The sequence below is a fragment of the Sphingomonas sp. PvP056 genome (assembly GCF_040549155.1).
Taxonomy (GTDB): domain Bacteria; phylum Pseudomonadota; class Alphaproteobacteria; order Sphingomonadales; family Sphingomonadaceae; genus Sphingomonas.
Map to the genome: position 1 here is coordinate 1 of NZ_JBEPST010000010.1, position 57,671 is coordinate 57,671.

The following is a 57,671-nucleotide window of genomic DNA, read 5'->3' on the forward strand; positions in this document are numbered from 1 at the left end:
ACCAGCGTTTTGGGGACGGACCTGCGGGGTAGCCCCCCCCCCCCCCCGTTCGTTTCGAGCGAAGTCGAGAAACCCGGCACAGCGCAGGTTTCTCGACTTCGCTCGAAACGAACGGGAGGAAGGCAAAAGTCTTACGACCCTCGCATTACCCCAGCGCGGCGATGAAGGCGCGCGCGTTCGCGCCGACTTGTTCCGCCGTCGCACCGACCGAATACAGCGCACCGCCAAGACCAAAGCCCGCAGCCCCCGCCGCGGTCCACGGTGCCATCCCCTCGGGGGTGATCCCGCCGACCGGCAGCACGCGGACGGTCTTGGGCAAGACCGCGCGCATCGCCTTGAGCACCACCGGGCTCGCCGCCTCGGCGGGGAACAGCTTGAGCGCGGTCGCCCCGGTTTCGAGCGCGAAAAACGCCTCGCTCGGCGTCGCGATGCCCGGCAGCGACACCAGCCCCGCCGCGGCGGTCGCCGCGATCACGCGCGGGTTCATGTTGGGGGAGATCACCATGGTTCCGCCCGCCGCCTGCACCGCGGCCACGCCGTCGACATCGAGCACGGTGCCCGCACCGATGATCGCGCGGCCTTCGAACCGCTTCGCCAGCCGCGCGACGCTGTCGAGCGGGTCGGGCGAATTCATCGGCACCTCGAGCAGCGTGAAGCCAGCCGCGACGAGTTCCTCGCCGATCGCCTCGACTTCATCGGGGCGGACCCCGCGCAGGATGGCGACGAGCGGGCAGCGCGCGAAGGCGGCGTCGAAATCGGAAACCATGGTCATGCGATCATTCTCCAAGCGCGCGTGCGAGCGCGATAATACCGGCGGCGAAGGCGGCGTGGCTGTCGACGATATGCGGCGTGCCGCCATTCGCCTCGACCGCAATGGCGTACAGGCCGCCAAGCGACGGGTCGGACAGGATATGGACATCCCCAGCGCCGTTTTCGAGCCGCACCGCGACGTCGCTGCCGATCAGCAGCCCGCTCGCATAGGATGCGGCATCGGCATCGTCGCGCTGTCCCAGCAGCTTGCTCGCGCGAATGCCGAACAGCGCGGCGGACAGATCGCGTCGTTTGCCCGCCTCGACGCCCTCGCGGAACGCCTCATTGGCGGTGACGTCACCGCTAAGCTGCGTCGACAGCAGTCCGTGGCCGCGCACCAGCGCGAACAGTTCGCCGGTCATCGCGGTGGTGAAATCGACCACCACGCCCGCTTCCATCCGCGCCCATTTGCAATGCGTTCCGGGCTGACACAGCAGGCCATCGCGCGGCACCAGCCCCGCCTCGACCGCGCCGAGCAATTGAATCTCTTCCCCGCGCATCACGTCCGCGCGCCCATCGACCAGCACCGACAGCCCCGGGACGATCGCGGTGCGATCATCGATCCAGCCGAGCCCGCGCGCGAGCACCTCGAACCCGGCGGGGGTCGCGACATAGGGCACGTCGCGCCAGCCGATCGTCGAGCCGACCATCCCCGCCAGCAGCATCGGCAAATCCCCAAAGCGCGCACGAATATCGGCGACTTCCGCCGGGAATCCCTCCTTGTCGATCGCGGTCACGCCGCGCGCATTGCGATCCGTAGCCACGACCTGCCCGGCTTCGATCCGGTAAACCCGCCGGTTGGTGGTGCCCCAATCGACTGCGAGGAAGGCATCATTGAACAGCGGCGATACGGGCATGGTCAACGCTTGGTCTCCTGCGCGCCAGGGTGCCACCGACCGCAGACGGTGGTTGCGCGCTAGGGCGGTATTTATCTGACTTATTCGCCGTGTCCACCCGCTCAAGCGGCTGCGGGTGGTGACAGCATCGTCGCAAACCGCCAGAAAGGCGGCTTATGGTTCAGCAAGCCCCCCCGCCGACGCGCAACCTGACCTACCGTCTGCTCGACACGATCGGACTTGCGATCGTCACCGGCCAATATGAGACGCAGCCCTTTCCGACCGAAGCGCAGCTCGCGCAGACGCACGGCGTCAGCCGGTCGGTGACGCGCGAAGCGGTCAAGATGCTCACCGCCAAGGGCCTGCTCAGCGCACGTCCGCGTCAGGGCACGATCGTCCGCCCGTCCGAGACGTGGAACCTGTTCGATACGGATGTCCTGCGGTGGATGCTCGAACGGACCTTCTCGGTCGATCTGCTCCGTCAGTTCAGCCAGCTGCGGATAGCGATCGAGCCCGAGGCGGCGGCGCTGGCAGCGCAGTTCGGCGGCGCGACGGACCTGGTCGACATTGATGCCGGGCTCGAGCGGATGATCGCCGCCGACCGGGATGCCGATGATCCACTCGATGCGGACATCGCATTCCATATCGCGATCCTGAAAGCGTCGCGCAATCCGTTCTACGGGCAGTTCCGCGACGTCGTCGCCACGGCCTTGCGTACCTCGATCCGCTTCACCAACCGGATCAAGGGACGCAACGCGAGCATCGCCGACCATTCCGCCGTCCGCAACGCGATCTTCGCCCGGGATCCGGAAGCCGCGCGCACGGCAATGCGGCACCTGATCGGCGACGTGATCGAGCTGATCGACCGGGTCGACGCTGTCGGGAACGGGTCCACGACTTGATGCCGCCGTCGCGTCGCCATAAGGGCGGCGCAATAATCATATAAAGACGAGAGCTGCAGTGACGAACGCGACCGACCGAGCTCTGCCGCGCGACGGCGCGATCCGTCTTGGCATCGTTGGCATCGGCAAGATCGCGCGGGACCAGCACGTTCCCGCCATCCTTGCCGATCCCCGCTTCGTGCTGGTCGCGACCGCCGACCCGCATGGCAGTCTCGACGGTGTCGCCGCTTATCCCGACCTTGCCGCGATGATGGCCGGAGTGCCCGATCTCGACGCGGTCGCGATCTGCACGCCGCCCGCCTACCGGCCCGCCATCGCGATGGCCGCAATCGATGCCGGGCTTGCGGTCCTGCTCGAAAAGCCGACTGCGGCGACGCTGGCCGAGGCCGAGGGAATCGTTGCGCATGCCGCCGGCGCGGACGTTTCGGTGATGGCGACATGGCATTCGCGCGAAGCCGCCGCGGTCGCCGAGGCGCGAACCTGGATCGCGGAACGCGACGTTTCGGCGGTGCAGATCACATGGAAGGAAGACATTCGTCGCTGGCATCCGGGGCAGGACTGGATTCTGGCGGAGAATGGGTTCGGCGTGTTCGATCCGGGGATCAACGCATTGTCGATCCTGACCTCCCTCCTGCCCCAACCGGTTCGCGTCGAAACCGCCCGGATCGCGATCCCCGAAGGTCGCGGCGCGCCGATTGCTGCGACGCTCGCGATGGCGGCGGGGGACACGCGGATCACGGCCGATTTCGACTTCCTGCAAACCGGGCCGCAAAGCTGGGACATACGGATCGATACCGATCGTGGCAGTGTGTTGCTCAGCGATGGCGGGGCGACGATTGCGATTGACGGCGAAACACCGCGCACGGCAGCGAACAGCGAATATCCCGCGATCTATGCGCGCCTTGCGAAGCTGGTGGCGGCGGGCGAGTCCGAGGTCGATCTGTCGCCCTTGCGGCTGGTCGCGGACGCACTGCGCATCGCAGAGCGCACGACGGTCGCGCCATTCGCGTTCTGAGTAAGGGCGCTACCCTGGACTCCCGTTTTCGCCTGGCCTCTGCGAAAGTTGGGTAACGGAGGCGTCATTTGCTGCCTTCCTGCGAAGGCGAGGGTGCCAAAAAACCGTCCGTCATCCTGAACTTGTTTCAGGATCCAGCCCTCCGCAAGTCCGCACTATGCCTGTTGCGCGGTGGATGCTGAAACAAGTTCAGCATGACGGCAGATTTTGGGGCGCGGGGTGATGATCAAACCGCCGAATGCCTTGATGCCGAGGTCTCGCACAGCCGGTAAAACGGATCTGGCACACCCTACCGTCGCACTGCCGACACGTCAGCTTCGGTCCAGCCGCCCCCCATCGCCTGATACAGCGCGACATAGGACGTCAACCGGTCCGCATTCGCCTGCACCAGCGCAAGCTCGGCGGTCAGCAGCCCGCGTTGCGTATCGAGCTGGTCGAGATACGAAGAATAGCCCGCACGATACCGGTTCGATGCATTGCGCAGCGCCGCCGCATAGGCGTCGCGTTGCCCACGGATCGCGACCGCCTGTTCGCCCGAGCGCTGGACCCCGGCGAGACTGTCATCGACTTCGCGGAACGCAGTAAGCGCGGAACGGCGATAGCTGAATGCTGCCTGGTCGCGCCGCGCGGCGTTCAGATCGACATTGGCACGAAGCCGCCCGCCGTCGAACAGCGGGGACAGCACGCTGCCGCCGATCGAGAAGATCCCGACCGGATTGGCGAGTGCGGTCGACAGGATCACCCCCGCAGATCCGGTCAGCGCGATGTTGGGCAGCAACGCCGCACGCGCACTGTCGAGGCTGCGGTCCGCCGCGACCAGCGTCTGCTCCGCCTGGAACAGGTCGGGTCGGCGTCGCAGCAAATCGGCGGGCAGCCCGTCCGGGATCGGCGGCGGCACCAGCGCGGTCAAAGCCGCCCCCCGCTGGATCGCGCGGGGCGTATCCCCCAGCAACAGGCTGAGCGCATCCTCCTGCCGCGTGATTGCAAGCTGCGCCTGCGGGATCAGCTGTTCGGTCGCGCGATACTCGCCTTCGGCCTGATGCAGTTCGAGGTTCGAGGTATAGCCCGTCTCCGCACGCCGCCGCGCAATGCGGAGCGCATCGCCCCGCGCGGCGAGCGTATCGCGCGCGACCGCCAGCCGCGCATCGAGCGCGCGCAGCGTAATGTACCCGCTCGCGACGCTGCTTGCGATGGCGAGCCGGACGACGTCGCGCGCGCCCTCGCTCGCGAGCAATTGCGCGCGCGCAGCGGCGCTCGCGTTGCGCAGACGCCCGAACAGGTCGGGATCGTAGCTGGCGGTCAGCGATGGCTGCGCCGTCAGGTTGGTGCTCGCGACGCCGAACGCGTTGAGCGCACGTGCATCGGTCGTTGGCAAACCCGCACTGACCGTCGGCGACAGTTGCGCGCGCGCCAGCCGCTGTGCCGCGCGCGCCTCGTCGACGCGGCCCGCCGCAATCCCGAGATCGGGACTGTTGGCGAGCGCCTGGCCGATCAGTTGCGCGAGCACCGGATCGCCGAACGCGTTCCACCATTGCGCGCGGACCGGCGACCCGGGGCCGAGCGCGGTGCGCCAGGCGGGGGGTGCAACGATCGCTGTGGCGGCAGGCGCTTCCGGGCGCGGCCCCACGCACGCAGCGACCATCATCCCCGCCGCGAGGACGCCCAGTCCGCGTCTCATCGGATTTGCGGCCCCGAAGACGTATCGATCCGCGTCTGCACCGACATCCCCGGCCGCAAGCGTGCCGCAAGCGGCTGGCCCGGATCGATCTTGATCCGCACCGCGATGCGTTGCGGCACCTTGGTAAAGTTACCCGTCGCATTGTCCGCCTTGAGAACCGCGAATTCGGACCCCGCCGCAGGGGACAGGCGCTCGACATGACCCGTCAGCCGCGCATTGGCGAGACCGTCGACGGTGAAGCTGGCAGGCTGCCCGACCGCCATCCGCGCGGTCTGCGCTTCCTTGTAATTGGCGATCACCCAAGTCTCGGGCGGCACGAGGAACATCAGCTGCGAACCCGCGGTGACATATTGCCCCACCCGCACGCCGACCTCGCTCAGCCGGCCGCTCTCGGGCGCGCGCACCACCGTATTGTTGAAGTCGATCTGCGCAAGCCGCTGCGCCGCTTCCGCGCCGCTGACGCCGGCCTGCTGACCGCCGCGCCCGACCTCGACCGTGCGAATGTCCTGCCGGGCGATTTCGCGCGCAGCCTTCGCCTGGAGCACGCCCGCCTGTGCCTGTCGCAGCGCCGCCAGCGTCTGGTCGCGTTCCCGCAGCGACACCGAACCGTCGGTGACGAGGTCGTTGACTCGGTTCATGTCCGCCCGCGCGCGCAGCAACTGCGCGTTGGCGTTGGCGACTGCCGCGTCCTGCGCCTGCAGGCTGGCGGCGCGGGCGCGTGCGGTCTGCTGGCTGTTCGCGAGCGTCGCCTCCTGACCCGCGACCTGCGCCTTCGCCTGGTCGACGCGCTGGCGGTAGATCCGGTCGTCGATCTGCACCAGCGGCTGCCCCTGCGTCACGCTCGCAAAGTCGCGCACCAGCACCGCGGTGACATACCCGCTGACCTGCGGGCTGATCACCGTGGTGCGCCCGCGGACATAAGCGTTGTCGGTCGCCTGGTTGGCGGTCGCAAACGGCGGCAGACGCCACGCGTACAGCACAGCGCCGATCCCGATCGCGGACAACAGGATCGCGACGATCAGCGCGCTGCGCGACGGACGCGGCGGGCGCCAGCCCGATCCGACCGGCGCGGTGGGGGCAGCGGGTGCAGCGGGTGCGGCAGCAGCGGCGGCGTTTTCGGCGGCGCGGGCTTCGGTCACGGGGGTGGCCGCGACGGGGCTTTGCGGCGGTTGGCGCGTATCGGTCATGCGGAAGCCTTGGCAAGCGCCGCGCGACGTTCGCGCCTCGTGCGGCGGATCAGAAGAAAAGCGAGATAGGCGGTGGTCAGACCGGCGAGGATCGCCACCAACCGGAACGTGTCGTCATAGGCAAGCACATTGGCCTCGCGTGTCGCGGTCTGCGAAAGCAAGGCACCGCCTTCGGCAGAGCGCAGCGTCGGATCGCTGACGACGCGGCCGACCGCGCCGCCCCCCGCCGCGATGCGCGCGGCGACGATCGGATCGGTCGGGTCGATCGCCTGGACGATCGCCGCGCTGTGCGCCTTTTCCGAGATCGTCTGATAGGTGCCCAGCAACGCCGCCCCCCCAAGCCCGCCGATCGCATTGACCATGCCGAACAGCGCCAGGAAGCTGATGATGTGCCCTGCGCCTTCCTTGAGCGCACGCGTCATCCCGAACAGCAGTGATGGCCCGAGGAAGAAGGTGCCGGCAAACGCGATCACCGCCTGCGTGACATACAGTTGCGCCGGACGCGTCAGGCTGGTCGACAGCGAGTCGACATAGGCCGCGACCGCGACCAGCCCGATCGCGAGCATCACCGGATGCGTCAGCCGGTTGACGTCGAGCGTCACCGCGCTCGCGATCACGCCAGCGATCGACGCGACGAAGATGATCGCGAACAGCGTCCCGAACTGGTCGTTGTTTTGCCCCAATACCGTCAACAGCCCGACCGCGGCATAGGTCTGTTCGGACAGCACGAGTCGCGCCATCAAAGTGACGATCGTGAAGCGCACAATATCCGCGCTGCCCAGCCAGCGCGTGTTGAGCAGCGGGTTCGCGCGACCATGCTCGATCACCAACGCCGCCGCAAACAACGGGATCGCCACGACCAGCGACCAGCCGATCCACGGCGCCTCGAACCACCACACCAGCCGCCCCTGCCCCAGCACCGCCGACAGCAGCGCAATCGCAACCGCGAACAGCGTGAAGGTCACGAAATCCAAAGGCTCGAACGCCTGCTTCCGCTCGGTCGGCGGCAAGCGCAGCAGGCTCACCGCGACCAGCGACAACAGTGCCAGCCCGAATTCGAACAGATACAGCGCCCGCCATTGCGACATCGCCAGCAGCTCGGGCGAAAACAGCCGCGCGAGCGGGGTCGCGCATTGCGGGATCCCGATCCCCACGACCAGCGCGCGCAGCCGCCATTTGGTCGGCAGCGCCTGCATCATGTAATAGAGGCTGAGCGAGCTGAGCGATGCCCCCGCCATCCCGCTCGCCGCGCGCACCGCGATCGCCGACCAGAAGCCGTGGACGAACAGATGCGCGAACGCGAGCAGCACGTACAGGCCGAGGAAAATGATCGTGAACGGCCGCAGCCCATATTGCTGACGGAACTTGATCAGCAGCAGGTTCACCGATGCGTTGGTCATCACGTACACCGTCGGCAACCACGCGATCTCGGTCGGATCGAACCCGAGCGACCCTTGCAAGGTCATCGTATTGACCGAAATCAGCGCGGTACCCAGCCCCCCGGTCAGCCCCACCAGGATCGCGATCGCGCCGTACGCCAGCCGCACGATCTGGGTGTGCTCGGGCGACGCCGGCGAACCCGGCAGTGCGGGGCGCTCGTGCGGCGCGAAGGTCCAGTTCTCCTCGGTCAAGAAACGACGGATTCGACTGGTGGCCATGCCACTCCCCTACGCGCCTCACCCGGACCGGATCAATCCATCCATGATGGTGATATGCGGTTCCTGCGTCTCGCAGAATCTGCCCGATCCCGCGCGAACAAAAAGAGTATCGAACCCCGTATCTCTTGATACATATCAGCCCATGATTTCGACGAGGTCGTTACGACCCCGATGAAAGGGGAGAGTGTGTGGCGGATTGTCCTACCGGCGTGGCCGGCCTTGACGATATTCTGGGCGGGGGCCTTCAGCGCGGGCGTCTGATCCTGCTCGAAGGCAGTCCCGGCACCGGCAAGACCACCATCTCGACCCAGTTCCTGCTCCAGGGTGCTGAGGCTGGCGAACGCGTCCTCTACATCACGCTGTCCGAAACCGACGAGGAGCTGCGCGAAGGCGCAGAATCGCATGGCTGGACCTTCCCGCCATCCTTCACGGTGTTCGAACTGGTCCCGCCCGAAAGCCTGCTCGACGAAGACCATCAGCAAAGCCTGCTCTATTCGTCCGACCTGGAACTGGGCGAGACGACCAAGCGGATCTTCGAGATTTTCGAGCAGATCAAGCCTTCGCGCGTCGTGCTCGACAGCCTGTCCGAAATCCGCCTGCTTGCGCAAAGTTCGCTGCGCTATCGGCGTCAGATCCTCGCGCTCAAACATTATTTCGCGCGGCATGACGCGACCGTGCTGATGCTCGACGACCTGACCGCGGACATGCTGGACCGGACGGTTCATTCGGTCGCGCATGCGGTGATCCGGCTCGAGGAACTGTCTCCCAATTACGGCGCCGAACGGCGGCGTCTGCGCGTCCTAAAATATCGCGGGCGGCGCTATCGTGGCGGGTACCATGATCTCGTCATCGACACCGGCGGGATCCGCGTCTTCCCGCGGCTCGTATCGGCGGAACATCGCGGCAGCTTCTCGCGTGAGAGCATTCCGGTGGGGGATGCAGCGTTCGACGGGCTGATCGGCGGCGGCTTCGAACGCGGCGCGAGCACGCTGATCCTCGGCCCCGCAGGCACCGGCAAATCGCTGCTGACGTTGAGCTTCGTCAAGGCCGCAATCGAACGCGGCGAGAATGCGGCGATGTTCGTGTTCGACGAAGAACTGGGGCTGCTGTTCAGCCGCGCGCTGGGGCTCGGGATCGATCTGCAGGCAATGGTCGAGTCCGAGCAGCTCGTCATCGAACAGATCGACGCGGCGGAACTGTCGCCCGGCGAGTTCTCGGAACGTGTGCGGATTTGCGTCGAACGCTACAAGGCGCGCACCGTCGTGATCGATAGCCTCAACGGCTATCAGGCGGCGATGCCGGAGGAGCAGGCGCTGATCCTGCACATGCACGAATTGCTGCAATATCTGAATCGGCAAGGCGTCATGACGTTCCTGACGGTCGCGCAACATGGCCTGGTCGGCGACATGAAATCCCCGGTCGACGTGACCTATCTTGCGGACACCGTGATCCTGCTGCGATATTTCGAAGCGACCGGGCGGGTCCGACGCGCGATCTCGGTCGTTAAGAAGCGGATGGGAAACCATGAGGATACGATCCGCGAATTCACGATCGGTCAGACAGGCATCACGCTCGGACACCCGTTGACGGCTTTCCAGGGTATCTTGCGCGGGGTTCCGGCGTTGATCGGCGAAGACGATGCACTCCTGCTGGACTAACATGGGCTTGAATTCTTCTTGAACCGCACGCTCGCCGAAGGCGCCATCATCCTTGCACCGCGCGGTCGCGACGCGGTGATTGCGCGTGCGATGCTGCAAGAAGGGCAACTGGGTGCGGAAATCGCGCCGGACCTGCCATCGCTGGTCGCGGCGATCGCGCAAGGTTGCGGGTTCGCCGTCCTGACCGAAGAAGCGTTGCGGGGCGCGGACCTGCGCGACCTGACCAGCGTCCTCGCGCAACAGGCGGAATGGTCGGACCTGCCGTTCATCGTGCTGACCGAACGCGGCGGCGGGCTCGAACGCAATCCGGGCGCGGTGCGGCTGCTGGAGGCGCTTGGCAACGTCACCTTCCTCGAACGACCGTTCCACCCGACGACGCTGCTGTCACTCGCACGCGCGGCAAGGCGCGCACGGCTCCGGCAATATGACGCGCGCAACCGCCTGGAGGACATCCACGCGGGGCAGCAACGGCTCAAGCTCGCGATTGCGGCGGGTGGCCTGGGGGCGTGGACGCTCGACATGACGACCTCGTCGCTCCACGTCGAACCCGATACCAAGGCGCAATTCGGTCGCGCTGCGGACGAACCGTTCGATTATGACGACCTGCTCGCGGCGATCCACCCCGACGATCGCGACGATACCGTCGCCGGGATCAAGCGCGCGCTGGCGGACGGAGCCGATTACCGCGCCGAAGTGCGCTGCCTCTGGCGCGACGGATCGCTGCACTGGCTTCAGGTCGATGGCCGGGTCGAGCGCGACCCCGTCGGACGGCCGCAGCGCGTCGTCGGCGTGTCGCACGAAATCACCGATCGCCGCGTGATCGAACTGCGCCAGCGCGCGCTGCTGTCGCTCAGTGACCGGCTGCGCGAAGCCCCCGATACCGCCGCCATGTCGTTCGAGGCGGCGGCGATCCTCGGCAACACGCTCAGCGTCAGTCGCGCAGGCTATGGCGTCATCGATCCGGTTGCGGAGACGATCACGATCGAACGCGACTGGTGCATGCCGGGCGTACCGACGCTCGCAGGCGTGCTGCGCTTCCGCGACTATGGCTCGTATATCGAGGATCTGAAACGCGGCGACGTGGTGACTTTTGCGGACGCCCGCACCGATCCCCGTACCGCCGGCAATGCCGACGCGCTCGAAGCGATCGATGCGCTCGCCGTCGTCAACCTGCCGCTGGTGGAACGCGGGCGGTTCTCGGCGCTGCTGTACCTCAACAACAGGGCGCCGCGGGTCTGGTCGGACGATGACCTCATCTTCGTCCGTGACGTGGCAGACCGCACGCAGGCGGCGATCGAACGGCGGCGCGCCGAGGATGCCCTCGCCGCACTGGCGGAAACGCTCGAGCGCCAGGTCGCCGAACGCACCCGCGAGCGCGACCGGACCTGGCAGAATTCGCAGGACATGCTCGTGATCCTCTCCGACGAGGGGATCATCCTGTCGATCAATCCTGCCTGGACCGACGTCCTCGGGTGGACGGCGGACGAAATCGTCGGGCGCAGCCATCTGGCGTTCGGGCACCCGGACGAATCCGCCACCAACGCCGTCGCGTTCGAGGAAACGCTGAACGCGACGCTTCGGCAATATGAGAACCGCTATCGCCACAAGGACGGCAGCTACCGCTGGATCGCTTGGGTCGCGACGCTTGAGGGCGGTCGGGTCTATGCGAGCGGACGCCATATCACCGTCGAGCGCGAAGCCCGCGCCGATCTCGAGACCGCGCAGGAACAGTTGCGCCAGGCGCAGAAGATGGAAGCCGTGGGTCAGTTGACCGGCGGTCTAGCGCATGATTTCAACAATCTGCTGACCGCGATTTCGGGCAGCCTTGAACTGATCCAGGCACGGATCAAGCAGGGGCGCATCAACGACGTCGACCGCTACATCGGCATGGCGCAACAGGGTGCCAAACGCGCGGCCGCGCTGACCCACCGCCTGCTGGCCTTCTCGCGTCGGCAGACGCTCGACCCGCGGCCGACCGACATCGATCGCCTGATCGCGAGTTTCGAGGATCTGCTGCAACGCGCGGTCGGCCCCGCGATCGAGATCAGGGTCGTCCGCGACGAGACGTTATGGACGACTCTGATCGATCCGAACCAGCTCGAGAACGCTGTCCTCAATCTCTGCATCAACGCGCGCGATGCGATGCCCGAAGGCGGTCGGATCACGGTCGAGACCGGTAACGTCGCGCTTGACGCTGCCGCGGCGCGCAGCCGCGACATGGCGGCAGGCCAGTATATCGTGCTGAGCGTCACCGACACCGGATCGGGCATGTCCCCCGAGACGATCGCGCGTGCGTTCGATCCGTTCTTCACGACCAAGCCGTTGGGTGAAGGTACCGGCCTCGGGCTGTCGATGATCTACGGGTTCGTCCACCAATCGGGCGGACAGGTGCGGATCACGTCCGAAGTCGGGCATGGCACGACGATGCAGCTGTTCTTCCCGCGGTCGCACGGAGTCGCGGCGGCGGATCCGGAGATCGTGGTCGCGGTCGATATGGCGGCACCGTCGATCGCAAAGACCGTCCTGGTGGTGGACGACGAACCCGACGTTCGGGCGCTGGTGGTCGATACACTGACCGATCTCGGGCACCACGTGTTGCAGGCGGGTGACGGCCCGAGCGCGCTGGACGTGCTGGCGTCGGGCGACGCGATCGACCTGATGATTACCGATGTCGGCCTGCCCAAAGGCATGAACGGACGCCAATTGGCAGATGCCGCAAGAGTCGCACGCCCCGATCTGAAGATCTTGTTCATCACCGGCTATGCAGAGAATGCAGCGGTTGGGAATGGACATCTCGATCCGGGGATGCATATTCTTACCAAACCGTTCGCAATGGATGTCTTGTCCGCAAGAATACAACAGCTCGTCGCAGCGTAGATACATAATTTGGAGTAGTTCAAAGGGTAGTCTGTCGCGCGCATTGCGTCATGACCCGTTTCCTTGATACCCACGGTACTTGCCGTGGGGGCAAGGGTTATCGACGCGCGAGGGTTGGCCATGGGTCGGGCAATGACGTGTAACGAATTTGCGGGGCACGTCGGCACGACATTCTCGCTGGGCGTGCCGCGCGTCGGCATCATGCCGCTGACGCTGGTGGAGGCGTCGCGCCGTCGCGGGGGCGAAGGCGGGCGTGTTCCCTTTTCGCTGGTCTTCCGCAGTTCGTCGGACGAAACCTGGCCGCACTCGACTTATCAGATGACGCATCCGGTGATGGGCCGGATCGACATCGTCCTGGCACCGTTTCGCCGCGTCGAGAATGGTGTGGATTACGTCGCGACGTTCGACTGATCGGGCGATCATCAAACCCGCCGCTTTTCGCATGGCGGCAAGGCAACCGAAGGCGCTGCGTCGCGTTGCCCCGCCATGACGCTTAAACCGATCAGCTTCTTCATTCATCACCAGGGCCGCGGCCACGCCAATCGCGCGATGGCGATCATCCGCGAACTCCCCGCGGAGCGTCCGGTGAGCGTCCTGTGCGCGCGGCCTGACCTGTTCGACGGGTTCGACCGGCCGATCGACATCGTGCCGCTGCCCAACATGATCGGTGCGCCGGTCCCCTCCCCCGGCCTGTTCGCGCAGCCGACGCCCGAGATCATGCACTGCGTTCCGCTCGGCGTCGCGAAGACGCGGGGCACGATGCGGACGATCCTCGACCATCTCGACGATGTCGATCCCGCATTGTTCGTCGTCGACGTCTCCGCCGAGATCGCGATGCTCGCGCGGATCGCGAGTGTCCCGGCGATCAGCTTGCGAATGCATGGCGACCGGCTCGATCCGGGGCATCTGGGGGCGTATCAGGCAAGCGTCGGGCTGCTCGCCCCGTTCGATCGGACGTTGGAACAGGACGACACGCCAGACTGGGTGCGTGCGGCGACGTGCTACACCGGCGGACTGTGCACAACGGTCGACGCGATTCCGTCGCGCGAGGCCGCGCGGGCGAAGCTCGGGCTCGACCCGACACAGGAAATCATCGTCGTGCTGACCGGCGGCGGCGGGGCGGGAACGCCCTATGCCCCGCTGACGATGGCGGCGCGTGCGGTGCCGAACGCGTTGTGGCTGGTGCTCGGTCCGACTCACCGCGAGGGGCATGAGACCGATTTCGGCAATCTGCGCGAACTGGGCTGGGTCGCGGGCGTGACCGATTACATCGCCGCTGCGGACGTGGTCATCGCCTCCGCCGGGGACAATACAGTGCACGAGATCGCACGCGTCGGGCGTCCTTATGTCTGTGCGCCCGAATGGCGCTATTTTGCCGAACAGACGCGCAAGGCCGAACGGCTCGCCGAGGTCGGCGCGGCGGTGATGTTGCGCGAATGGCCCGGCGCGCTCGCCCCGTGGCGCAAAATCCTCGATGCCGCGAAGGCGCTCGACCCGGCGGCGCTCGCCGCGCTGTACGACGCCGATGCCGCGCGCAAGGCGGCGACCTATCTTGAGGGCATGGCGGTGGATCTGTGGTCAACGGAGGCACCGGCAGCGCCGGTTGCAGCGCAGGCCGCAGGGAATGACGCCCCGCCGCTCATGTCAGCGGCCTGAGCGTCGCCGACGATCAACTGAACAGCGCGGTCGCGTCCAGCGTCGCGTCGATCTCGTCCCGGGTCGGCGCGCGCACTACGGTCAGCGCGGCGTCGTCGATCGCAATCAGGCCGCGCTCCGCGAACTGGCCCAGCCAGTAGTCCATGCACCACCGCCCCCATGTCGCGTGGAACAGCCGCGCGTTGCGCAGGATCGCGTCGAAATGCTGGAGCGGCGGGATGTGGATCGAGTGATGCTGGTGATACGCCCGCGCGCCGCCGACCCATGCCATCGTCACGCCAGCGCGTTCCAGCCGCGCCGCGAAGTCGGTCTCTTCGCCGCCATAGCCGATGTAACGCTCGTCCATCCCGCCTGCACGCCGCCAGTCCGCCGCGGATAGCGCGAAGGACAGCCCCCACAACTCGCCGTGGCTCGGTGTGGCACGAATTTCATCCTCGGCCAGTTCAGGTTTGGCAGGATGGCGGACACCAATGCGGTCCAGCGCGGCATCGTCAATCCGTTCGACCCCGCCCGGCGGCAGATACAGCACATCCCCCAGCCGCACCCCCGCAGCCTCCGCGGTTGCGGCATAGCGTTCGACCAGCCCCGCCGCCGGAATGCAATCGACGTCGAGCAGGATCAACTGCTCCCCCCGCGCCGCCTCGGCGGCACGGTTGCGCGCCGCGGCAAGCGGCATCGGGTCCCCCGGCACCAGCACCGACCGCACCGGAAAGCGCGTTTCAGGCAGCGGCGACGGCACATCCTGCATCCACGCGATGACGAGCTCGTCGGGCGCACGCGTCTGGCGTTCCAGGCCCGCGATCAGATTGGCGAGATGCGACGATCGTCCGCGGACGATCGTCAGGACGCTGACGCTCACGCGCGCTTGGCGGTCTTGCGGAAGTGCGCGACGCCTTCGAGAATCCCATGTGCATGCGAACCGCGCGCGACGTAACAGCGGCTAAGGTCCTTCCGCTCGGCGAGCCCGTCGGAATGGTTGCCGACGATGATCGCGTTGGGGACCGAGCGCAGCATCTCGATATCGTTGCCGCTGTCGCCCGCGACGACCACCTGCCCCGCCGCCAGCCCGAGCGCCTGGCGGACATGCTCTACCGCGGTCCCCTTGGACGCCGCGAACGGCAGCACGTCGAGATACCGTCCGTGGCTCTGGATGATCGTGCACGCCAGCCCGCGCGCATCGAGCAACGCGCGCAACCGCCGCCCGGCATCGGGATCGCCCTGGATCATGTAACTGAGCTTGGCGCGGCGCTGTTCGAGCGGGCTTTGCGGCGTCAGCCCGCCTTCGCGCGCGATGACCCCTGCGATCGCCTCCCGATCCCAGCCCGCGGCAACCTTCTCGTCCCACGCGATGTCGCGCGCATAGATCCCGCCCGGACGGCGGTGATAGATTTCCGAGCCCACCGACGAAATAACGATCGCGGGCAACGGCGCGTGATGCTGTGCCAAAACCGCCATCGCGCTGTGGAAACTGCGCCCGGTTGCAACCGCGAAGACCAGCGCGCGCTCGTCGCCATGCCACTGCCGGAACGCCGACAGTGCGTCCGCGCAGCCGAGCAACGTCCCGTCGATATCGGACACGAGCAGGTTTTGTGGAATCGTGTCACGGTCCGGCTGCGCCATCGGCGCGGCAACGACTTCGGCAAGCAGATCGGCGTAGATCGCGACATGCGCGTCCCAGTCGTACGTCCGCATCGCCGTCCGTCCGCCGGCCGCATAGCGATCATACAGCGCGTCATCGGCGAGGATCGCGAGCAAGGCATTCGAAATCGCTTCCGGCGCGCGCGGATCGACGAGCAACCCGTTGCCGCAGGTCTCGACGATGTCGTTCGGCCCGCCGCTGTCGGTTGCCACCACCGGCAACCCCGCCGCCGCCGCCTCGAGCAGCGTGAGGCCGAACGGCTCGTTGAGCGCAGGATTGGCGAACACCCCCCGCCGCTCCCGCGCATAGGCGTAGACTGCGGGGATGTCACACGGTCGATGCGTCTTGGGATAGGCGACCTTGCCGTACAGATCGTACCGGTCGATCAGGATCAGCAATTCGGCGAGATTGTCGCGCACCTCGGGTTCGAGCGTGCGCAGATCGTCGCGCGTTCCCGCGACGATCACCAGGTTCGCCGCCGCCTGCAGCGCGGACGAACGCCCGTACGCCTCGACCAGTCCCGCGAGGTTCTTCTTGGTGACGGGACGCGCGATCGCAAGGATCGTCGGCTTCGACGGATCGGTCAGAAAACGGTCGATCGCTGCGTCGATCGCCCGATCGGGCATGGCGTTGGCGAAGTCCTTTACGTCGCTGCCCGGCGCGATGATGCGGATACGGCCGGGGTCATAGGCGTCGTACAACGCATATTGCAGCTCGGCCTCGTCGCGCGACGACGCAATGATCGCAGATGCGCCCGCAATCGCGCGGTCCTCGATCGCGATGCGCTGCTCCAGCCCGTCGAGCTCGCGACACGGCTTGTCGAACGCCGCGCGCTTCACATGGCCGAGCGAATGCGCGGTGAAGACATAGGGGATTCCCAACCGGTCCTTGATCGCGGCGGCCAGCGCCCCTGCATCGGCATAATGCGCGTGGATGACGTCGGGCCAGCGATCGAGCGCACTGATGTGCGCGACCGCCGCCTCGACCATGCTGTCATGCTGCGTCCACAGTTGTTCCTTGGCGAGATAGCCCGAGTCCACGCTGCGCAGCCGCACGATCCGCGTGTGATCGTCGATCGTCTCGATACACTGATCGTAACATTCGCCATGGACCGGATCGACGAAAGCGCGCGTCAGGATCTCGATCCGATCGATCGCCGGATGCGCGTCGCTCGCGCGCGCCAGATCGAGCACGTAGCGGATGTGCCCGCCGGTATCAGCCGTCATGCCGTATTCCACATCGTGCCCCCGAAGGCAGCCCTGAAGTGCGATGTGGAGTACGAACATTGTTACCGTTCATTCTGGAGACAGAAAGATGGAACTGACTCACATTCATCGCAGTTCCGAAACGATGTACGGGAATTTAATTGATCCAGAGCAAGTATCCCCCCAGCTGCAGGTTGGTTTGCTGACGTGGGCGCTACCGCCCGAGAAAAGCGGGCTGTCCCGTGCGGCGCTGGAAATTGCCCATGCGGCGGCCGAAGCCGGTGCCAATGTCCGCGTGTTCACGCTGGATCGCAGCGGACGGGACCGCGACGGAGAACTCGAGATCATCGGGTGCGCCCCCCGCGGAGCGCTTGCCACGTTGCGGCGCACGGCGGCGCTGGGGCATCTCGCCGCGCCGCTCGCGTTCCGCGCGGCGGTCATCGCGGAGCATCGGAAACGGCGCTTCGACGTGATCGAGGCGACCAACTGGTATGCCCCCGGTGCCGCGATCGCCGCGCGACGGACGATACCGCTCGTCACGCGCAACTCCACGCCCGCCGCGATCACATTATCGCAGGAGCCGACGCTGCGTAACCGGGTCGACCGTGCGGGCGCGATCCTGATCGAACGGCTGTCGGCGCAGTGGAGTGCCGGGCTGATCTCGAACACCACGGCGCATGGCGACACCATCGCGGACCTGTACCGCGTGCCCCACCCCGGCTCCCATCACGCGGTGATCGGGCTGAGTTTGCCACAGGTCATCACCGAACGTGGGCAGAACGCCGCCTATCCGGGCGACGGCGGAACGGTCGAGCTGCTGTTCGTCGGGCGAAACGAGCCGCGCAAGGGGTTCGATGCATTGCTGGAGGCGATGACGATCCTTGCGACCGAGCACGCGACCGGGCGCCTGCCGGCGTTCCGGCTGACCCTGGTCGGCGCGCAGGAAGAAGACGTCGCTGCACTCCCAGCGCACGCGCGCGAAAGGCTCCGCCTGTTCCACCGCGTCGACGAGACCCGCTTGCACGATCTGTTCGCGGCGGCGCATGTCGTCGTCGCCCCATCGCGCTACGAAAGTTTCGGCCTCGTCTATCAGGAGGCGATGATGTTCGGTCGCCCCGTCGTCGCCTGCGCCGAAGATGCAAGCGCGCGGCTATTCGTCGGGGACAGCGGCGCAGGGATCCTCGCGACGAGGTGTACCGCGGCGGACGTCGCCGCCGCGCTGCGCCCGCTGATCGAAGATCCTGCGCTGCGCATACGCTATGCCGCCGCGAGCCGCGCGGCGTCCGGCCAGTTCACGCGCCGCACGCTTGGGGAACAGACGCTCGCGGCCTATCGATCCGCGATCGTGTCGAACGGGCGCAACAAACGGGTTTCGTCCTCGGGCCGCGCGCCGTCGGCGGACATCGCGGCATAGGTCCGCGTTCGCGCTCGAACACGGACCGCATCGAGCCGATGCTCGATCACCCCTGACAGCGCGAGCGACGTCTGCGCGAACGGGACGACCGGGCCTTCGTGGACGTTCCCCGCAAAGCGCACGGCGCTTCGGTTGAGCCGGTACTGGATGTCGGGAAACAGCGCCGACTGAGCGCCATCGACGAGGTTGCACCGCGCGAGCCCCAACGACTCCAGCCCGTCGCCGTCCGCAGCCGCGACCAGCCACCCGAGACTGTCACGCAAGACCGCGTCGGGCCGCTCGTCGCTGTCCAGTTGCAAAACCCACCCTTCCCCGGCCAGCGCCTGCACGCGGTTGCGTTGTGCGGCGAAATCCCCGGCCAGCGGGTGCGCATGAAGCTCGACGCCGGGAAACGCATCGCCCCAGGGTGCAGCGTCGGGTGCATCGATCAGCACGATCCGTCGTGCGAACTCGGGAAGCGCCGCGACCAGCGCCGCCGCATCGGCGCATTCTTCGGGCCGGGTGATGATCCCGAGCGTGATCGCATGGTTGCGCGGCACAGCTGGACCCGCGCGATCGTGGTCCAGCACATAGCCGAACCGCCACGCCGCATTGCGCCACCCTTCCGCAGTCAGTGCCCAGCGATCGTTCGGAGCACCACATGCCAGACCTTCGCCGAGACGATGCAGCATCGCCGCGCGAACCCCGTCGAGCGGAACACCCGCATCGACCTGAAGCCCGCAATGCGTGCATTCCTCCCCACCGATTCGCGCGTGCCAGTCGGGGTTGGCGCACACCGGGCACCGCAGCCGTGCGACGTGCCGCGACGTCATCCGCGCGCCCGCGCGATCTGCGCCGCGTACAGATCGACGTAATCGCGCGCCATCCGATCGGCGGTGAAGCGTTGCTCGAACACGCGCCGGATCACGCTGCGGTCGAGCATGGCGGCTTTGGCGACCGCTTCCGCCGCTTCCGCCTCGCTGGATACGATAAAGCCGGTGACGCCCGGCTCGACGATCTCGCGCACGCTGCCCTTGTCCCACGCGATCACCGGCGTCCCGCACGCCATCGCCTCGATCATCACCAGCCCGAACGGCTCGGGCCAGTCGATCGGGAACAGCAGCGCCACCGCATTGCCCAGCAGGTCCTGCTTCGCCGCATCGTCCAGTTCGCCGACGTGGACGATGGCGTCCCCCAGCGCTGGCGCAACGTGCTTCGCGAAATAGGTCGGGTTGCCGACATCGACCGCACCCGCAAGCCGCAGCGGCATCCCCACCGCCTGCGCGATCGCGATCGCGCGGTCGGGGCGTTTCTGGTCGGTCATCCGCCCGATGAACGCGAGATAGCCCCCCGCGCCGTCGCCGATCCGATAGCGGTCGTGTGCGATGCCGTGGTGCACGATCCCGGCAAGGTTCGCCAACGGCAAGGCGGACGCCTGCGCCGCCGAGATTGCCGCCACCGGCAGGTCGGTGAAATGCCCGAAGAACAGTTCGCGGTCGCATTCGTCGAGCCGCCAGTGGACCGTCGTGATGCTCCGCGACCGCGCCGCGCCGAGTACGGCTGCGTGGGCGAATTCGCCGTGGCAATGGACGATATCGAATTGGCCAAGCCGTTCGGCGAGCAGTCCCAGTTGCATCGCCTCCAGCGCAGCCGGCACCCCCGGCGCGACATCCCCGCGCGTCTGTTTCAGCGCGGCAAGGCTCGGTCCCGCGAACACCAGCGTCGCGGACGTCCGGCTGTCGGACGGCGCGAACAGCGTGACGTCATGCCCCTGCTCGACGAGCGCTTCGGTCAGGTCGTACACGATCCGCTCGGTCCCGCCCGATCCGCTCGGCGGGGTCGGGAAGACCACCGGGGCGACCTGTGCAATCCGCAGGCGTTGCGTGGTTGGTCCGTCGGTCATGATCCCCCTTTGGACGAGGCGTGATCCCCGACGGGAGGCTGGACGAATGCAGGTGGCGGTCGGTTCCCCGTATCAATCGCGCGGGATACCGGGGGTGCGCAACCGATCTGCCTCCTCGTCCTTTATGATGAGGTCGGCATCCTAAGCGTGCATCGTCCGTTTGCGCGCTCCGACACCTTTGAAAGGCAAGCACAATGTCCATCGACGTCATTTACAAGACCAAGGCCACCGCAACCGGCGGTCGCGACGGTTCCGCACGCTCGGACGATGGGTCGGTCGATGTCAAGCTGGTCGTTCCCAAGGAGATGGGCGGCCCCGGCGGTGTCGGCGCCAACCCCGAGAAGCTGTTTGCGGCTGGCTATTCCGCCTGCTTCCTCGGCGCGATGAAGGCGGTTTCGGGCAAGGTTGGGGTCAAGGTCCCCGCCGATGCGACCGTAACCGCCGAGGTCGGGTTCGGTCCGCGTTCGGAAGGTGGCTACGGCATTACCGCCGACCTGACGATCACGCTCCCCGGCGTCGACAAGGCCGAGGCCGAGAAGCTCGCGAACGCGGCGCATGAGGTCTGTCCTTATTCCAACGCGACGCGCAACAATGTCCACGTCGGGCTCAATATCGCCTGACCTGACGGACGCGCCGATGTTGTTGACCCCGATAAACCGAACCTGAACGGGACGGTTCAGTCGATCGCCATTATCCCACTGATAACAGGCGAAAGATCAAGACATCGGCGCGGACGGCCGGGCACCGGGTAGGCAACCTTCGCACTCTTTGCCCACCCGGCCCATTCTGCGGCCAACCCTTCGACCATCGGAGTTTGCGTGATGACCGTCCCGTTGCGCATATCGGAGCCCACCCGCCCGCGACGCCGTTCGTGAGCCTCGCGACGGGTGTAACCTGGGGCATTTGTGCGGCCTCCACCGCCGGCGTCATCACGCGGCCGTTCCGCTGGCCCGAAGCGATCTGGGCGATGCTGGGGGCGGCGTTGCTGCTCGTGTTCGGGCTGCTCCCGTTCTCCGCCGCGCTCGGCGCGATCGGCAAGGGCACGGACGTCTATCTGTTCCTGATCGGCATGATGCTGCTCAGCGAAACCTGCCGCCGCCACGGCCTGTTCGACTGGGTCGCCGCGACGGCGGTCAATCATGCCCACGGCTCACGCCCGCGCCTGTTCCTGCTCGTCTATGCGACCGGGATCGTCACCACGACGTTCCTGTCCAATGACGCGACCGCGGTGGTGTTGACCCCGGCGGTCTACGCCGCCGCACGCAAGGCCGAGGCGGACCCACTGCCGCTGCTATTCGCCTGCGCATTGATCGCGAACGCGGCGAGCTTCGTGCTGCCGATCTCCAACCCTGCCAACCTCGTGCTGTACGGCGGGCACATGCCCCCGCTCGGGCAATGGTTCGCGTCGTTCGCGCTGCCGTCGCTCGTCGCCATCGCCGTGACCTTCCTGATCCTGCGCTACGTCGAACGCGCGCGGATCGTCGGCGACTGCCAGTCCGAGGTCGATCGCACCCCGCTGTCGACCGGGGGCAAGATCGCGCTGGGCGGGATCGTCGCGACCGCCTCCGCGCTGCTGCTGGCGTCCGCCTTCGACATCGAGCTCGGCCTGCCGACCTGCATCGCCGGGGTCGCGACGACGCTGGTGGTCGCCATGGCGACGCGAAGCTCCCCCATCGCCGTGGCACGCGACGTATCGTGGAGCGTCCTGCCGCTCGTCGCCGGGCTGTTCGTGCTGGTCGAGGCGCTCGATCATACCGGCGTGATCCGGCATGTCGCCGAGGCGCTCCGTACCGCGTCCGCCGACCCGGCGCGCGGTGCGCTCACCGCGGGCACGCTGCTCGCGTTCGGATCGAACCTCATCAACAACCTGCCCGCCGGACTGATCGCAAGCAGCGCCGTGCTTCAGGCGCACCCGCCGCAGATGGTGGTGGATGCGCTGCTGATCGGCGTCGATCTCGGCCCGAACCTGTCGATCACCGGGTCGCTCGCCACGATCCTGTGGCTTCAGGCGATCCGGCGCGAAGGCGAAGACGTCGGGTTCTGGCGCTTCCTCAAGGTCGGTGCGGTGACGATGATCCCCGCCCTCGCCGCCGCGCTCGCCGCGCGCATCGCGCTCGGCTGACGCCCGCCACCCGACCGCCCCCTTCTCAAGCCCCGCGAGACTCCCTCATGGCCACTGCCTTCGCTTCTCCCGCATCCGGCGGCTCGACACCGCGGCGCTCCAAACCGGGCAGCACGCTCGACGCGCTCAACTTCTTCCTCGCCGACGTTCGCGACGGGCTCGGGCCGTATCTCGCGATCTATCTCGTCGCGGTGCGCGGACCGGCGCATGGCTGGAACGAGGCGACCGTCGGGCTGGTGCTGACGATCGCGGGGATCGTCGGCCTGCTCGCACAAACGCCTGCAGGCGGCCTGATCGACCGCAGCAAGAACAAGCCGCGGATCGTGATGATCGCGGCACTGCTGGTGACATTGAGCAGCCTGTCGCTGCCGATCGTATCCGGCTTCGCCGCGGTAACCGTTACGCAATCGATCGCCGCGGTGGCGGGTGCGGTGTTTGCGCCCGCCATTTCGGCGATCACGCTCGGCCTCGTCGGCCCCAAGCTGTTCGCCAAGCGCGTCGCGCGCAACGAAGCATTCAACCACGCGGGCAACGCGGTGTCCGCGGCGCTCGCGGGCGTGCTCGCGTGGAAGTTCGGGCCGGTCGTGGTGTTCTGGCTGATGGCCGGCCTCACCGTCGCAAGCATCGCGACGACCTTCCGCATCCGCAACGACGACATCGACAATGCGGTCGCACGCGGGCTCGATTGCGAGCCCGAGGAAGGCTGCGAGGAACCAAGCGGCTGGAAGGTGCTGGTCGAGAACCGCCCGCTGATGCTGTTCGCGGTGATCGCCTTCCTGTTCCATCTGTCGAATGCCGCGATGCTCACCTCGGTCAGCCAGTTGCTCGCGAAGACCGTAGGCAAGGACCAGGCGACCTCGCTCACCGCCGCGTGCATCGTCGCCGCGCAGCTCGTGATGGTACCGGTCGCGATCCTCGTTGGGCGCAGCACCGAACGGTTCGGCACCAAGCCGATCTTCCTGCTCGCCTTCGCCTTCCTCGCCGCCCGCGGCGCGCTCTACACCGTATCAAACGATCCCTATTGGCTGGTCGGCGTGCAAGCGCTCGACGGCGTTGGGGCAGGAATCTTCGGGGCATTGTTCCCGGTGGTGATCGCCGACCTGACCGAGGGCAGCGGACGCTTCAACGTCAGCCAGGGCGCGGTCGCTACGACACAGGGGCTGGGTGCGGCGCTGTCCGCGTCGCTCGCGGGCGCGATCATCGTCTGGGCAGGGTATAGCGTCAGCTTCCTGACGCTCGCGGCGATCGCGGCGGCTGGGTTTACGCTCTACCTGCTGGCGATGCCCGAGACGAAGAAGGCGAAGCAATAGCCACGGCGCCGATCAGTCGATGCGGAGCCCGGTGCTCAACACCTCGAGCACCGCATCGACTTTCGGGCTGAGCTGGCGACTACGCTGCCAGACGAGGTGGAGCGGCAGCCCTTCGGTCGCTTGGTCGGGCAGGACCTCCACCAGCTCTCCTCGCGCGAGTTCGTCCGCGATCAGCCAGGTTGCGAGCTGTGCAATCCCGAACCCAGCCTTGACTGCCTCGACCTGCGCCTCCGCACTGCCGAGCACGATCCGCGGCTCCATCGTGCGGTGTTCCACCCCGCCCGCGCCGTCGGCGAACCGCCACGCGATCGTGCTGCCGTCCGCGCGACCATACAGGATGCAGTCGCGCGCCATCACCTCCTCGACCGTCCGGGGCACGCCATGCCGCGCAAGATACGCCGGCGACGCACAAACGATCACGCGTTCGGTGCCGAGATAGCGATGCCCCAGCGCATCCGGCCATGCCGCCACCGTCCCGATCCGCACCGCGACGTCGATCCCTTCCTCGACGATATCGACCAGCCGATCGGTAAAGGTGATGTGCGGCCGCACGTTCGGATTACGCTCGGCAAAGCCGAGCAACAGCGGCATCGCGCGCATCCGCCCGAACGCGATCGGCACGTCGACCTTGATCCGCCCGACCACTTCGGAGCGATGCGACGCCAGCACCGCCTCCGCCTCGACCAGTTCCGCCAGCACGCGGACGCACGTTTCGTAAAACGCCGCCCCCGCCTCGGTCAGCGTCAGCCGCCGCGTGGTCCGGTCGAACAACCGACTGCCAAGCCGGCTCTCGAGCCGCGCCATCGCCTTGCTGATTGCGGAACTCGACAGGTTGAGCCGCTTGCCTGCGGTGGTGAAACTGCCCGCATCCGCCGCGGTGACAAAGGCCTCGATGCCCTTCAGGCGTTCCGACGGGATCATGGCGCGCTCACAATTAGGGAATTTTGGTCCCAAGTTAGGCGAATTCTTACCGCGTGACGAGACGTTTCGTCATCCTACATCGGGCAGATCCGCTGGAGAATGCCCGATGCCGTCTGCCACTATCCCTACCGCCCACGCCGGGGCACCACCGCAAACGCGTGGCAACGGCCTTGCCGTGCTGTTGCTCGCCATCTCGGCGTTCGTGATCGTCACGACCGAGTTCATCATCGTCGGACTGCTGCCGGGGCTCGCGCGCGATCTCGACATCTCGGTCGCGGCGGCCGGGCAACTCGTCACGCTGTTCGCGTTCACCGTGATGCTGGCGGGGCCGTTCCTCACTGCGATGCTGTCGCATTTCGAACGCAAGCGGCTGTTCGTCGTGATCCTGCTGATTTTCGCAGGGGCCAATGCGCTGGCCGCGGCCGCCCCCAATATCTGGATCCTCGAATTCGCGCGCTTTCTCCCAGCGCTTGCGCTCCCCGTCTTCTGGGGCACCGCGAGCGAGACCGCAGGCACGCTGGCTGGCCCGGAACGGTCGGGCAAAGCGGTCGCGAACGTTTATCTCGGAATCTCGGGCGCGATGGTGCTCGGCATTCCGCTCGGCACGCTCGCGTCGGATGCGTTCGGCTGGCGCGGGACGTTCTGGGGCCTGTCGGGGCTGTCGTTGCTAATGGGTGTGCTGCTGTTCTTCGTCATGCCGACGCTCGCCCGCCCCGCCCGTGTCCGGCTCGCCGAGCAGGCGCGGATCCTCAAGGACCCGTATTTCCTCGGCAACGTCGTGCTGTCGGTGGTGGTCTTCACCGCGATGTTCACCGCCTACACCTATCTCGCCGACACGCTGCAGCAGATCGCGCATATCCCCGCGGGTCGGGTCGGCTGGTGGCTGATGGGGTTCGGCATCGTCGGGCTTGGCGGCAATTGGCTCGGCGGGCAGTTCGTTGGCAAGGGGCCGCTGCTGGTGACCGCAATCGCCTCGCTGGTGCTCGCAGTCGGGATCGCGGCGACGACCCTGTTCGCCGGGTCGCCGGTCTGGCTCGGTGTCGCGCTCGCGGTGTGGGGCGTCGCCAACACCGCGCTCTACCCGATCTGCCAGGTCCGCGTCATGCAGTCGGCGAGCCATGCGCAGGCACTGGCGGGCACGCTCAACGTGTCGATGGCGAACGCCGGAATCGGGCTCGGCGCGATCATCGGCGGGGCGATCATCCTGCACCTTGGCCTGCCGAGCGTCGGCTATGTCGCTGCGGCGATTGCCGTGCTGGCGGTGGTGCTGACCCCGCTGGTCGCGCGACTGAAGCGCGGCTGAAGCGTTAGGCCTCCTTCTTCCTCCCCTCCCTGAAAGGGAGGGGATCGAGGGGTGGGTCGGCCCGATCATCTGACGGACGGCCAGCCTCACACCGACCCACCCCCAGCCCCTCCCTTCCAGGGAGGGGAGCAAAATCCGAACTCTTGCAGATCAAAGGAGCATCCGAATGCCCAAGGTATCCACCGATCACGATTACGCCGCCCGCGATAAGAGCATCGGGATCAACACCTACACCACCGTGCTGCGCCGCCCGCGCGTGCCGCACGAGCTGTTCGCGACCTATTGGCGCGACGTCCACGGCCCGTTGTGCTCGCGCGTTCCGGGGCTTTGCTGGTACGTCCAGACCCATTTCGACCGCGCGCAGGACGCGCATCTGTGGCCATCCGTGGAAGGGATCACCCCCTTCCCCGATTACGAACTCGATGGCGGCGTGGAAATCGGTTTCGCCTCCGCCGAGGATCAAACGACGTTCAACGATGCCAGTTCGATCCTGTTCGCAGACGAGCAGAACATGTTCGCCGCGACGGTCGCTTATGCGCTTCCGAATGGATCGCGCACGCTCGTCGACCGCATTCCCGACCCGATCCCCAATGCGGGCGACGGGTTCGACCGGATCCACGTCCACCTCGGCGCAGCGACCGACGACCTCGACGCGTTCGGCACCTTCCTGACCGATTTCGCAGAGAAGCTCGCGGCGGAAACGGCGGTACTCAAGGTCCGGCTGCACCTGCCCGAGCGCTACGACAATGCGAAGCCCGCACCGCCCGCGCCCAACGTCGACCACCTTGTTCCCCCCGAACGCGCTGCGGTCGGCATCCTCGAACTCGCGTTCGAGACCCCGCTGACCCGCCGTGCGTTCCTAGAAAGCGATGCATTCGCGGCGATCGCGCAAGGGCAGCAGCAGCATGTCCGCCACGCCACTGCCTTCGCGGTCAGCGGGGTCTACACCTACGTCCGTGACAAGACGCTGACGCTCGCCGGACTGCGCGGCAGCCGCCCGGCGCAACTGATCGAACGGCTCGGCGCGAACAACCAGGCCGCCGACGACGTTCGCCAGCTGATCCTGACCGGCCAACTCTGAACGGGTCGCGGCCCTCCGACCCATTCGGGACGGAGGGCCGCGGCGATCAGGCGGCGCGCGCCTCGACCCGTGGCAGGAACAGATAGCCGCGGTTGCGCACCGTACGAATGATCTCGTCGCCGCCGTTGACCGCCAGCTTGCGGCGCAAACGGCTGACATGGACGTCGATCGTCCGGTCGTTGCAGCTGGGCACGTCGCGCCCGGTCAGATCCGCCAGGTCCTCGCGCGAATGGACGATCTGCGGATCGCGCAGGAAGATGGCGAGCATCCGATATTCGGTTTCGGTAACGGCGACGATCACGCCGTCGGGTGCGGTGAGCTTGCGGCGACGCGCATCGAAACTCCAGCCGGCGAACGCATAACAGTCGGTCGGTGCAGCGCCGGCGTTGCCGATCCCGGTCGTCGTCCCGCGCGCCGCAGTCGACGCACGGCGCCGCAGAACCGAGCGGATCCGCGCCATGATCTCGCGCGGGCTCGACGGTTTGAGGATATAGTCGTCGGCGCCCATCTCGAGCGCGACGATCCGGTCGATCTCGCTTGAGATCGCCGAGAACATGATGATCCCGGGGCCATCCTCGACATGCATCAGCGACCGCAGGATCGACAGCCCGTCCTCGCCCGGCATCATGATGTCGAGCACGATCAGGTCGCAGTCGCGCCGGTCCAACCGGTCGCGCAACGCCGCACCATTCGCCACCGCTTCGGCCCCGAAACCGTTGTCGACCAGGAATTCGGTCAGCAGCTCGCGGACGCCGGGATCGTCGTCGACGATTACGATCCTTGCGCCCGTGGCGGCGGGGATGGCAGCATTGGCGACGCCGGACGACATCGTGTCGCCGCTGGTATGGAATGTCATGGTCATGCGACTCCTGAAGGAAAGATGCTGCGGCGACGAACTGCACCCTGTCCTTGGCGTGCATTCTTTTCCGGCTTGTTTCCCGCGATGTCCGCGCCGTTACAAAAGTGTGGCCCGGCGGCATCACCCGATAGGGGCGATCCGCCGATCGGACATATGGCGGACACATCGCAATCGCATCGCACCGCGATGACCACGGCTTTCCAGACCGCCCCCTCCCCATCGCCGCGCGACGCGCCCACGCTGCTCGTCGTCGACGACGATCACGAGATTCGCACGCTGCTGACCGAAAGCCTCAGCCGCCACGGCTACCGCGTCGAAACCGCCTCGAACGCGCAGGAGATGGACGTCGTGCTCGCGCGGCACCCGGTGTCGCTGGTGCTGCTCGACATCATGATGCCGGGGGAGGACGGCATTTCCGCATGTCGCCGGATCGCGCTGCGCGGTGGGCCGCCGATCGTTTTCCTCAGTGCGCTGGGGGACGAACCCGACCGAATCCTCGGGCTCGAAATGGGGGCGAGCCATTATCTGACCAAACCGTGCAGCGCGCGCGAGATCCTCGCGACCGTCCGCGCCGCACTGCGCGCGCGCGACGAAATCGCCGCCGAACCGCGCTATTACTGCTTCCTCGACTGGCGAGTCGATTTCGCCGCGCGCGAGTTGCTCGACGGCAGCGGAATGCTGGTCGACCTGACCGACGGCGAATTCTCGGTCCTGCGCGCCTTCGTCAAGCGCCCGCGCCGCGTCCTGACGCGCGACATCTTGCTGGAGGACGCGCGCGGCCCGGACAGCGACGCCTATGACCGCGCGATCGACGTCCAGGTCAGCCGCCTGCGCCGCAAACTCCGCGCGCGCGACGACGAGATCATCCGCACGATCCGCAACGAAGGCTATTTCTTCGTGCCATCGGTGACGCGCGCATGACCGTCCGTGCCGCGGCAGACCCGCTTCCCTACCCCGCCACCACGCCTGCGAACGCCCAAAAGTCTTGGCCGCTGTTCCTGCGCATCTTCACGATGATGCTGGCGACCGTGCTGCTCGTGCAGATCCTCAATTTCGGCGCGTTCCTGCTGATGCCGCCGCCATCGCCGACGATCTTCACGACCAGCCGGATCGCCGCGGTTGCGCGGAGCGGGCGCGATGCCAGCGGGTTGTTGACGGTGCGCATCGCGGATGCGCCGACCATCGCCGTGTCCAACCCGCGCGACCTGGCACTGGCGCGCGCGATCGCGTTCGATCTGCGGTTGCCGATCGGATCGGTCGTCGTCCATTCGGGGCAACACAAGGGCCCGACGATCATCGGTGCCTTCCGCCCGCCGATTCCCGCCGGCATGGTCAGCCCCCGGCTGCGCCAGCGTCGCGCGATGGACGATGCGTTGTTCGGCGATTTCACGGTATCGGTTCGCCATCCCGATGGCGGCTGGCGCAGGATCGAGCCGGTCGAGCGCCTGCTCCGGCCGTGGCGGTTGCGCTTTATCCTGTGGTTCGTGCTCGCGGTTCTGGGGATCGCGCCGCTTGCGTGGTGGGTCTCGCGCCGGATCGCCAAGCCGATCGCCTTGTTTGCGGGCGCGGCCGACCGGCTCGGGCGCGATCCGCGCGCCGCACCGCTGACGCTGTCCGGCCCGCCCGAAATCACCGAGGCCGCCGCCGCGTTTAACCAGATGCAGGAACGGCTCAATCGCTATGTCGAGGATCGCACCACGCTGATCGCGGCGGTCGCGCACGATTTGCGAACGCCCCTGATGCGCCTGTCGCTGCGGCTCGAAAAGGCACCCGACGAGATCCGGCTTGCGGGCGAGGAGGACATTCGCGAAATGAGCGAGCGGATCGGCGCCGCAATGGCGTTCGTCCGCGAGATGACCCGACATGTCCGGCGGCAAAGGCTCGACCTGCGCTCGCTCGCCGAAAGCGTGACGACCGATGCGGCGGATGCCGGGGGCGACGTTACGCTGCTGCCCGGACCTGCGATCGGGATCGACGGGGACGCTCCGTCGCTCAAGGCATTGCTGACCAATCTGGTGAGCAATGCGGTGAACTATGCGGGGAATGCGCAAGTCTCGCTCAGCGCCGGCAAGGGCGTCGCGATCATCGAGGTCCGCGATACCGGCCCGGGCATGGCCCCCGCCGACCTCGCCCGCGCGTTCGAACCCTTCTTCCGGGCCGAACGATCGCGCAACCGCGACACCGGCGGCACCGGGCTCGGCCTTGCAAGCGTCCGTGCCGTCGCGCGCGCGCACGGCGGCGACGCGACGATCGAGAACCACCCGGACGGCGGATTGCTCGCGCGCGTGACGCTACCGGTGTGAGTCCGTTCCCCTGCGCGGGGCAGGGGAACCGGGGTGGATCAGGGGACGAAGCGCCACCAGTTGTGCGCCGCGAACAGGACGATCCGCAGCATCACTGGAACGTCGCCCCGCCCGCCAGCATCTTGGACGCGCTGATCCCCTGCTGTTCGAGGAACTGGTTGAGTCCGGTGACGAGCTCGAGCGCGGCGGTCGTGGTCAACGCGACGCGGCCGACGACCACGCGTTCCAGCGCGGGTTGCGGGCGGCTGTGGTCGCACCGCGCGCTCTCCAGCGTCAGGACGATCACGCCCTGCATATTGGCGATTCCGGAATAGCCGGTCGCGAAGATCTCGGGCGCGAACGGATTGTCGACATAGGGCGGCTCCTCGACCTTGGGTTCGGGGACGATCGGGCTCTTGATGGCAACGTACATGGCAGGCCTTTCAAACGCGCGCGCCGGATGGGGGAAACGGTGCGCAAGCCCGTTGGTGCGCCGCGCGAATGTCTGCCGCGTGTCCCGCGCTTGACCACGCCGACACAGTTGCCGCCGCGCGCCCGGCCAGGGTTGCGCCACGTGACGGGGTATGCCCGCACCGACGCATCGCGTGGCGCAGACGTCACAGGCGAAAATCCGCCGGACACATGCGCGCCCTAGCTCGCGAAGCTGGTTGGAGATGCAGTGATGATATTGGTGTTGGGCGTAGGCCCGATCGTTTTCGCGTCCGCCGTCGCATCGGGTACGGCGCCCCCCCAGACTGTTGCCGCCCCGATTGCCGCCCCCGCTACGACCCCTGCCGCGTCCCATACGATCCGGTCGATCCGCGTCGACGGCGTGCAGCGGGTCGAGCCCGAGACCGTGCTGTCCTATACCAAGCTGCGGACGGGCCAGTCCTTCACCAACGAGACGCTCGACCAGGCGATCAAGGATCTCTACGCGAGCGACCTGTTCGCCGACGTATCGATCGCGGGCGCGGAAACCGGCGACATCGTGCTGCGGATCCGCGAGAACCCGGTGATCAACCGCATCATCTTCGAGGGCAACAAGCGGCTCAAGGAAGACAAGATCCGCAAGGAGGTCAAGCTCGCCCCGCGCCAGATCTTCACGCGCGCCGCGGTCCGCCAGGACATCGCGCGGATTATCGAGCTGTACCGCCGCCAAGGCCGCTTCGCCGCGTCGGTCGACCCCAAGATGGTCAACCTCGACCAGAACCGCGTCGACGTCATCTTCGAGGTCAGCGAAGGCCCCAAATCCAAGGTCCGCCAGATCAACATCCTCGGCAACGACCATTTCTCGGACGGCAAGCTGCGCGAACAAATGGCCACCAAGGAAGCGCGGCTCAAGACGATGCTGAGCTCCAACACCAGCTACGACCAGGACCGCATGGCCTATGACCAGCAAAAGCTCCGCCAATTCTACCTGACCGAGGGCTATGCCGACTTCAAGGTCACCTCCGCCGTCGCCGAACTGACCCCCGACAAGCGCGATTTCATCATCACCTATGTCGTCGAGGAGGGAAAACGCTACAAATTCGGCGACGTGACGGTCGACAGCGACATCCGCGATTTCGACAACACAAAACTCGCAGCCAGCCTCGGGATCACCAAGGGCAGCTGGTACAACGCCAAACAGGTCGAGACCGCGGTCGACTCGCTGAGCGAGGCGGCGGGCGCGTTCGGCTACGCCTTCGTTGACGTCAGCCCCGATTTCCAGCGCGACAAGGACACGCTGACGATGGGGATCAATTTCCACGTCGCCGAGGCCAAACGCAGCTATGTCGAGCGGATCGACGTCAACGGCAACACCCAGACCAACAACAAGGTCGTCCGCCGCGAGATCCGGCTGGCCGAAGGCGATGCGTTCAGCAGCTTCCAGGTCAAGCGATCGCAGGACCGGATCAACTCGCTCGGCTATTTCCAGGACAAGTTCGAGATCAAGCAGACGCAGGGCTCCGCCCCCGACCGCGTCGTGCTGACCGCCGACGTGCAGGAGAAATCGACCGGCGAACTGTCGCTGTCGGCGGGCTATTCCAGCCTCGAGAAATTCATCATCCAGGCGTCGATCAAGCAGCGCAATTTCCGCGGCATGGGGCAGGAACTGCGGGCCAGCGTGAGCTACTCGACCTATTCCAAGTCGGTCGAGCTGGGGTTCACCGAACCCTATCTGTTCGACAGCAACGTCGCGCTCGGCGGCGACATCTTCCGCCGCGATTACCGATCGTACAACACGGTCGGCGACACCAACACGACGACCTACAAACAGGTCTCGACCGGGTTCCAGATCCGCGCGGCGGTCCCGCTCAGCGAATATTGGAGCGGCGCGGCGCGCTACGGGCTCAGCTACGACCAGGTCTCGCTCGACCAGGCGACCTATTACACCAACGGCAGTTGCGACGTCGCGCTCGCGGGATCGTATCTGTGCGACGCGATCGGCAACCGCTGGACCTCGTCGGTCGGCTATTCGCTGATCCGCGATTCGCTCAACAGCCGGCTCAACCCGACCCGGGGGTCGCGCCTGTCGATCAGCCAGGATTTCGCAGGCCTAGGCGGCGACACACATTATCTCCGCTCGACCATCATCGCGTCCAAATTCTGGGGGCTGGGATCGGGTTTCGTGCTCAACGCGCAGGCCGAGGGCGGGCATATCCAGGGGATCGGGCAGGACGTGCGGCTGACCGATCGCTTCTTCCTCGGCGATCCGCAGATCCGCGGGTTCGACATCCGCGGCGTCGGCCCGCGCGTGACGCGCGCGTATTACGACACGTCGACCGTCCCCGCGACGCTGACCGCGACGAGCAACAACACGACCGAGGCGCTCGGCGGCAACACCTATTATCGCGGGCGGCTCGAACTCCAAGTGCCGCTCGGCGCAGGCGCGCGCGAACTCGGGCTGCGGCCGTCGATCTACGCCGATATCGGCGCGGTGTTCGGCGGCAAGACGCCAACGCTCGCGGACAGCTGCGCCGCCGCGATCATCGCCGGGGTCGCCTGCACCGGGGCGACGCGGCAATATACCGACAGCAATGGCGCGCCGCTGTATCTCGATTCATCGGGCGCGAGCACGACGACCAACACGGGCACGCCTTACACCTATGCGCTGAGCGCCTACCGCGAGACCTATTCGGGCAACAGCCCCAAGCCACGTGTGTCGATTGGCGTGGGGGTCAACTGGAACTCGCCGTTCGGCCCCTTGCGGATCGATCTGGCAAAGGCGCTGATCAAGCAGAAGGGGGATGACACCAAGCTGGTGACGTTCAACGTGGGGGGGCAGTTCTGAGGGGGGTTGGGGTGCGGGGGGGCGTTTGTGGCGTGGGAGCGTTCGCCTCCGTCCGATTATTCGTGAAAGAACCACGAGAAGTTGTTGAAGATAGAACGTCGGCTTTCGATGCGAATGGCAATAGCTACCGTGCGCGGGACCGTAGCCTTATTCAAAAACGAATAGTGAATTGGGAACCGTCGAAGCTTCCCAAACCAGTCGTTGTCGTAGAACCGTCAGCGTTTCAGTCCGAAAGCCGCTTTGAGAAAAACCCCGAAAACAACGTCGTCCTTTTCAGTCGTGTATCCAATCTTGATACCGGGCAGCACGGGAGATTTGGATTCGAGAGGTAGCAGATAGATTGGGAGTTCAAGTCCGACGTCGCCATCAAGAGAGTCGACAGTTGCCTTCGGGGAGATGGCCAGGTCAGCGAAGCTCCAACCCAGCCCGAAAGTGCGGCGCAACTCAAACGACAAGAGTAGACCTTCATCCTCGGTCGGAGGTCCAGGCGGACTTTTGACGCAATCGTCCTTTGCCTGGACGACCTGCGACTTGCAGACAATCTCCTCGTCCTGCGCCTCAAAGCCATGCTGATATTCCATACCGACGCTGACCATGGAACGCGCATCAGCGGGATATATTGAAGCGAAGACCGCAACAGAGTATTGAAATTTGTCGCTGGACAACTTTGTTAAGCTACCATTTTCACGATAGTCAAAGCGATTAAACCCAAACGTTGCCTCTCCGCCGAACTGCAAGCCTATAGCTGGCTTCGGTCCATTGGCCTCGTCCCGGCTGGACGTGCGGAATTGGGATACTCCCATGGTCACCGTGGGACCTACTGACAACTTGTTGAGTGTCTGCGGATTGACGAGATCGTCTTTACCGCCAATCGGTGAGGTTGCCGAGGCGCTGAAACTGGTTTGACGGAAAAAGGACGTAAGCCCATCAGCCCCCCCTGCTTTTAGCGAAGGTCGAAGCTGACGGGCGATCGACACAGACAGCGCGGGCTTGTCGTTGTTAACCTCCAGCGCCAGTCCAAGTCCCTTATCTGAAGCATCCTGGCGTCCGGCAGGGGCCGGTATCGGTTCCACAGGCCCCGCCTGCTTACGTTCGGTCATTGTGGGGAGCACCGGTGTAGCTGCCACCTGTGAGGTTGCGAGTGTAGCCAAAAACGCGACAATCATGTCGTGAACTCCGCCACGGTTGTCGCCGAACTCTTGTTTCTTGGAACGGCGAGGGTGAGCGGCCATCCATTCCCAGGCACAATCAGTTGGGCACCGCCGTCGATCTGTACCTTGAACGTGGAACCGCTACCTCGGACGTCCAACGCCAATCTGTGCCGACCAGGCTGAAGAATCAGCGACCCTTTAAAATCGCGATTGAAGTCAATCATTGGACGATGATCGATGAATACGAACCACGCCTGAACGTCTTCATCCGGTTCTACGGTAACGGTGTGTGCCATTTGATATACCCCCGCTACTTTCCCAGTATATCATTTATCGATATTTAGCAACTTCAAGCATATTTTATGTATTAATACTGTAGTGTACCTTGGATCAGCCCTAACTCGCACATTTCGACTAGTAACGTTCTCAATTTAAGTCCGTGACTTGTTAGTACCCCCCCCAAAAAAAGCAAAGTCGCGCCAAACGCTACCGCTTAACTTGCACCCCCCCCAAATACGCCCCACCCACATTGCCTACACGCAACGCACCCGTCACAATGATCCGCCAAATGATGGCCCAGCCATACCACCGCCCGCCACCGGGTAGTGGCAACGGCCCGTACCGCGTCCCGCCCTTTCGCTGACCGGAGCACCGCCATGCCCACCATCACCACCACCGACGGAACCGAGATCTTCTACAAGGACTGGGGCCCGCGCGATGCGGCGGTCGTCATGTTCCACCACGGCTGGCCGCTCAGTTCGGACGACTGGGACGCGCAGATGATGTTCTTCCTAGACCACGGCTACCGCGTGATCGCGCACGACCGCCGCGGGCACGGTCGCTCGAGCCAGGCCGCGACCGGGCATGACATGGACGGCTATGTCGCCGACGTGGTCGCGCTGACCGACTCGCTCGATCTGCAAAACGCAGTCCACATCGGCCATTCGACCGGCGGCGGCGAAGTCGCCCGCTATGTCGCGCAGGCCAAGCCCGGCCGCGTCGCCAAGGCGATCCTCATCAGCGCGGTCGCGCCGATCATGGTGCAGACCGACGCCAACCCCGACGGCATCCCGCTCGCGGTGTTCGACGGGCTCCGCGTCCAGACCGCGACCAACCGCGCGCAATTCTTCTACGACTTCACGATGCCCTTCTTCGGCTACAATCGCGAAGGCGCGGAGATCAAGGAAGCGGTCCGGCTCAACTGGTGGCGTCAGGGGATGATGGGCAGCATTCTGGCACATACCCAGGGGATCAAGGCGTTTTCCGAAACCGACTTCACCGCGGATCTGGAGGCGATCACGGTGCCGACGCTGGTGATGCACGGCGAGGACGACCAGGTCGTGCCGATCGCGACCACCGGCAAGCTGTCGGCGGAGATCGTGGCGGGCGCGGTACTCAAATCCTATCCGGGCTATCCGCACGGCATGCCGACGACCAACGCGGACCAGATCAACGCGAATCTGCTGGCCTTCATCCTGGGCTGACACATGGTGCATCGTTCGCGCGTGTAACGGTGTCGAACACGCTCCGTTCATGCGTAAAACGGTGCCGAGACCGCCCCGTTTCTGCTGGAAACGGGGCGTTTCCGCGGCGTACCCGCTGGACGTTGTGGCGCTAATGCCTATATACCGCTCGGTATGAATAGCGTGTGTTCCATCTCGGCCCCGAAAGGCAGGCCCCGCGAGTTCGACATCGACGATGCGCTCGGCAAGGCGTTGCTCGTGTTCTGGCGCAACGGCTACGAAGCCGCGTCTATGACCGAGCTGACCGCGGCGATGGGGATCACCAAGCCCAGCCTGTATGCCGCGTTCGGCAACAAGGAAGCGTTGTTCAACAAGGCGTTGGACCTCTACGAGCGCGAGAAACTGGCGTATATGACCTCGGCGCTCGATGCGCCGACAGCGCGCGGCGTGGCCGAACGGCTGCTCAACGGTGCGCTCGAAATGCAGTCGAGCACGTGCGATCCCAAGGGGTGTCTCGGCGTGATCAGCACCGCCACCTGTGGCGCGGAAGCCGAGTCGATCAAGGCCGCCGTCGTCAAGCGCCGCGCCTCGTCCGAGGCCGCGCTGATCCTGCGGTTCGAGCAGGCACAGGCGGCGGGCGAGTTTCCCGAGGGCATGACCCCGGCGGCACTGACCCGCTATCTCTTTGCGATTCTTCAGGGATTGATGCTCCAGGCGGGCTCCGGCGCGACCTGTGCGGAGCTGACCGAACTGGTCGCGACGAGCATGGCGGTCTGGCCGACCAAATAGCATTCTCTCCACCGTTGCGATAATTATTCGGAACGGTATAGAATGCAGTTGACGCACCGGCTTACCCCTTTATATACCGACTGGTATTGAAGCCGGGTCCTAGCGTGGATGCGGTGCCGGCAAAGGGGTTTCCGCCCATGATCCACCAAACCAGCTGATCCGGCTCGCGCAATCGCGAGTCCGTTATCTTTCAAAGTCTTAACCGTCCGACGGCACGTGATACCACGTTGCCGGGCGGTCATCCGCGCCTTGCGCCGTGTGCAACGTTGACGATCTTTCGTCCGCGAAGGCCGGCGTGTGTCCTGCAAAGACCCAACAGGGGGAATTTCCATGGCCTATTACGACATCAACCACCCGTTCGCCGCACCCGTCGCCACCCGCACCCAGACTGCATCGGCAGCCGCCTGCGCCGCGCCGACTACCAGCCCGGCCTCGGGTTTCTCCGCACTCGAATGGAGCGTCATCGCGATCGCCCAACGCGATACGCTGCGCAGCCTCGGCACCCCCGGCCGCATGTCGCGCGCGCTCGGCACCGTGTTCGGACTCGGCACGGCCTCGCGGCTCGCCGATCCCAAGCTCGAGGCGCTGCGCCGCGCCGCGGTCTACGCTCGCCACCGCGGCTATGCGATGCCCGTCACTGAGATCAGCAATTTCCACGAAAACGGCTTCTCCGAAGCGCAGATGGAGACGCTCGTCACCAGCGTCACCGGGATGCGCGTCGGGCAAAGCAGCCGGAGAGCCTCCGCATGAACATGATCGCCCCCATCGATACGGCCGCCGCCAATGAAGCCACGGCCCCGCCCCCGTCAAAGCGCTGGACGCGGTGGCAAAAGCGCGGTGCCATCGTGATCCCGGTGGCGATCGCCGGGGTCGTCGGCGTCAAGCTGTTCGATCATTCGGACGCGGTCGCCGCAGCCCCGCCCCCGGCCGCGGTCACCATAGCCACCCCGCTGGTTCGCCAGGTCAGCGAGTGGGACGATTATGTCGGCCGCTTCGCCCCGAGCCGCTCGGTCGAGGTGCGCCCCCGCGTTGCGGGTGAAGTGACGGGCGTCCATTTCCACGACGGCGATATCGTACGCCCGGGGCAGTTGCTGTTCACGATCGACGCGCGCCCCTTCGCTGCTGCGCTCGCCGAAGCACGCGCCAACGAAGCGAGCGCACAAAGCGCGCTAACGCTCGCGCGCACCGATCTCGGTCGTGCGACGCGGCTGATCGACGACGAAGCGGTCTCCGCGGGCGAAGTCGATGCGCTCCGCGGCAAATTGCAAGCGGCACAGGCGGGGCTCGCCGCCGCGCAGGCACGCGTCCGCGCCCGCGCGCTCGACGTGTCGTTCACGCAGATCCGCGCCCCGATCGGCGGACGCATCTCGGATCGTAAGGTCGATGCAGGCAATCAGGTCGCGGGCGGCGAAGGCACCGGCGGCACGGTGCTCACCACGATCAACGCGCTCGACCCAATCTACTTCACCTTCGATGGCTCCGAGGCGCTGTACCTCAAGACCCAGCGCGCGCGTCAGCCGGGGGCCACCGCGCCCGCGGTCGAGATTCAGTTGCAGGACGAGACCGCGCATCGCTGGAAGGGCAAGCTCGACTTCACCGACAACGGCCTCGACACACATTCGGGCACGATCCGCGGGCGTGCGGTGCTGCCCAATCCGGGGCTGTTCCTGACGCCGGGGATGTTCGGCAACATGCGGCTCGCCAGCGCCGGAACCAAGCCTGCTTTGCTCGTCCCCGACGATGCGGTGCAGACCGATCAGGCGCGAAAGGTGCTGCTGACCGTCGGGCCCGACAATGTCGTGACCGCGAAGCCGGTCGTCGTCGGCGCGGTGGTCGACGGGATGCGCGTGATCCGCTGGGGCGTCGGCCCCAAGGACCGGATCATCATCAAGGGCACGCAAATGGCCATGCCGGGGGCCAAGGTCGCGCCGACGCTCGGCAAGATCGCGGTGTCGGCGGATGCATCCACGCCGATGGCGCAGCCGATCGCGGGCGAAGCGACGCTGACCAAATAGCCGCCTTCTTCCCCGGCGAAGGCCGGGGCCCAGTCGGGACGCACTCTCGGCTCCATTCACTGCCGTTCCACTCCTGAACCCCGGCCTCCGTCCGGGAAGGAGGGAGTGTGCCCGCGGAATAGGAACTCGCATCATGCGCTTCTCGCGCTTCTTCATCACCCGGCCGATCTTCGCCGGGGTCATCGCGGTGGTCATCACCATCGTCGGGCTGATCGCGTATCTGGGGCTCCCCGTGTCGCAATATCCCGACATCGTGCCCCCCACCGTCACCGTCAGCGCGACCTATCCGGGTGCCTCCGCCGAGACGGTCGCCGAAACCGTTGCCGCGCCGATCGAGCAGGAAATCAACGGCGTCGACAATATGCTGTACCAGTCGTCGCAATCGACCGGCGACGGCAAGGTGACGATCACCGTCACTTTCAAGATCGGCACCAACCTCGATGCCGCACAGGTGCTGGTGCAGAACCGCGTCGCGGTCGCCGTCCCGCGCCTGCCCGAGGACGTGCAACGGCTGGGCGTCGTCACGCGCAAGACGAGCCCCGACTTCCTGATGGTGGTCAACCTCGTCTCGCCCGACGATTCGCTCGATCGCGGCTACATCTCCAATTATGCGCTGACGCAGGTGCGCGATCGCCTCAGCCGCATCGACGGCGTGGGTGACGTGCAGCTGTTCGGCGCGCGCGACTATTCGATGCGTGTGTGGATCGACCCCGGTCGCGCCGCCGCACTTGACCTGACCGCTGGCGAAATCGTTGCGGCCTTGCGCGCCCAGAACGTCCAGGTCGCCGCCGGCACGCTCGGCCAGCCGCCTTATGCTACCGGCAACGCCTTCCAGCTCAACGTCGAGACGCAAGGCCGCCTGACCGACCCCAAGCAGTTCGCCGACGTGGTGATCCGGACCGACACGGATGGTCGCCAGGTCAAGGTCTCCGACGTCGCCCGCGTCGAGCTCGGCGCGCAGGATTATGGCGCGAACACCTATCTCAGCGGCAAACCGACCGTCATCGCCGCGGTCTTCCAGCGCCCCGGCTCCAACGCGCTCGCCGCCGCGCAAGCGGTGTCCGCCGAGATGGAGGCGATGTCCAAGAAGTTCCCCAAGGGCCTCGCGTACAAGGTCATCTACAATCCAACCGAGTTCATCGCCCAGTCGATCGACGCGGTGAAGCATACGCTGATCGAGGCGATGGTGCTGGTCGTGCTCGTCATCCTCGTCTTCCTGCAGAAATGGCGCGCGGCGATCATCCCGATCGTGGCGATCCCGGTCTCGCTGATCGGGACGTTCGCCGTGCTCGCGGCGGTGGGCTATTCGCTCAACAATCTGTCGCTGTTCGGTCTGGTGCTCGCGATTGGGATCGTCGTCGATGACGCGATCGTCGTGGTCGAGAATGTCGAGCGAAATCTGGAACATGGACTGTCCCCGCTCGAGGCGGCGCGCAAGTCTATGGACGAAGTTTCGGGAGCTCTGGTCGCAATCGTGCTGGTGTTGTGCGCGGTGTTCATTCCGACCGTGTTCCTGACCGGGCTGTCGGGTGCGTTTTACCGCCAGTTCGCGGTAACGATCTCGACCGCGACGATCATCTCGCTGCTGCTCTCGCTGACCTTGTCGCCAGCACTCGCGGCGATGCTGCTCAAGCCGCACACCGATGCGCATTCGAGCGGTCGCCTGACCCGGCTCGTCCGGCGCGCGGGCGACGGCTTCAACCGCGGGTTCGAGCGGATGAGCACGGCCTATGGTCGCCTCACCTTCCGGCTCGTCAGCGCACCGCGCAAGATGATGCTCGTCTACGGCGGCCTGATCGCGCTCACCGCCTTCGTCTTCACGGTGACGCCCGCAGGGTTCGTCCCCGCACAGGACCAGGGCTATTTCCTGACCGTGATCCAGCTGCCGCCGGGCTCCTCGGTCGAACGCACCGATGCGGTGATGCAGAAGGTCGCCAAGCGCATCCTCCCGCTCGCCGGGGTCAAGGGCGCGGTGATGCTCGCGGGCTTCGATGGCCCGTCGCAGACGCTCGCGCCGAACAGCGCCGCCGCCTACATCCCGCTCAAAAGCTTCGAGGAGCGCAAGAAACTCGGCGTCACCTTCGCCGGGATCATGGCCGAAGCGCAAAAGGCGACCGCCGACATCAACGAGGCGCGGTTGCTGATCGTCCCGCCACCGCTGATCCAGGGGATCGGCTCGGCGGGTGGCTATCGGCTGATGGTGCAGGACCAGCAGGGGCATGGCTATCAGGAAATGGGCAAGACCGCTTATGATTTGATCGGCAAGGCCAACCAGACCAAGGGCCTCGCACAAGTCTATACCTTCTTCGACACCGCCACCCCGCGCATCTTCGCGGATGTCGATCGCACCAAGGCGAACATGCTGGGCGTGCCCCCGGAGCGCGTGTTCGAGGCGTTGCAGGTCTATCTCGGCTCGGCGTTCGTCAACGACTTCAACCTGCTCGGGCGCACCTACCGCGTCACCGCGCAGGCCGACTCGCCGTTCCGCAACACCACCGCGGATATCGCCAACCTCAAGACGCGCTCGAACACCGGGCAAATGGTCCCTATCGGGTCGGTCTCGACCTTCCGCGACAAGACCGGGCCGTATCGTGTCGTGCGCTACAATCTGTTTCCCGCGGTCGAGGTGGATGGCGACACCGCCAAGGGTTCGTCCTCCGGCCAGTCGCTAGTTGCGATGGAGAAGCTCGCCGATACTGCCTTGCCGACCGGCTATGCGCATGAATGGACCGGCATCGCCTATCAGCAGAAGTCTGCGGGAAGCACGGCTGCGCTCGTCTTCGGCATGGCGGTGGTGTTCGTCTTCCTCGTGCTCGCCGCGCAATATGAGAGTCTGACGCTGCCGCTCGCGATCATCCTGATCGTGCCGATGTGTCTGCTCGCGGCGATGACCGGGGTGAACCTGCGCGGCATGGACAATAACGTCCTGACGCAGATCGGCCTCGTCGTGCTGATCGCATTGGCCGCCAAGAACGCGATCCTCGTGGTCGAGTTCGCCAAGCAGGCCGAGGAAGAGGATGGTCTCACGCCGATCGAGGCCGCGGTGCGCGCCGCGACCGACCGTCTGCGCCCGATCCTGATGACGAGCTTCGCGTTCATCCTCGGCGCGGTGCCGCTGGTGATCGCCGAGGGGGCTGGCGCGGAATTGCGCCAGGCGCTCGGCACCGCGGTGTTCTTCGGGATGATCGGCGTGACCGGCTTCGGCTTGCTCTTCACTCCCACCTTCTACGTCGTCGCGCGCGCGCTGGCGCAGCGGTTCGAACGCCGTCGCCCAATGCCAGCACCCGTCGCGCCATATGGCCCGGTAGCGCCGCACGCGCTCCAGCCAGCCGAATAGGACCGCTCATGAAAACCCCGCTGCTCACCAGCCTCTCCGCGCTCGCACTGTCCGCCTGCGCCGCTGGCCCCAATTACGTCGCCCCCCCGGCCCCACCGTCTGCCGCCGCGCCGTTCGTCTCGACCAGCGCCGCGACGGTGACGGCCCCCGCCGACCAGAACTGGTGGCAGATGTACCGTGACCCGGTCCTCGACGGTCTCGTCGCGGATGCACTCGCGGCGAACACCGACCTGCGCGTCGCGGTCGCGCGGCTCGACAGCGCGCGCGCATCGCTGCGGGGCGCCAAGACCGACCGCGAACCGCAAATCAACGCGGGCGCGAGCGGCAATTACGCGCGCACTTCGCAATTGCAGAACCTCCCCGGTTTCGACCGCGAGCGCGCCACCTATGATATCGGGCTCGACGTCAGCTACGAAGTCGACCTGTCGGGGCGCGTTCGTCGCAATGTCGAAGCCGCGCGCGGTGATGTCGGCGCGGCGCAGGCGGATGCCGATGCGGTCCGCGTCTCGATCGTTGCGGCGACGACGCGCGCCTATGTCGACGCCGCCTCTTCGGCGGAGCGACTTGGCGTCGCCCGCCGCATCGTCGACCTGCTCGACAAGTCCACCACCCTGACGGGCAAGCGCGTCGACGCGGGCCGCGCGTCGCGGCTCGATGCGGTGCGGATCGCCGCTTTGCGCAGTCAGCGCGCGGCGCTTATTCCGCAGATCGAGGCGGAGCGGCAAGCCGCGCTGTTCCGCCTTGCCACGCTCACCGGTCGCACCCCGCAGGACCTGCCCGCCGCCGCCGGCGCGCGCACCACTACCCCGCGGATCGACCAGCCGATCCCGGTCGGCGACGGTGCGGCGCTGCTCGCGCGCCGCCCCGACGTCCGCGCCGCCGAACGCCGCCTCGCCGCCGCCACCGCGCGGATCGGGGTGCAGACGTCGCAGCTTTACCCGCAAATCTCGCTCGGCGGATCGATCGGCTCGACCGCGCTGACGGTGGGCGACATCTTCACCGGCGGCCCGGTGCGCTGGCTGGTCGGTCCGTTGCTCAACTGGACGCTCAACCAGTCCGCCGCGCGTGCACGGATCGCGGGCGCGCAGGCGGACACGCGCGGCGCGCTCGCCAGCTTCGACGGCAGCGTGCTGACCGCGCTTGAGGAAACCGAAACCGCGCTCTCCAATTACGCGCGCGAACTCGATCGCCGCACGCACTTGCAGGCCGCGCGCGACAGTGCGGAGACGGCGGCGCGGATCACGCGCGCCCGGCAACGCGAGGGGACTATCGATTTCCTTGAGGTGCTCGACGCCGAACGGACTTTTGCCGACAGCGAGGCCGACCTTGCCACCGCGGATGCGCGTATTGCCGATGCACAGGTTGACGTCTTCCGTGCGCTTGGGGGCGGCTGGCAAGCGTAGCAAGATCAACGATCGGTTGGTCTTTGCGCGCCTGCGACAGGCTTGCTTCGGTGTCGCGAGGAGGGGCTCCTTGCCGGAAGGCCGGATCGGCTTTGCGCGGAGGCGACGGGTATGGCGGTCATTACGGCAAAGACGAAAGCGATCAGCAGGCCGAAATCGACAGACGTGGTGCTGCCTGCAAACGGCAACATGCTCACTAGGAGCGTGCGTTTGGCACCGCCAACCAAAAGCCGATCCGCAAAGTCGATTTGGCCAACTGGCTGGAGCACCGCGTTCGAGACGAATACCGCCAGCAATACGCTGCCAATGACGCCCGTCCCGCTTGCCAATGCCACGAACCAGCTCGACGCCCGTGTGGAGCCCACACCGAGTCCCAAACCCCCTGTGGCTTTCAACCCATCCAGGCTGACGGTATTCCAGTACAGCCGTTCCTCAAAAGAACTCGTCGATGTCTTGTGCACGACGGCTGCGTCAAAAACTTCCGCGATGTTCGCCCCGATGTTCGGCAGCACGGTCAAGACGAGCCCCGCAGCCACCGCCAGACTGGTCAGGGCACCGAGATTTGCGCGAAGTCGGCCGGCCGCAGCGCCACCCTGGCCACGAACGAGCAGGACGATCGTGTCGAACACCACGACGGCCAGCAACACGACCAGACCAGCCAGCGCACCCGAGGAGGTCGACAATGCCGCCATCAGCAGACACGACCAGCCGACGGGTGCGCCAAGCCAGCGCCAACCGCGACTGAGCCCCTCCCCCGGGCGCATCAACGTGATCAGCGATCCGAACGACAGGGCGACATAGCCGAAGCCGGACGCTTCGGGGTGCAGCCCCACGACGCGCCGCGTGCCACCCAATTCGGCGTGGGTCAGCAAGGTGTAACTCGCGGTACGCAACGGATCGAGCAGAGCACTGCCAAACGTCGCCATATCGGCGATCCCGGTAATGACCACCGCCACACCGCCGATGACCAGGCCCTTACGACACATCTGGCGGCCGTGTCCGTTTGACATCAGGACAAACATGGCCAGTGTCATCACACAGGAGTTCGTCAGGTAAAGGCCTTGGGTAATGTTACCGATGCTCGGGGCAAGCGGCGTTAGTTGCTGGATGTTCAACCCCATCGTTGGTGCACCGGCGAAGACCCATGGCGCCATTACAGTGAGCAGCAAGGCATAGACCAGGAACGCCATCAGCACGCCAAGGTGGCGCCAGTTCAACGCCGCGTCGACGATGGCGGCAGCATCCGCCTGCAAGACCACCCGGACGATCACGATCGACGACAAGATCGTAACCGGAAGCAGAGTAACACCGCCAACCATCTCGAGCGGCACCACGGCCAGGGTTCCAAAACTAATACTGATGAACAGCCCGTAGACAACCAGACGCAATGGTAACCATATGGCTACAACCGCGAATAGCCAGAACAATGCCAGGATCATCGAGCGCCACCCGTCGCCGCCACCTCAAGTCAGCATAGACGACGAATATCTTGCTGAACATGGCAAGTTGGCAAGGCAGTTAATCGACCGGAATATGTCTATTTGCCCGAGAGCTTTCAAATTTATCAACCGTGCGAATCGGTGCGGCCAGCCGCATATCAGGTCGCGCAATGCGGCGACTCAAACGACATTAGTCGCCCGCTCAGAACACTCTCGTCACTATCCGCTGATCAAACGTTCGGCTTCACGAGCGAGACGACCGAGCGCCGTCAGATCGGGCGCTTCTTCCCGGGGAACCGTGTCGATGACGCATAACGCCCCGAGCGCATATCCCGCGCGATTGACCAGTGGGATGCCCGCATAGAAGCGGACGAACGGCGCATGTGTGACCGTCGAGATCTGCGCGTACCGTTCGTCCGCCCGGGCGTCGAGGATCACGAGCGGTTCGCCAGGGCGGAGGATGACCCTGCTGCAAATCGACGCGGAACGGGGCGTTTCGGTAATGTCTAAGCCGTGCCCCGCCGCGATCCACTGACGGTTGCGATCGATGATCGAGACGGATGCGATCGGAGTCCGTGCAACGGCAGCGGCCTGATTGACGATCCGCTTGAGTTCCACCTCGCGTTCGGTCGTCGTTTGCCGGGCGGCATCGACTGCGATCTGGCGCCGTTGTTCCAGAACTGCCTCGTCCGCGGTCGCCCAATGCTGCATCACTTCTCGCTTCCGTACATCGGTTCCGATCCCTTACCCCTGCCGTCGCAATCCTTATCGAACTCTTTACATCGTGGCGTTTGTGGGGCGACGCCGCCCCGAGTTTCCAGGAGATACGGGCGACGACCGTCAAAGACGTCATTCTCCCGTCATTTCAGGCAGTAATTGCGTCGACCTGTTCGATGAACGCCGCCATTCGGATCGTTTTCGTGACGAAAACGTCCGCTCCCGCCGACCGGCACGACTCCTCGTCCTGGCGACTGCTGAGAACAGTGACCGCCATTACCGGGATGTGCTTCGTGAGCGGGCTCGCCTTGAGCTGGCGGATGATGTCGCGCCCGTCGACATAGGGCAGCCGGATGTCAGTGATGATCGCATCGGGCTGGCTGGCGACGGCTTCGAGATACGCCATCCGTTCGTCGGCCACCAATACGGATTTGTGCCCGGCATTTTCCAGCCACGCGGCGAATAATTTGCGATGAAGCATGTTATCTTCGATCACCAAGACCGTCTTCGTCATACTCACCTTTTATGTCGCATTCTCCCCTACCGGATAGGGAAGAAGGGCACCCATGTCCAAGATTTGGTAATAACCCATTAGTCACAAAGTTCCCGTGGGATACCGGACGCGCGATCCCGTGTTGGCTACCCCGGCCGAGCGGGCGATCGGCCGGCCCCCATCGCCCGGATAGTTCCGGTTTCCGTCGCACCGCGCGCCTGCTAAGCACTTGCTGTGGATAACGCGAAGCTTCTTCCGGCAGCCAGTGAGCGCGACGCCGCGCCGGATACCGAATTGCCCGCGCGGCAACCCCGCGGCAAGGGACGCCGGTTGCGCGGCGCCATCGCGCACAAGCTCGGTGTGGCGATTCTTTCAGGGGAATTCGCGCCGGGGCAGACCTTGTCGAGCGAGGTCGTCTTCGCCGAATCGCTCGACGTGTCACGCAGTGCCTACCGCGAGGGGATCCAGGTGCTGATCGCCAAGGGGCTGGTGGAAAGCCGCCCCAAAGCCGGCACGCGCGTATTGCCCCGCGAACGCTGGAACCTGCTCGACCCCGATGTGCTTGCCTGGGCGTTTGCGGGCGAACCCGACCCGCAACTGGTGCGCAGCCTGTTCGAGCTGCGGGCGATCATCGAACCTGCCGCGGCGGGGCTGGCCGCGACGAATCGGGATCGCACCGACCTGAAACAGATGAAGGAAGCGCTCGCGGCGATGCGCCGCCATTCGCTCGCGACCGATCTCGGCCGCGCAGCGGACCGACAGTTTCACGACGCGATCCTGCGCGCGACGCGCAACGACGCGCTGGGCGTACTGAGCGCATCGATCGGCGCGGCCGTCAGCTGGACAACGCAGTTCAAGCAACGGTTGCGGGCATTGCCGCGCAACCCGATTCCGGATCACGTGCTGGTCTATGACGCGATCGTGGCGTCCGACGCCGCGGGCGCCAGCGCGGCGATGCGGCGACTGGTCGACCTCGCGCTGGAGGATACGCAAAGCGCGATGGCCAGCTGACCGCGCTGTGTCAGCACCACTGTGCCGCCGGTTCGGTCAGCGTACGGCCCTGGTCACGAGGTTCTTGCCGAAGAACGGAATTACATAATCCTGGAACCGCACGGCGACATCGCTGACGTGCGTCCCGGGATAGATTTCAAAGCTGTTCACGATCCCGTAGCGGTCCATTGCGGCATGAAGCTTGACGGCATCATCCTTCAAACCGTCCTGATCCCCGACATCCATCGCGATCGCACGATATTGCCGCAGATTGCCGATGTATTGGTCGACGAAGGCTAGCGGTGCGTTCGCGGCCCAGCGCGCCAGCACATCGGGTTGCACGACACCGTTCTTCGTCGGCAGATCAAAATAGAAGGGCGGGTTCTTCGGGTTGGGCGACCAGGCAGCGGCGGTGGCGAACTGCGCGCGTCCGCCGAATGGCAGCGCAGCCGCAGCCTCCCGCGTCTGCACCGCTTCGAGTGCGGCACCGGCCTTTGCATCAAATTGTCCCGCATCGCGTGCAGACAGGCAGCACGGGCTCATCATATAGATGGCGCCGAACATATCGGGGTGACGCATCCCGATCCGGGTCGTGCCATACCCACCCATCGAATGCCCCGCCAGGCCCCGGCTGCGCCGGTCTGCCATCGTCCGATATTTCGAGTCGATCGCGCGAATCAGGTCGCGCGCGATGAACGTCTCGAAATCCCCCGTGGTCGACGCGCTGGAATACATTGATCCGTTATGGACGGTCTTGGAATCGGGGATGACCACGATCATTTCCGGGGCACCCTTGGCGAATGCGCCCTCGATCGTCTGCGGCACGTGGATCTCGCCGATCCACTGCTCCGCCCCGATCGAATAGCCGTGCAGGGCGTAGAGCACGGGATAGCGTCGCGTCGGACTGGTGGCGTAGCTCGGCGGCAGCACGACGATGACATCGCGATCCGCGGCATTGCCCTCGAGATTACCGACGATGGTCGGCGCATGGACCTTGATTCGCTCCATCGTGACCGGGCGGGCCCCTGCGACGGGCGGGGGAACGTGGGTGGGTACCTGCGCGGCACCGGGCGCGGCAACAGCCGTCAGCAGCACGAGCGCACAGGCGGCTCCGATCGTACGTCCACGCCAAAGCTGCGCCACTTTTCGACGATCGTTCCGCATAACCATCCCCTCCGCGCGCTTTGCGCCCCCTGCCGCAGCGTTCGCGCGGCAGTATCTTGTCCGTCTATTCGATCGTCCCGTCAAACGCTGAAGCGTTGATCCGGAAGCGCACCCTCAACCGCCCCGCAGCGTCTTCATCACCCACGCACGGATCCTGCCGTAATTGCCGCCGCCCAGCGCCCCGAGAATGCCGTGCTGCGCGTCTGGCAAATGCGCGAGCGGATGCCCATTCGGACGAAAGACGTAATGATCGAAGAACGCACGCCACGCCGCGCGTTCAGCGGGCGGACGCTCGGCGATCGCGATCATCGACAGCAACATCGCGGTATAAGGCGCGTCAGGCCCGGCGGCGAAACCATCCCACCAGTAATTGACCAGCATGTTGAACGGGGCAGTCGCCTCGACCGAATGCCACCATAATTTGGGCATGTACAAGGCATCGCCCGGCGCAAGATCGACGACCATCGCGCGGCCCCGCGCGGCGGGGAAATCGGGATAGCGTGGGTCATCGGTGTCAGCGCCGGCCGCAAGACTGATCGGTTGCCCCGCCATCGTATGGTCGATCGGGCCGACATACAGGTTTCCGATCGCATCGGGCGGATAGAGCGTGAAACGGCGGGTTCCCGCGACGACGCACGCGAGATTGTCGAACGTATCGTAATGACAGGCGACCGAGGATGCCGTCCCCAGCCAGATTCGCGGACGGGCGGTGGGCGGTACGATCGGCACAGCGTTGTCGGCTGCAAAGCCCGGGAGATAGGCATCGGTCGGAAGCGACCCGAGATAGACCGACTCGGTTTCGGGTGCATCCGCGGCAGCGACGATGCGACCGAGCGCATCCCCGAACCGAAGGCTTTCGCGGGTAAAGTTGAAGCCCGCCAGATCCTTCCCATAGGTATAGCGGCCCGCAATTGTGGGGTCTCCTACGAATGCCTCGGCAGTCCGCCCGGCATCGAGCCGCGCAAGATAGGCGACCAAGGCCGCGCGCGACTGTCCGGACGCTTGCGTTGCCGGCCAGTCGCGACACAGGCCCCGCAGGACGACCGGCATGCCGGGGCGGGCAACGTCGCGAACGAACGCGTCGAGATCCCCTACGCTCGCGCCATCGACGTCGCGAACCGCTAGCTGCGCGCCCGTCATCCGGTAGCGACCCGATCATTGCGCAACCGCGCCAGGCGACGGATGTGTTGCAGCGAGGCGATCACGCTGTGAATGCGCTCCAGGTCGCCCGAGCGGAACAGCTCGAGCACGACGCCATCGTCCAGCTCGGCGAGCGCGTCGCGGCTTATGGTGTACAAACCTTCGACACTCAGCCGCTCGCCGTCGTCGAAGCTAAACGACAGGTCGATCGGCTCGACCAGCTTGAGCGCCAGCAGACGCGCGATGAACGCATTAGTCCGTGTAACACCGGCATGGAGCTGCCCCAGCGCCCTTTGGACCGAACGTAGCGCCGGGGTAGCGTCACCATCGGTTTCGAACACCGGCGAACCACCCCCAACGGCGAAGCGCGAATGCTCCGGATCAATCGCGATCGCGTCTTCAGCGATATAGAACCCTTCGCGCACAACGTCATGCAGACGACTTGCCGGCTCGCCATCGGGCTCGTCACGAACAAGGTTCTCCCCGGGCTTGAGCCCGAGCATGGCACCAGCATAGAAGTCGCCGGTTTCCGCATTCTTGCAAAACAGGATGGGAAAGTACGCGCCGGCCGACTCGATTTCATCGAGAACGACTTGCACGAAATGCCGGTCACCCGACGTCGGCGCGGCCATTTGAAGTGTGGCGTGGGTATGAATGTTCAATACTTCCAGCGTCGCCATGCCAATCACTCTCTCCGCTTGCCCCGTCGTTGCAGGATACCTTGCGCCGGATACCGTGCCGAAGCCTTCTCGCAAAGCTGCAATACCCATTTATCCAATACACCGACAAAACGCTTGCATCCCCAAAGTGGTAGCGATACCACCCCCATCGACACAATGGTCAAGTGAACGACCGAGGTCCACGCGATTCTATCGGCAAACCGCCTGGCGGGCCGGCAGAGCAGCGCGAATAACCGATGAGAAAAATCTCATAAAGGAGGGGATCGATGAAGCATTTTACCCAGCACGACGGCTCCAGTTTCGCGACGCGTCAGCGCCGAAAAGGACTTCTCGTCGGAGCAACCAGCCTGGTTGCGCTCACACTCGCGGCACCAGCGCTTGCACAGACCGCTGACGCGCAAAATGCGCAGACGAACCAGCCCGCCCCCGTCCAGCCGGCCGTTGCAGCCCCCGCCGGCACCGTGACCGCCAGCGAAGCCGGCACCCCGCAGGATCAGGCAACCCAGCCCGCAATCGGCAACACGGCTGGTGCCGAAGGTGAGGACATCATCGTCACGGGCCTGCGCGGTTCGCTCCAGCGCAACCTCGACATCAAGCGCAACGCCACCGGCGTGGTCGACGCGATCTCCGCCGAAGACATCGGCAAGTTCCCGGATTCAAACGTCGCGGCATCGCTCCAGCGCCTTCCCGGTGTGTCGATCCAGCGTTCGGGCAACCGCGGCGAGCCGACCGGCATCACCGTTCGCGGCTTCGGCGGCGATTTCAACACCACGCTGTATGACGGTCGCCGCATCTCGACCGCAACCGGCGGTCGCCAGATCGATTTCTCGACCGTCGGCGTGGACTTCATCGGCCAGTTGAGCGTGTTCAAGACGCCGGACGTGACGCTGTCGTCCAACTCGATCGGCGCGACCGTCAACATCGAGTTCCCCAAGCCGTTCGATCACCCGGGCTTCCGCATGGCGGCAAGCGGTTCGGGCTCGATCCAGGACCGTTCGGGCAAGGTTGTGCCAACCGCGGGGCTGCTGCTCAGCAACACCTTCGCCAATGATACGCTCGGCGTTCTCGCCGACGTTATCTACACGCGCCGCGACACCACCAGCAACCGCGTCTCGGTTTCGGGCTGGGCCGGCGGCTTCTACGCACCGTGCCAGTTGGCCGGATCGACCAGCACCACGTGCGCGCCTTCGACCGACGTCACTGCGGCTCCCGGCAACCGCGCGAACATCACCGGCTGGTTCCCGCAGCAATATGTGATCAGCCAGGAAGCCGTTAAGGACGAGCGCGTCGACGGCCGGATCGCACTGCAGTGGCATCCGTCCGAGTCGGTGATGGTCACCATCGACGACAATTACTCGCGTCAGGAAATCGTCACCAAGATCCCCGCGCTCGGCGTGTGGTTCAACCAGGGTGCGCTGCGCAACGTCACGCTCGACGAGAACGGCACCGCGGTCAATTTCAGCCAGCCGAACGGCTCGCCGACCGATTTCACCGCGGCGCGTAACACCCAGGTGCTCCAGACCAACCAGCTTGGCGGCAACGTCAAGTGGGACGTGTCGGACAACTTCTCGGTCAACGGCGACGTCGCCTGGGCCAAGAGCTGGCTCAACCCGAGCGGCAACACGATCGGCAGCCAGAACGGCGACATCGGTTATGGCGGCGCGCAGGCGAACAGCGCAGGTGTGTCGATCACCGGCAACAGCAACAACAGCTTCCCGTCGCTCACGCAGACCGGTCCGCGCGGCGACGCCGCCAATTTCCTCAACCAGGGGATCATCGGCTCGCACGTCGTCGTCAACCAGACCCAGAACAACGTCGATGAACTCAAGCAGGGTCGCCTGACCGCAACCTGGAAGCAGGACGATCTGACGATCAAGTTCGGCGGCCAATATTATGAGGACAAGTTCAACCTCAGCAACAAGAGCACCTTCACCAACAATTACTGGCAGGCCTACGCCGGTTATGGTGGCCCGTCGGGCCAGGGTTCGGGCATCGCGCCGCTCCCCTCCAGCCTGTATCAGGGTACGGTCAACCTCGGCAGCAACTTCATCCCCGGGTTCAAGGGAACGCTGCCGTCGTCGCTGATCGTGTTCGATCCGGCTGCCTATCAGAATTACCTGACGAGCCTGGGCAACCCCCAGACGCAGACGATCCCGGGCTTCAACAACGTGACCGGGTTCACGGGCACGTTCGACCAGCTGGTCGACCCGAACAGCGTCCAGCAGATCACCGAGAAGACGTGGTCGCTGTACATGAACGTCGCGTTCCAGACCGAGATCGCGAGCATGCCGTTCCACTTCGCGGCTGGCGTGCGTAACGAGAACACGCATCTCGTCTCGGTCGGCCAGGGGCGCCTGCCCACGTCGATCTCGACCAGCACCGCCGATCCGACGCTGCTCAACCTCAACTTCGGCGCGGTTTCGCCGATCAGCGCGCGCAGCAACTATTCGTACCTGCTGCCGTCGATCGATACGCGCCTCGAAGTCACCGACAAGCTCCAGTTGCGTTTCGATGCGTCGCGCACGCTGACGCGGCCGGGCCTTGGCAACCTCAACCCGGTGCTCGCGGTCGGCGTCGGCCAGCGCGTCGGTGCGCTGACCGGCAGCGGCGGCAATCCGAACCTCAAGCCGTACCTCGCGGACAATTTCGACGTCGCGGCGGAATGGTATTACCAGCGCAACTCGTACCTCTCGGTCGATTTCTTCCTGAAGAACGTCAGCAACTTCATCGTTGGCGGCGTGACGCGGCAGGCAATCAACGGCGTGATCGATCCGACGACCGGCTCGCTCGCCAACTTCGCGGTGTCGCAGCAGGTCAACGGACCGGACGCGACCGTCCGCGGTGTCGAGCTGGCGTGGCAGCAGGTGTTCGGCAGCTCGGGCTTCGGGTTCAATGCGAACGCGACGTTCGTCGGCACCAACAAGCCGTATGATCCGACCAACATCTCGCAGACCGGCTTCGCCGTTACGGGCCTTGCCAACTCCGCGAACTTCGTCGGGTTCTACGACAAAAAGGGCTTCCAGCTTCGTGCCGCGGTCAACTGGCGCGACAAGTATCTGCTCCAGTTCGGCCAGAACCAGAATACCAGCAACTTCGGTGCCGAACCGACCTTCGTCAATTCGAGCCTCCAGCTCGACCTGTCGACGAGCTACGATATCAACAAGCACTTCAGCGTGTTTGCCGAGGCGATCAACGTCAACAACAACCAGCAGAGCACGCATGGCCGCTTCGCGAACCAGCTGCTCGACGTGTACGATTACGGCCGCCGCTACGTGGCTGGGGCGCGATACCGCTTCTGATGTTCCTCCCCTGGGGGCGCCACATCGGCGCCCCCTTTTTTTTGTCCCCCAATCTCTGGTAACCGGGTCCATGCAGACCGTCCGCAACATCGTGATCGTCGGCGGCGGGACCGCCGGCTGGCTGACCGCAGGGATCATCGCCGCGCGCCACCAGGGCCGGATGCCGGGTGGCTTCACGGTAACGCTGGTCGAATCCCCCAACACCCCGATCATCGGTGTCGGCGAAGGCACCTGGCCGACCCTCCGCTCGACGCTGTCCAAGATGGGCGTGTCCGAGAGCGACTTCTTCCGCGAATGCAACGCCTCGTTCAAACAGGGCGCACGCTTCGCACGCTGGACCACCGGCGAACCCGACGAGGGCTATTACCATCCGCTGATGTTGCCGCAGGGCTTCACCCGCGTAAATCTCGCCGAGCATTGGATCGCGGATTCCAAGGGCCAGAGCTTTTGCGACATGGTGTCGCCGCAGGGCCTGTTGTGCGACGACGGGTTGGCCCCGAAGACGATCGCGACCCCCGAATTCGAAGCGGTCGCGAATTACGCGTACCATCTCGATGCGGGCAAATTCGCGGGCTTTCTCCAGCGGCATTGCTGCGAAAAGCTCGGCGTGCGCCATGTCCTAGCCGACGTGCAACATGCGACCCAGGCCGAGAATGGCGACATCCTGAGCGTCGTCACCGAACAGGCGGGCGAGATCCCCGGCGACCTGTTCATCGACTGCACCGGCTTTGCCGCGCTGCTGATCGGCAAGACGCTGGGCGTGCCGTTCAAGAGCTGTGCCGATACGCTGTTCTGCGACACCGCGCTCGCGGTGCAATTGCCGCACGAGGACCCCGAAGGGCCGATCGCGTCGCACACCATCTCGACCGCGCAATCCTCGGGCTGGATCTGGGACATCGGTTTGCCGACGCGGCGCGGGGTCGGGCATGTCTTTTCGAGCAGCCATATCTCGGACGATGCCGCCGAACAGGAACTGCGCGCCTATCTGGGCCCCGCGGGCAAGGACCTGCCGGTCCGCAAGCTCGCGATCCGCGCGGGGCACCGCGAGACATTCTGGAAGAACAATTGCGTCGCTGTCGGGCTGGCAGCGGGGTTCCTCGAACCGCTCGAAGCGTCCGCGATCGTGCTGATCGAACTGTCGGCCAAGTTGATCGCCGAGCAGATGCCGGTGTGCCGCGAGGTGATGGACATCATCGCCGCGCGCTTCAATGCGACGACCCACTATCGCTGGGGTCGGATCATCGACTTCCTCAAGCTGCATTATGTCCTGACCAAGCGCACCGACAGCGACTTCTGGCGCGACAATGTCCGGCCTGAGTCGATCCCCGACCGCCTCAGCGACCTGCTGACGCTGTGGCAATACCAGCCGCCGTGGTTCCACGACGAGTTCGACCGGGTCGAGGAAGTCTTCCCCGCCGCGAGCTATCAATATGTGCTGTACGGCATGGGCTTCCAGACGCAGGTCGAGCGCGCGGCGATCGCGGGCGATACGCGCATCGCCGACCAGGCACGGCGCGAGGCGGCAACGCAGACTGCGCGGATGCGACAAGGCCTGCCGCGGCACCGCGACCTGATCCGCAAGATCGTCGAGCGGGGGCTTCCGACGATCTGACTTGTCTTTCGACTCTTGTCCGGCATCCCCTACCCCGGTGCGCGCCCGCCATTGTACGGCGCGACCGCGTCAGCTTGCTGCCGTAGCCGCAGCCACGCTACGGCTGCAGTTCGACCAGCACGACGCCCTGGCGCGGGATGCGCACGTCGATGCCTGTCGCGGTCGTTGCGATCGGTTCGGCAACCAGGCGCGACGCCGCCTTCAGCTTCGCGACCTGATCCGCGGTCGGTTTCGCCGGGCTGCCGAGCGCCTGCCACGCGCCGAACGCATTGGCGTGAGTCGCGTCGACTCGCCACAGGCGCGCGGTCTGCCCATGCTTGCCACCAAGGGCGACATGCACCGCCGCGTCAGGGCCAGCCACATCGTCGTCGTGGTAGTTCCACAACAGGATCGCGACCTTCCCGGCCCGGTCGCGCGTTGCCAGCGCGCCGACGTCTGGCGCGCCGCGCACACCGTTCTGCACGATCGTATCCAGCGCGATCTCGCCGTCACTGGTCGCCGCGACCTGTTCGTCACCGAGCTTCGCGAACAGGCGGAACACGTTGAGCACCGCCAGATCGACACCGTTGCTGGCGAGCTGGCGATAGCCCGCAAACCACGGTTGGCCGACGAACGTGTACGACCACGACAACGCCCCCTCGAGCGTCACCCCGCGCCGCCGCGCCAGGGTCCACAGTCGCGCGTAACTCGCGGCGGTGTAGCTCGCGTAAAGCGGACCGTTGCGATAGGCGTTCGCCGGACCGGGGCATGCCGCGCACCCCTCAGGGTCATTCTCGCCGATGATGATCGGTTTGCGCGCGAGTGCCGGGATGGCGGCGATCTTGGCGAACCCGGCATCCGCGGTCTTCAACTGGTTGGCGATCCCCATCCGGACATGCCCGTCGACCACGCTCGGCTGACCCTTGGCATGGAAGGAGAGGAAGTCGGTCGGCGTACCGACCTTGCCGGTCGCATAGTTCTTCCCCGTCGTCACATGCGTGAGGAAATCGTCCATGAACGCATCGCCCGACCCGGCGACGTCGGGCCCGCCGACCCGCGCGGTCGGCAGTGCGCGCCGGACCGCGTCGATCGCGACATCGTGCATCCGGTAGAATTCCTGTGGCTTGCCCGACCAGTAGAAATCGAGATTGGCTTCGTTCCAGACCTCGAAATACCAGCGCTCGACCTCGGCGCGGCCGTAGCGCGCGACGTTGTGGCGGGTCCATTGATAGACCAGCTCGCCCCATTTGGCGTAATCGTTGGGCGGGTACGACCAGCCCGCGGTGATCCCCTTATAGTCGTTGCCCGGCTTCCACGCGCGGCGATACGGCACGCCTTTGGGGGCCGCCGACAAGGCCTCGGGCATGAAGCCGATCTCGAGATAGGGGCGCACCCCTCGGGCGCGATACGTATCGATGATACCGTCGACGATATGCCAATCATAGACCGGCTTGCCGTTCTTCTCGGTATAGACGTTCGTGCTGCCCCATTTGAAATCGGCCGTCCCGTCGCCGGTCGTCAGCAGATTGTGCGCGCGGAAATAAACCGCATCGGGCTTCAGCTTCCCGAGTTCGGTAAGTAGGGCGGCACCATCGGGCGCGGTCGCGTAGTTGGGCTCGTCCGCCCCGAAGAAACGCCATATCGGCGGAAGCGGCGCGACGATCCGGTCTGGATCGACGCGAACCGTTACCGGAAGCGGCGGTATTTCGGATGGAGCGGCGGTAGCCGGCCCGCTCGACAGCAACACTGCGCTCGCCCCGACTGCAAAGCTGCTCAACCGCATCGTCCGTCTCCCTGTCGCGCGGTCACGCTCTTTATGCGTGCCCGTTCGGGAGAGCGCTAACACGGAACCTGCGAAGTCAAAACGGCTTGTCTCGAAGGATCTGGCTTAACGGGTTGCCGCAACGGCCACTTCGATCGCGCCGGGGGCAATCTTCGCGGTCACCGGCGTGCAGGCGAGCACTTCGCCATCGATCGAAATGCGTTGCGGCGGGTCGATCGTCACCTTGAAACACTCGCCGACGAAGTCGCGGCTGCACGCATCCTTGTCCCGCAGCTTGAAGAATTTGGCATACCAGTCCCGCGCGAGCGCGACCTTGCTCTGCCCGACCACCGCCTGCAGCAGCAGTTTGCGCGAGCCGACATCCGCCGTGTCCGATAGCGCAACCCCGCCGTGATGGCGCCCGTTGAGGATCCGCAATTCGGTCGCCCATAGTGTTTGCGATTGCGTGCCGTCGTCGATCGTCAGCCGGAACGCGCGGAACCGCACCGAACATTTGAGCGCCCACATCAGATAACCGACGCGCCCGGCATAGCGCTTGAGCTTGTGCGGCACGGTTTCGCCGATCATCGTCGACAGCCCTATCGAAGCGCCGTTCACGAAGTAATCGTCGTCGATCATGCCCAGATCGACCCGCCGCCGTTGGCCATT

45 protein-coding genes (1 of these 45 running past the window's edge) are annotated in these 57,671 nt (G+C 65.6%); 24 read left to right on the forward strand and 21 right to left on the reverse strand.

Features of this window, described 5'->3' with window-relative positions:
- Positions 1-145 precede the first annotated feature (145 nt).
- Together ABIC17_RS19070 and ABIC17_RS19075 are read right to left on the reverse strand one after the other, a co-directional pair.
- On the reverse strand, positions 146-772 hold the full coding sequence (locus tag ABIC17_RS19070; protein WP_354284605.1) for a 2-dehydro-3-deoxy-6-phosphogalactonate aldolase: 627 nt from the start codon (positions 770-772) through the stop codon (positions 146-148).
- A 4-nt stretch (positions 773-776) separates the two neighbouring features.
- Entirely contained in the window at positions 777-1,667 is an 891-nt protein-coding gene (locus tag ABIC17_RS19075; protein WP_354284849.1) for a 2-dehydro-3-deoxygalactonokinase, read from the reverse strand.
- Positions 1,668-1,822: 155 nt separating this feature from the next.
- Here ABIC17_RS19075 and ABIC17_RS19080 point away from each other — a divergent pair, with 155 nt between their 5' ends.
- Positions 1,823-2,548, forward strand: a complete 726-nt coding sequence (locus ABIC17_RS19080; RefSeq protein ID WP_354284607.1) for a FadR/GntR family transcriptional regulator — start codon at positions 1,823-1,825, stop codon at positions 2,546-2,548.
- A 58-nt stretch (positions 2,549-2,606) separates the two neighbouring features.
- Positions 2,607-3,563: a Gfo/Idh/MocA family protein gene (locus tag ABIC17_RS19085; protein ID WP_354284609.1), complete on the forward strand. Its 957-nt coding sequence runs from the start codon at positions 2,607-2,609 to the stop codon at positions 3,561-3,563.
- A gap of 289 nt (positions 3,564-3,852) precedes the next feature.
- Here ABIC17_RS19085 and ABIC17_RS19090 read toward each other — a convergent pair whose 3' ends face one another.
- The 3 genes from ABIC17_RS19090 to ABIC17_RS19100 are packed head-to-tail and all read right to left on the reverse strand — an operon-like array spanning position 3,853 to position 8,086.
- Positions 3,853-5,241 carry an efflux transporter outer membrane subunit gene (locus tag ABIC17_RS19090; RefSeq protein WP_354284611.1) on the reverse strand — a complete coding sequence of 463 codons (1,389 nt, stop codon included), beginning with the start codon at positions 5,239-5,241 and terminating at the stop codon, positions 3,853-3,855.
- Positions 5,238-6,428, reverse strand: coding sequence for an HlyD family secretion protein (locus tag ABIC17_RS19095; protein ID WP_354284613.1), 1,191 nt, complete (start codon positions 6,426-6,428; stop codon positions 5,238-5,240). The genes ABIC17_RS19090 and ABIC17_RS19095 overlap by 4 nt, the downstream gene beginning before the upstream one ends.
- The gene (locus ABIC17_RS19100; RefSeq protein ID WP_354284614.1) at positions 6,425-8,086 is read right to left on the reverse strand and encodes an MFS transporter; all 1,662 of its coding nucleotides are present in this window, start codon (positions 8,084-8,086) and stop codon (positions 6,425-6,427) included. Before ABIC17_RS19100 ends, ABIC17_RS19095 begins: the two co-directional genes overlap by 4 nt.
- A 209-nt stretch (positions 8,087-8,295) precedes the next feature.
- Between ABIC17_RS19100 and ABIC17_RS19105 the strand changes: the two genes are divergently transcribed.
- The 4 genes from ABIC17_RS19105 (at position 8,296) to ABIC17_RS19120 (ending at position 14,277) form a co-directional block, all read left to right on the forward strand.
- On the forward strand, positions 8,296-9,744 hold the full coding sequence (locus ABIC17_RS19105) for an ATPase domain-containing protein (RefSeq protein WP_354284851.1): 1,449 nt from the start codon (positions 8,296-8,298) through the stop codon (positions 9,742-9,744).
- 18 nt (positions 9,745-9,762) lie between these two features.
- Positions 9,763-12,621 carry a PAS domain-containing protein gene (locus ABIC17_RS19110; protein ID WP_354284616.1) on the forward strand — a complete coding sequence of 953 codons (2,859 nt, stop codon included), beginning with the start codon at positions 9,763-9,765 and terminating at the stop codon, positions 12,619-12,621.
- Positions 12,622-12,753: 132 nt separating this feature from the next.
- Complete coding sequence (locus ABIC17_RS19115) at positions 12,754-13,032, forward strand: DUF6916 family protein (protein ID WP_354284617.1); 279 nt, start codon at positions 12,754-12,756, stop codon at positions 13,030-13,032.
- A 75-nt stretch (positions 13,033-13,107) separates the two neighbouring features.
- On the forward strand, positions 13,108-14,277 hold the full coding sequence (locus tag ABIC17_RS19120) for a glycosyltransferase (protein ID WP_354284619.1): 1,170 nt from the start codon (positions 13,108-13,110) through the stop codon (positions 14,275-14,277).
- Between the two features lie 13 nt (positions 14,278-14,290).
- Here the strand turns inward: ABIC17_RS19120 and ABIC17_RS19125 are convergent, their stop codons facing one another.
- Positions 14,291-15,136 carry a glycosyltransferase family 2 protein gene (locus tag ABIC17_RS19125; protein WP_354284621.1) on the reverse strand — a complete coding sequence of 282 codons (846 nt, stop codon included), beginning with the start codon at positions 15,134-15,136 and terminating at the stop codon, positions 14,291-14,293.
- Positions 15,133-17,142 (reverse strand): HAD-IIB family hydrolase, encoded by a 2,010-nt coding sequence (locus ABIC17_RS19130; protein WP_354284623.1) that lies wholly within the window; start codon positions 17,140-17,142, stop codon positions 15,133-15,135. The genes ABIC17_RS19125 and ABIC17_RS19130 overlap by 4 nt, the downstream gene beginning before the upstream one ends.
- A gap of 178 nt (positions 17,143-17,320) precedes the next feature.
- Here ABIC17_RS19130 and ABIC17_RS19135 point away from each other — a divergent pair, with 178 nt between their 5' ends.
- Complete coding sequence (locus tag ABIC17_RS19135) at positions 17,321-18,535, forward strand: glycosyltransferase family 4 protein (protein WP_354284625.1); 1,215 nt, start codon at positions 17,321-17,323, stop codon at positions 18,533-18,535.
- Here ABIC17_RS19135 and ABIC17_RS19140 read toward each other — a convergent pair.
- Positions 18,451-19,347 (reverse strand): glycosyltransferase family protein, encoded by an 897-nt coding sequence (locus ABIC17_RS19140; RefSeq protein WP_354284627.1) that lies wholly within the window; start codon positions 19,345-19,347, stop codon positions 18,451-18,453. The two genes, ABIC17_RS19135 and ABIC17_RS19140, sit on opposite strands and share 85 nt — an antisense overlap.
- Positions 19,344-20,417 (reverse strand): glycosyltransferase family 4 protein, encoded by a 1,074-nt coding sequence (locus ABIC17_RS19145; RefSeq protein WP_354284629.1) that lies wholly within the window; start codon positions 20,415-20,417, stop codon positions 19,344-19,346. The genes ABIC17_RS19140 and ABIC17_RS19145 overlap by 4 nt, the downstream gene beginning before the upstream one ends.
- A gap of 194 nt (positions 20,418-20,611) precedes the next feature.
- On the opposite strand from ABIC17_RS19145, the gene ABIC17_RS19150 reads away from it, so the two are divergent.
- The 3 genes from ABIC17_RS19150 to ABIC17_RS19160 all read left to right on the forward strand — a co-directional run bounded on the left by ABIC17_RS19150 (position 20,612) and on the right by ABIC17_RS19160 (position 23,849).
- Positions 20,612-21,037: an organic hydroperoxide resistance protein gene (locus tag ABIC17_RS19150; protein ID WP_354284631.1), complete on the forward strand. Its 426-nt coding sequence runs from the start codon at positions 20,612-20,614 to the stop codon at positions 21,035-21,037.
- A 251-nt stretch (positions 21,038-21,288) separates the two neighbouring features.
- Positions 21,289-22,539 carry an arsenic transporter gene (locus ABIC17_RS19155; RefSeq protein WP_354284632.1) on the forward strand — a complete coding sequence of 417 codons (1,251 nt, stop codon included), beginning with the start codon at positions 21,289-21,291 and terminating at the stop codon, positions 22,537-22,539.
- 47 nt (positions 22,540-22,586) lie between these two features.
- Positions 22,587-23,849, forward strand: coding sequence for an MFS transporter (locus ABIC17_RS19160; RefSeq protein ID WP_354284633.1), 1,263 nt, complete (start codon positions 22,587-22,589; stop codon positions 23,847-23,849).
- Positions 23,850-23,861: 12 nt separating this feature from the next.
- Here the strand turns inward: ABIC17_RS19160 and ABIC17_RS19165 are convergent, their stop codons facing one another.
- A complete protein-coding gene (locus ABIC17_RS19165; RefSeq protein ID WP_354284635.1) occupies positions 23,862-24,770 on the reverse strand; it encodes a LysR family transcriptional regulator in 909 nt (302 codons plus the stop codon).
- Between the two features lie 106 nt (positions 24,771-24,876).
- Here ABIC17_RS19165 and ABIC17_RS19170 point away from each other — a divergent pair, with 106 nt between their 5' ends.
- The gene (locus ABIC17_RS19170; RefSeq protein ID WP_354284636.1) at positions 24,877-26,073 is read left to right on the forward strand and encodes an MFS transporter; all 1,197 of its coding nucleotides are present in this window, start codon (positions 24,877-24,879) and stop codon (positions 26,071-26,073) included.
- A 166-nt stretch (positions 26,074-26,239) separates the two neighbouring features.
- A complete protein-coding gene (locus ABIC17_RS19175) occupies positions 26,240-27,154 on the forward strand; it encodes an EthD domain-containing protein (RefSeq protein ID WP_354284638.1) in 915 nt (304 codons plus the stop codon).
- Between the two features lie 46 nt (positions 27,155-27,200).
- Here the strand turns inward: ABIC17_RS19175 and ABIC17_RS19180 are convergent, their stop codons facing one another.
- Entirely contained in the window at positions 27,201-28,016 is an 816-nt protein-coding gene (locus ABIC17_RS19180; RefSeq protein ID WP_354284640.1) for a response regulator, read from the reverse strand.
- 183 nt (positions 28,017-28,199) lie between these two features.
- Between ABIC17_RS19180 and ABIC17_RS19185 the strand changes: the two genes are divergently transcribed.
- Positions 28,200-28,934: a response regulator gene (locus ABIC17_RS19185; protein ID WP_354284642.1), complete on the forward strand. Its 735-nt coding sequence runs from the start codon at positions 28,200-28,202 to the stop codon at positions 28,932-28,934.
- Positions 28,931-30,316, forward strand: coding sequence for an ATP-binding protein (locus ABIC17_RS19190; RefSeq protein ID WP_354284644.1), 1,386 nt, complete (start codon positions 28,931-28,933; stop codon positions 30,314-30,316). Before ABIC17_RS19185 ends, ABIC17_RS19190 begins: the two co-directional genes overlap by 4 nt.
- Positions 30,317-30,407: 91 nt before the next feature.
- On the opposite strand, the gene ABIC17_RS19195 is transcribed toward ABIC17_RS19190, so the two are convergent.
- Positions 30,408-30,728, reverse strand: a complete 321-nt coding sequence (locus ABIC17_RS19195) for a hypothetical protein (RefSeq protein ID WP_354284646.1) — start codon at positions 30,726-30,728, stop codon at positions 30,408-30,410.
- A gap of 249 nt (positions 30,729-30,977) precedes the next feature.
- On the opposite strand from ABIC17_RS19195, the gene bamA reads away from it, so the two are divergent.
- Positions 30,978-33,569, forward strand: coding sequence for an outer membrane protein assembly factor BamA (gene bamA / locus ABIC17_RS19200; RefSeq protein WP_354284648.1), 2,592 nt, complete (start codon positions 30,978-30,980; stop codon positions 33,567-33,569).
- A gap of 215 nt (positions 33,570-33,784) precedes the next feature.
- On the opposite strand, the gene ABIC17_RS19205 is transcribed toward bamA, so the two are convergent.
- On the reverse strand, positions 33,785-34,801 hold the full coding sequence (locus ABIC17_RS19205) for a hypothetical protein (protein WP_354284650.1): 1,017 nt from the start codon (positions 34,799-34,801) through the stop codon (positions 33,785-33,787).
- Between the two features lie 575 nt (positions 34,802-35,376).
- On the opposite strand from ABIC17_RS19205, the gene ABIC17_RS19210 reads away from it, so the two are divergent.
- From ABIC17_RS19210 to ABIC17_RS19235, 6 genes are all read left to right on the forward strand, one after another.
- Positions 35,377-36,204 (forward strand): alpha/beta fold hydrolase, encoded by an 828-nt coding sequence (locus ABIC17_RS19210; protein WP_354284652.1) that lies wholly within the window; start codon positions 35,377-35,379, stop codon positions 36,202-36,204.
- A gap of 153 nt (positions 36,205-36,357) precedes the next feature.
- The gene (locus ABIC17_RS19215; RefSeq protein WP_354284654.1) at positions 36,358-36,972 is read left to right on the forward strand and encodes a TetR/AcrR family transcriptional regulator; all 615 of its coding nucleotides are present in this window, start codon (positions 36,358-36,360) and stop codon (positions 36,970-36,972) included.
- A 330-nt stretch (positions 36,973-37,302) separates the two neighbouring features.
- Positions 37,303-37,722: a hypothetical protein gene (locus ABIC17_RS19220; protein WP_354284656.1), complete on the forward strand. Its 420-nt coding sequence runs from the start codon at positions 37,303-37,305 to the stop codon at positions 37,720-37,722.
- Entirely contained in the window at positions 37,719-38,987 is a 1,269-nt protein-coding gene (locus ABIC17_RS19225; protein ID WP_354284658.1) for an efflux RND transporter periplasmic adaptor subunit, read from the forward strand. The genes ABIC17_RS19220 and ABIC17_RS19225 overlap by 4 nt, the downstream gene beginning before the upstream one ends.
- A gap of 133 nt (positions 38,988-39,120) precedes the next feature.
- Complete coding sequence (locus tag ABIC17_RS19230; RefSeq protein WP_354284660.1) at positions 39,121-42,324, forward strand: efflux RND transporter permease subunit; 3,204 nt, start codon at positions 39,121-39,123, stop codon at positions 42,322-42,324.
- A gap of 8 nt (positions 42,325-42,332) precedes the next feature.
- On the forward strand, positions 42,333-43,727 hold the full coding sequence (locus tag ABIC17_RS19235) for an efflux transporter outer membrane subunit (protein WP_354284662.1): 1,395 nt from the start codon (positions 42,333-42,335) through the stop codon (positions 43,725-43,727).
- A gap of 5 nt (positions 43,728-43,732) precedes the next feature.
- On the opposite strand, the gene ABIC17_RS19240 is transcribed toward ABIC17_RS19235, so the two are convergent.
- From ABIC17_RS19240 to ABIC17_RS19250, 3 genes are all read right to left on the reverse strand, one after another.
- The gene (locus ABIC17_RS19240; protein ID WP_354284664.1) at positions 43,733-45,166 is read right to left on the reverse strand and encodes a hypothetical protein; all 1,434 of its coding nucleotides are present in this window, start codon (positions 45,164-45,166) and stop codon (positions 43,733-43,735) included.
- Positions 45,167-45,385: 219 nt separating this feature from the next.
- Positions 45,386-45,877, reverse strand: a complete 492-nt coding sequence (locus ABIC17_RS19245; RefSeq protein ID WP_354284853.1) for a GAF domain-containing protein — start codon at positions 45,875-45,877, stop codon at positions 45,386-45,388.
- 154 nt (positions 45,878-46,031) lie between these two features.
- Positions 46,032-46,397: a response regulator gene (locus tag ABIC17_RS19250; RefSeq protein WP_354284666.1), complete on the reverse strand. Its 366-nt coding sequence runs from the start codon at positions 46,395-46,397 to the stop codon at positions 46,032-46,034.
- 273 nt (positions 46,398-46,670) lie between these two features.
- Between ABIC17_RS19250 and ABIC17_RS19255 the strand changes: the two genes are divergently transcribed.
- A complete protein-coding gene (locus tag ABIC17_RS19255) occupies positions 46,671-47,387 on the forward strand; it encodes a FadR/GntR family transcriptional regulator (RefSeq protein WP_354284855.1) in 717 nt (238 codons plus the stop codon).
- A 36-nt stretch (positions 47,388-47,423) separates the two neighbouring features.
- On the opposite strand, the gene ABIC17_RS19260 is transcribed toward ABIC17_RS19255, so the two are convergent.
- The 3 genes from ABIC17_RS19260 to ABIC17_RS19270 form a co-directional block, all read right to left on the reverse strand.
- The gene (locus ABIC17_RS19260) at positions 47,424-48,509 is read right to left on the reverse strand and encodes an alpha/beta hydrolase (RefSeq protein ID WP_502958507.1); all 1,086 of its coding nucleotides are present in this window, start codon (positions 48,507-48,509) and stop codon (positions 47,424-47,426) included.
- Between the two features lie 135 nt (positions 48,510-48,644).
- Entirely contained in the window at positions 48,645-49,670 is a 1,026-nt protein-coding gene (locus ABIC17_RS19265; protein ID WP_354284669.1) for a cupin-like domain-containing protein, read from the reverse strand.
- Entirely contained in the window at positions 49,667-50,350 is a 684-nt protein-coding gene (locus ABIC17_RS19270; protein WP_354284671.1) for a SapC family protein, read from the reverse strand. The genes ABIC17_RS19265 and ABIC17_RS19270 overlap by 4 nt, the downstream gene beginning before the upstream one ends.
- A 266-nt stretch (positions 50,351-50,616) precedes the next feature.
- Between ABIC17_RS19270 and ABIC17_RS19275 the strand changes: the two genes are divergently transcribed.
- Positions 50,617-53,649: a TonB-dependent receptor gene (locus ABIC17_RS19275; RefSeq protein ID WP_354284673.1), complete on the forward strand. Its 3,033-nt coding sequence runs from the start codon at positions 50,617-50,619 to the stop codon at positions 53,647-53,649.
- A gap of 70 nt (positions 53,650-53,719) precedes the next feature.
- On the forward strand, positions 53,720-55,261 hold the full coding sequence (locus ABIC17_RS19280; protein WP_354284675.1) for a tryptophan halogenase family protein: 1,542 nt from the start codon (positions 53,720-53,722) through the stop codon (positions 55,259-55,261).
- A gap of 97 nt (positions 55,262-55,358) precedes the next feature.
- Here the strand turns inward: ABIC17_RS19280 and ABIC17_RS19285 are convergent, their stop codons facing one another.
- On the reverse strand, positions 55,359-57,023 hold the full coding sequence (locus ABIC17_RS19285; RefSeq protein WP_354284677.1) for a GH39 family glycosyl hydrolase: 1,665 nt from the start codon (positions 57,021-57,023) through the stop codon (positions 55,359-55,361).
- Positions 57,024-57,128: 105 nt separating this feature from the next.
- On the reverse strand, positions 57,129-57,671 hold the 3' portion of the coding sequence (locus tag ABIC17_RS19290; RefSeq protein ID WP_354284679.1) for a diacylglycerol/lipid kinase family protein. It continues 354 nt past the right edge of the window; the window shows 543 of its 897 coding nt (coding positions 355-897); the start codon falls outside the window, past its right edge; it ends in the stop codon at positions 57,129-57,131.

Excerpts from the sequence above, each read along its gene's own strand:
- ABIC17_RS19095 (WP_354284613.1), bottom strand. The coding sequence starts at position 6,428 with ATGACCGATACGCGCCAACCGCCGCAAAGCCCCGTCGCGGCCACCCCC.
- ABIC17_RS19275 (WP_354284673.1), top strand. The coding sequence starts at position 50,617 with ATGAAGCATTTTACCCAGCACGACGGCTCCAGTTTCGCGACGCGTCAG.
- ABIC17_RS19100 (WP_354284614.1), bottom strand. The coding sequence starts at position 8,086 with ATGGCCACCAGTCGAATCCGTCGTTTCTTGACCGAGGAGAACTGGACC.
- ABIC17_RS19215 (WP_354284654.1), top strand. The coding sequence starts at position 36,358 with ATGAATAGCGTGTGTTCCATCTCGGCCCCGAAAGGCAGGCCCCGCGAG.
- ABIC17_RS19205 (WP_354284650.1), bottom strand. The coding sequence starts at position 34,801 with ATGGCCGCTCACCCTCGCCGTTCCAAGAAACAAGAGTTCGGCGACAAC.
- ABIC17_RS19165 (WP_354284635.1), bottom strand. The coding sequence starts at position 24,770 with ATGATCCCGTCGGAACGCCTGAAGGGCATCGAGGCCTTTGTCACCGCG.
- ABIC17_RS19285 (WP_354284677.1), bottom strand. The coding sequence starts at position 57,023 with ATGCGGTTGAGCAGCTTTGCAGTCGGGGCGAGCGCAGTGTTGCTGTCG.
- ABIC17_RS19185 (WP_354284642.1), top strand. The coding sequence starts at position 28,200 with ATGACCACGGCTTTCCAGACCGCCCCCTCCCCATCGCCGCGCGACGCG.
- ABIC17_RS19080 (WP_354284607.1), top strand. The coding sequence starts at position 1,823 with ATGGTTCAGCAAGCCCCCCCGCCGACGCGCAACCTGACCTACCGTCTG.
- ABIC17_RS19250 (WP_354284666.1), bottom strand. The coding sequence starts at position 46,397 with ATGACGAAGACGGTCTTGGTGATCGAAGATAACATGCTTCATCGCAAA.
- ABIC17_RS19270 (WP_354284671.1), bottom strand. The coding sequence starts at position 50,350 with ATGGCGACGCTGGAAGTATTGAACATTCATACCCACGCCACACTTCAA.
- ABIC17_RS19235 (WP_354284662.1), top strand. The coding sequence starts at position 42,333 with ATGAAAACCCCGCTGCTCACCAGCCTCTCCGCGCTCGCACTGTCCGCC.
- ABIC17_RS19245 (WP_354284853.1), bottom strand. The coding sequence starts at position 45,877 with ATGCAGCATTGGGCGACCGCGGACGAGGCAGTTCTGGAACAACGGCGC.
- ABIC17_RS19230 (WP_354284660.1), top strand. The coding sequence starts at position 39,121 with ATGCGCTTCTCGCGCTTCTTCATCACCCGGCCGATCTTCGCCGGGGTC.
- ABIC17_RS19130 (WP_354284623.1), bottom strand. The coding sequence starts at position 17,142 with ATGACGGCTGATACCGGCGGGCACATCCGCTACGTGCTCGATCTGGCG.
- ABIC17_RS19140 (WP_354284627.1), bottom strand. The coding sequence starts at position 19,347 with ATGACGTCGCGGCACGTCGCACGGCTGCGGTGCCCGGTGTGCGCCAAC.
- ABIC17_RS19265 (WP_354284669.1), bottom strand. The coding sequence starts at position 49,670 with ATGACGGGCGCGCAGCTAGCGGTTCGCGACGTCGATGGCGCGAGCGTA.
- ABIC17_RS19175 (WP_354284638.1), top strand. The coding sequence starts at position 26,240 with ATGCCCAAGGTATCCACCGATCACGATTACGCCGCCCGCGATAAGAGC.
- ABIC17_RS19180 (WP_354284640.1), bottom strand. The coding sequence starts at position 28,016 with ATGACCATGACATTCCATACCAGCGGCGACACGATGTCGTCCGGCGTC.
- ABIC17_RS19145 (WP_354284629.1), bottom strand. The coding sequence starts at position 20,417 with ATGACCGACGGACCAACCACGCAACGCCTGCGGATTGCACAGGTCGCC.
- ABIC17_RS19090 (WP_354284611.1), bottom strand. The coding sequence starts at position 5,241 with ATGAGACGCGGACTGGGCGTCCTCGCGGCGGGGATGATGGTCGCTGCG.
- ABIC17_RS19075 (WP_354284849.1), bottom strand. The coding sequence starts at position 1,667 with ATGCCCGTATCGCCGCTGTTCAATGATGCCTTCCTCGCAGTCGATTGG.
- ABIC17_RS19240 (WP_354284664.1), bottom strand. The coding sequence starts at position 45,166 with ATGATCCTGGCATTGTTCTGGCTATTCGCGGTTGTAGCCATATGGTTA.
- ABIC17_RS19070 (WP_354284605.1), bottom strand. The coding sequence starts at position 772 with ATGACCATGGTTTCCGATTTCGACGCCGCCTTCGCGCGCTGCCCGCTC.
- ABIC17_RS19160 (WP_354284633.1), top strand. The coding sequence starts at position 22,587 with ATGGCCACTGCCTTCGCTTCTCCCGCATCCGGCGGCTCGACACCGCGG.
- ABIC17_RS19220 (WP_354284656.1), top strand. The coding sequence starts at position 37,303 with ATGGCCTATTACGACATCAACCACCCGTTCGCCGCACCCGTCGCCACC.
- ABIC17_RS19170 (WP_354284636.1), top strand. The coding sequence starts at position 24,877 with ATGCCGTCTGCCACTATCCCTACCGCCCACGCCGGGGCACCACCGCAA.
- ABIC17_RS19210 (WP_354284652.1), top strand. The coding sequence starts at position 35,377 with ATGCCCACCATCACCACCACCGACGGAACCGAGATCTTCTACAAGGAC.
- ABIC17_RS19120 (WP_354284619.1), top strand. The coding sequence starts at position 13,108 with ATGACGCTTAAACCGATCAGCTTCTTCATTCATCACCAGGGCCGCGGC.
- ABIC17_RS19280 (WP_354284675.1), top strand. The coding sequence starts at position 53,720 with ATGCAGACCGTCCGCAACATCGTGATCGTCGGCGGCGGGACCGCCGGC.
- ABIC17_RS19150 (WP_354284631.1), top strand. The coding sequence starts at position 20,612 with ATGTCCATCGACGTCATTTACAAGACCAAGGCCACCGCAACCGGCGGT.
- ABIC17_RS19190 (WP_354284644.1), top strand. The coding sequence starts at position 28,931 with ATGACCGTCCGTGCCGCGGCAGACCCGCTTCCCTACCCCGCCACCACG.
- ABIC17_RS19225 (WP_354284658.1), top strand. The coding sequence starts at position 37,719 with ATGAACATGATCGCCCCCATCGATACGGCCGCCGCCAATGAAGCCACG.
- ABIC17_RS19115 (WP_354284617.1), top strand. The coding sequence starts at position 12,754 with ATGACGTGTAACGAATTTGCGGGGCACGTCGGCACGACATTCTCGCTG.
- ABIC17_RS19195 (WP_354284646.1), bottom strand. The coding sequence starts at position 30,728 with ATGTACGTTGCCATCAAGAGCCCGATCGTCCCCGAACCCAAGGTCGAG.
- bamA (WP_354284648.1), top strand. The coding sequence starts at position 30,978 with ATGATATTGGTGTTGGGCGTAGGCCCGATCGTTTTCGCGTCCGCCGTC.